47 protein-coding genes and 1 pseudogene (2 of these 48 only partly in view) are annotated in these 57,671 nt (G+C 69.8%); 28 read left to right on the top strand and 20 right to left on the bottom strand.

The genetic code is table 11. The features are described from left to right. The 3 genes in view from mmpL3 to trmB are tightly spaced (at most 58 nt apart) and all read right to left on the bottom strand, a layout consistent with a single transcriptional unit that may run on beyond the window. Positions 1-738, bottom strand: the 5' portion of a protein-coding gene (gene mmpL3 / locus MAA44156_RS21895; RefSeq protein ID WP_033717441.1) for a trehalose monomycolate exporter MmpL3. 2,136 nt of this gene lie to the left of the window's left edge; the window shows 738 of its 2,874 coding nt (coding positions 1-738); the start codon lies at positions 736-738; its stop codon lies beyond the left edge, outside the window. Between the two features lie 58 nt (positions 739-796). Next, a complete protein-coding gene (locus MAA44156_RS21890; RefSeq protein ID WP_009979681.1) occupies positions 797-1,510 on the bottom strand; it encodes an NYN domain-containing protein in 714 nt (237 codons plus the stop codon). A 32-nt stretch (positions 1,511-1,542) separates the two neighbouring features. Then, positions 1,543-2,322 (bottom strand): tRNA (guanosine(46)-N7)-methyltransferase TrmB, encoded by a 780-nt coding sequence (gene trmB / locus MAA44156_RS21885; protein WP_011726358.1) that lies wholly within the window; start codon positions 2,320-2,322, stop codon positions 1,543-1,545. Positions 2,323-2,515: 193 nt separating this feature from the next. Between trmB and MAA44156_RS21880 the strand changes: the two genes are divergently transcribed. The 3 genes from MAA44156_RS21880 (at position 2,516) to MAA44156_RS21870 (ending at position 7,140) form a co-directional block, all read left to right on the top strand. After that, a complete protein-coding gene (locus tag MAA44156_RS21880; RefSeq protein ID WP_009979678.1) occupies positions 2,516-3,622 on the top strand; it encodes a hypothetical protein in 1,107 nt (368 codons plus the stop codon). Beyond that, on the top strand, positions 3,619-5,154 hold the full coding sequence (locus MAA44156_RS21875; protein WP_009979677.1) for a hypothetical protein: 1,536 nt from the start codon (positions 3,619-3,621) through the stop codon (positions 5,152-5,154). Before MAA44156_RS21880 ends, MAA44156_RS21875 begins: the two co-directional genes overlap by 4 nt. 156 nt (positions 5,155-5,310) lie before the next feature. Next, positions 5,311-7,140 (top strand): phosphoenolpyruvate carboxykinase (GTP), encoded by a 1,830-nt coding sequence (locus MAA44156_RS21870; RefSeq protein WP_009979676.1) that lies wholly within the window; start codon positions 5,311-5,313, stop codon positions 7,138-7,140. Between the two features lie 16 nt (positions 7,141-7,156). Here the strand turns inward: MAA44156_RS21870 and MAA44156_RS21865 are convergent, their stop codons facing one another. After that, positions 7,157-8,242, bottom strand: a complete 1,086-nt coding sequence (locus MAA44156_RS21865; protein WP_009979675.1) for a GGDEF domain-containing protein — start codon at positions 8,240-8,242, stop codon at positions 7,157-7,159. 167 nt (positions 8,243-8,409) lie between these two features. On the opposite strand from MAA44156_RS21865, the gene fadD4 reads away from it, so the two are divergent. Together fadD4 and MAA44156_RS21855 are read left to right on the top strand one after the other, a co-directional pair. Beyond that, the gene (gene fadD4, locus MAA44156_RS21860; RefSeq protein WP_009979674.1) at positions 8,410-9,927 is read left to right on the top strand and encodes a fatty-acid--CoA ligase FadD4; all 1,518 of its coding nucleotides are present in this window, start codon (positions 8,410-8,412) and stop codon (positions 9,925-9,927) included. A gap of 3 nt (positions 9,928-9,930) precedes the next feature. Next, positions 9,931-10,893 (top strand): enoyl-CoA hydratase/isomerase family protein, encoded by a 963-nt coding sequence (locus MAA44156_RS21855; protein ID WP_009979672.1) that lies wholly within the window; start codon positions 9,931-9,933, stop codon positions 10,891-10,893. 95 nt (positions 10,894-10,988) lie between these two features. Here the strand turns inward: MAA44156_RS21855 and MAA44156_RS21850 are convergent, their stop codons facing one another. Beyond that, a complete protein-coding gene (locus tag MAA44156_RS21850; protein WP_009979671.1) occupies positions 10,989-11,477 on the bottom strand; it encodes a CD225/dispanin family protein in 489 nt (162 codons plus the stop codon). Between the two features lie 77 nt (positions 11,478-11,554). Further along, entirely contained in the window at positions 11,555-12,703 is a 1,149-nt protein-coding gene (locus tag MAA44156_RS21845) for an acyl-CoA dehydrogenase family protein (protein ID WP_029248647.1), read from the bottom strand. 133 nt (positions 12,704-12,836) lie between these two features. Between MAA44156_RS21845 and MAA44156_RS21840 the strand changes: the two genes are divergently transcribed. The 3 genes from MAA44156_RS21840 to MAA44156_RS21830 all read left to right on the top strand — a co-directional run bounded on the left by MAA44156_RS21840 (position 12,837) and on the right by MAA44156_RS21830 (position 16,425). Beyond that, complete coding sequence (locus MAA44156_RS21840; RefSeq protein ID WP_023879429.1) at positions 12,837-13,859, top strand: MaoC family dehydratase; 1,023 nt, start codon at positions 12,837-12,839, stop codon at positions 13,857-13,859. Between the two features lie 68 nt (positions 13,860-13,927). Continuing rightward, the gene (locus MAA44156_RS21835; protein ID WP_011726350.1) at positions 13,928-15,118 is read left to right on the top strand and encodes a CoA transferase; all 1,191 of its coding nucleotides are present in this window, start codon (positions 13,928-13,930) and stop codon (positions 15,116-15,118) included. After that, positions 15,112-16,425 (top strand): amidohydrolase family protein, encoded by a 1,314-nt coding sequence (locus MAA44156_RS21830; protein WP_009979664.1) that lies wholly within the window; start codon positions 15,112-15,114, stop codon positions 16,423-16,425. Before MAA44156_RS21835 ends, MAA44156_RS21830 begins: the two co-directional genes overlap by 7 nt. A 2-nt stretch (positions 16,426-16,427) precedes the next feature. On the opposite strand, the gene MAA44156_RS21825 is transcribed toward MAA44156_RS21830, so the two are convergent. Beyond that, complete coding sequence (locus MAA44156_RS21825) at positions 16,428-17,327, bottom strand: alpha/beta hydrolase (RefSeq protein ID WP_031347585.1); 900 nt, start codon at positions 17,325-17,327, stop codon at positions 16,428-16,430. A 273-nt stretch (positions 17,328-17,600) separates the two neighbouring features. On the opposite strand from MAA44156_RS21825, the gene MAA44156_RS21820 reads away from it, so the two are divergent. From MAA44156_RS21820 to MAA44156_RS21800, 5 genes and pseudogenes are all read left to right on the top strand, one after another. Further along, complete coding sequence (locus tag MAA44156_RS21820) at positions 17,601-18,797, top strand: alpha/beta hydrolase (protein ID WP_003874080.1); 1,197 nt, start codon at positions 17,601-17,603, stop codon at positions 18,795-18,797. A gap of 44 nt (positions 18,798-18,841) precedes the next feature. Beyond that, a pseudogene (locus tag MAA44156_RS21815) lies at positions 18,842-20,250 on the top strand (WS/DGAT/MGAT family O-acyltransferase). A 139-nt stretch (positions 20,251-20,389) separates the two neighbouring features. Next, positions 20,390-21,175: a crotonase/enoyl-CoA hydratase family protein gene (locus MAA44156_RS21810; protein ID WP_024637113.1), complete on the top strand. Its 786-nt coding sequence runs from the start codon at positions 20,390-20,392 to the stop codon at positions 21,173-21,175. Between the two features lie 87 nt (positions 21,176-21,262). After that, entirely contained in the window at positions 21,263-22,792 is a 1,530-nt protein-coding gene (locus tag MAA44156_RS21805; RefSeq protein ID WP_009979659.1) for a class I adenylate-forming enzyme family protein, read from the top strand. 20 nt (positions 22,793-22,812) lie between these two features. After that, positions 22,813-23,109 (top strand): hypothetical protein, encoded by a 297-nt coding sequence (locus tag MAA44156_RS21800; RefSeq protein ID WP_003874076.1) that lies wholly within the window; start codon positions 22,813-22,815, stop codon positions 23,107-23,109. Between the two features lies 1 nt (position 23,110). Here the strand turns inward: MAA44156_RS21800 and MAA44156_RS21795 are convergent, their stop codons facing one another. The 4 genes from MAA44156_RS21795 to MAA44156_RS21785 all read right to left on the bottom strand — a co-directional run bounded on the left by MAA44156_RS21795 (position 23,111) and on the right by MAA44156_RS21785 (position 26,518). Further along, positions 23,111-23,752: a TetR/AcrR family transcriptional regulator gene (locus tag MAA44156_RS21795; protein WP_003874075.1), complete on the bottom strand. Its 642-nt coding sequence runs from the start codon at positions 23,750-23,752 to the stop codon at positions 23,111-23,113. Positions 23,753-23,776: 24 nt separating this feature from the next. Next, positions 23,777-23,908, bottom strand: a complete 132-nt coding sequence (locus MAA44156_RS23705; protein WP_003874074.1) for a hypothetical protein — start codon at positions 23,906-23,908, stop codon at positions 23,777-23,779. Between the two features lie 315 nt (positions 23,909-24,223). After that, positions 24,224-25,705, bottom strand: coding sequence for an aldehyde dehydrogenase (locus MAA44156_RS21790; protein ID WP_009979657.1), 1,482 nt, complete (start codon positions 25,703-25,705; stop codon positions 24,224-24,226). Positions 25,706-25,750: 45 nt separating this feature from the next. Then, complete coding sequence (locus MAA44156_RS21785; RefSeq protein ID WP_009979656.1) at positions 25,751-26,518, bottom strand: class I SAM-dependent methyltransferase; 768 nt, start codon at positions 26,516-26,518, stop codon at positions 25,751-25,753. A gap of 81 nt (positions 26,519-26,599) precedes the next feature. On the opposite strand from MAA44156_RS21785, the gene MAA44156_RS21780 reads away from it, so the two are divergent. Next, on the top strand, positions 26,600-27,766 hold the full coding sequence (locus MAA44156_RS21780) for a glycosyltransferase family 4 protein (RefSeq protein WP_009979655.1): 1,167 nt from the start codon (positions 26,600-26,602) through the stop codon (positions 27,764-27,766). Here the strand turns inward: MAA44156_RS21780 and MAA44156_RS21775 are convergent. After that, a complete protein-coding gene (locus MAA44156_RS21775; protein WP_011726345.1) occupies positions 27,750-29,447 on the bottom strand; it encodes an MmpA family trehalose lipid delivery protein in 1,698 nt (565 codons plus the stop codon). The two genes, MAA44156_RS21780 and MAA44156_RS21775, sit on opposite strands and share 17 nt — an antisense overlap. Before the next feature lie 8 nt (positions 29,448-29,455). Further along, a complete protein-coding gene (gene pgfA / locus MAA44156_RS21770; protein WP_003874069.1) occupies positions 29,456-30,712 on the bottom strand; it encodes a cell envelope lipid trafficking protein PgfA in 1,257 nt (418 codons plus the stop codon). A 121-nt stretch (positions 30,713-30,833) separates the two neighbouring features. On the opposite strand from pgfA, the gene MAA44156_RS21765 reads away from it, so the two are divergent. Continuing rightward, positions 30,834-32,060, top strand: coding sequence for an acyltransferase family protein (locus tag MAA44156_RS21765; RefSeq protein WP_023860770.1), 1,227 nt, complete (start codon positions 30,834-30,836; stop codon positions 32,058-32,060). Between the two features lie 33 nt (positions 32,061-32,093). Here the strand turns inward: MAA44156_RS21765 and MAA44156_RS21760 are convergent, their stop codons facing one another. After that, entirely contained in the window at positions 32,094-33,074 is a 981-nt protein-coding gene (locus MAA44156_RS21760) for a phosphotriesterase family protein (RefSeq protein ID WP_009979649.1), read from the bottom strand. 125 nt (positions 33,075-33,199) lie between these two features. Here MAA44156_RS21760 and MAA44156_RS21755 point away from each other — a divergent pair, with 125 nt between their 5' ends. The 3 genes from MAA44156_RS21755 to MAA44156_RS21745 all read left to right on the top strand — a co-directional run bounded on the left by MAA44156_RS21755 (position 33,200) and on the right by MAA44156_RS21745 (position 36,770). Then, the gene (locus MAA44156_RS21755) at positions 33,200-34,909 is read left to right on the top strand and encodes an acyl-CoA dehydrogenase family protein (protein WP_009979648.1); all 1,710 of its coding nucleotides are present in this window, start codon (positions 33,200-33,202) and stop codon (positions 34,907-34,909) included. A 245-nt stretch (positions 34,910-35,154) separates the two neighbouring features. Beyond that, the gene (locus MAA44156_RS21750) at positions 35,155-35,838 is read left to right on the top strand and encodes a TetR/AcrR family transcriptional regulator (RefSeq protein WP_009979647.1); all 684 of its coding nucleotides are present in this window, start codon (positions 35,155-35,157) and stop codon (positions 35,836-35,838) included. After that, entirely contained in the window at positions 35,835-36,770 is a 936-nt protein-coding gene (locus MAA44156_RS21745) for a R2-like ligand-binding oxidase (protein ID WP_009979645.1), read from the top strand. The genes MAA44156_RS21750 and MAA44156_RS21745 overlap by 4 nt, the downstream gene beginning before the upstream one ends. Positions 36,771-36,836: 66 nt before the next feature. Here MAA44156_RS21745 and MAA44156_RS21740 read toward each other — a convergent pair whose 3' ends face one another. Continuing rightward, the gene (locus MAA44156_RS21740) at positions 36,837-38,255 is read right to left on the bottom strand and encodes an NADP-dependent succinic semialdehyde dehydrogenase (protein WP_009979644.1); all 1,419 of its coding nucleotides are present in this window, start codon (positions 38,253-38,255) and stop codon (positions 36,837-36,839) included. Positions 38,256-38,335: 80 nt separating this feature from the next. Between MAA44156_RS21740 and MAA44156_RS21735 the strand changes: the two genes are divergently transcribed. The 5 genes from MAA44156_RS21735 to MAA44156_RS21715 all read left to right on the top strand — a co-directional run bounded on the left by MAA44156_RS21735 (position 38,336) and on the right by MAA44156_RS21715 (position 44,006). Continuing rightward, positions 38,336-39,982, top strand: coding sequence for an acetolactate synthase large subunit (locus tag MAA44156_RS21735; RefSeq protein ID WP_009979643.1), 1,647 nt, complete (start codon positions 38,336-38,338; stop codon positions 39,980-39,982). 39 nt (positions 39,983-40,021) lie between these two features. Further along, complete coding sequence (locus MAA44156_RS21730; protein WP_009979642.1) at positions 40,022-40,951, top strand: LysR family transcriptional regulator; 930 nt, start codon at positions 40,022-40,024, stop codon at positions 40,949-40,951. Between the two features lie 246 nt (positions 40,952-41,197). Next, positions 41,198-42,412, top strand: a complete 1,215-nt coding sequence (locus MAA44156_RS21725) for a PucR family transcriptional regulator (RefSeq protein WP_009979641.1) — start codon at positions 41,198-41,200, stop codon at positions 42,410-42,412. Positions 42,413-42,452: 40 nt separating this feature from the next. Continuing rightward, the gene (locus MAA44156_RS21720) at positions 42,453-42,821 is read left to right on the top strand and encodes a VOC family protein (protein WP_011726343.1); all 369 of its coding nucleotides are present in this window, start codon (positions 42,453-42,455) and stop codon (positions 42,819-42,821) included. 174 nt (positions 42,822-42,995) lie between these two features. After that, positions 42,996-44,006, top strand: a complete 1,011-nt coding sequence (locus MAA44156_RS21715) for an FUSC family protein (RefSeq protein ID WP_205590182.1) — start codon at positions 42,996-42,998, stop codon at positions 44,004-44,006. A 15-nt stretch (positions 44,007-44,021) separates the two neighbouring features. Here MAA44156_RS21715 and MAA44156_RS21710 read toward each other — a convergent pair whose 3' ends face one another. Next, positions 44,022-45,176, bottom strand: coding sequence for an NAD-dependent formate dehydrogenase (locus MAA44156_RS21710; RefSeq protein ID WP_029248645.1), 1,155 nt, complete (start codon positions 45,174-45,176; stop codon positions 44,022-44,024). Positions 45,177-45,723: 547 nt separating this feature from the next. Here MAA44156_RS21710 and MAA44156_RS21705 point away from each other — a divergent pair. The 4 genes from MAA44156_RS21705 to MAA44156_RS21690 all read left to right on the top strand — a co-directional run bounded on the left by MAA44156_RS21705 (position 45,724) and on the right by MAA44156_RS21690 (position 51,057). Beyond that, positions 45,724-46,023 carry a hypothetical protein gene (locus MAA44156_RS21705; RefSeq protein ID WP_009979635.1) on the top strand — a complete coding sequence of 100 codons (300 nt, stop codon included), beginning with the start codon at positions 45,724-45,726 and terminating at the stop codon, positions 46,021-46,023. 79 nt (positions 46,024-46,102) lie between these two features. Next, the gene (locus MAA44156_RS21700; RefSeq protein ID WP_009979632.1) at positions 46,103-47,560 is read left to right on the top strand and encodes a catalase; all 1,458 of its coding nucleotides are present in this window, start codon (positions 46,103-46,105) and stop codon (positions 47,558-47,560) included. A 25-nt stretch (positions 47,561-47,585) separates the two neighbouring features. Further along, positions 47,586-49,040: a catalase gene (locus tag MAA44156_RS21695; RefSeq protein ID WP_011726337.1), complete on the top strand. Its 1,455-nt coding sequence runs from the start codon at positions 47,586-47,588 to the stop codon at positions 49,038-49,040. Positions 49,041-49,305: 265 nt separating this feature from the next. Next, the gene (locus MAA44156_RS21690) at positions 49,306-51,057 is read left to right on the top strand and encodes a GMC family oxidoreductase (RefSeq protein ID WP_428829200.1); all 1,752 of its coding nucleotides are present in this window, start codon (positions 49,306-49,308) and stop codon (positions 51,055-51,057) included. Positions 51,058-51,240: 183 nt separating this feature from the next. Here MAA44156_RS21690 and MAA44156_RS21685 read toward each other — a convergent pair whose 3' ends face one another. From MAA44156_RS21685 to MAA44156_RS21670, 4 genes are all read right to left on the bottom strand, one after another. Beyond that, positions 51,241-52,698, bottom strand: a complete 1,458-nt coding sequence (locus MAA44156_RS21685; RefSeq protein WP_009979629.1) for a lipase maturation factor family protein — start codon at positions 52,696-52,698, stop codon at positions 51,241-51,243. Positions 52,699-52,785: 87 nt separating this feature from the next. Next, on the bottom strand, positions 52,786-56,967 hold the full coding sequence (locus tag MAA44156_RS21680) for an alpha-(1->3)-arabinofuranosyltransferase (RefSeq protein WP_121035742.1): 4,182 nt from the start codon (positions 56,965-56,967) through the stop codon (positions 52,786-52,788). Between the two features lie 73 nt (positions 56,968-57,040). Beyond that, a complete protein-coding gene (locus MAA44156_RS21675; protein WP_003874046.1) occupies positions 57,041-57,214 on the bottom strand; it encodes a DUF2613 domain-containing protein in 174 nt (57 codons plus the stop codon). 92 nt (positions 57,215-57,306) lie between these two features. Next, positions 57,307-57,507: a DUF2613 family protein gene (locus tag MAA44156_RS21670; RefSeq protein ID WP_009979625.1), complete on the bottom strand. Its 201-nt coding sequence runs from the start codon at positions 57,505-57,507 to the stop codon at positions 57,307-57,309. Between the two features lie 118 nt (positions 57,508-57,625). Here MAA44156_RS21670 and MAA44156_RS21665 point away from each other — a divergent pair, with 118 nt between their 5' ends. Then, on the top strand, positions 57,626-57,671 hold the 5' end (the start) of the coding sequence (locus MAA44156_RS21665; protein ID WP_009979624.1) for a glycoside hydrolase family 3 N-terminal domain-containing protein. The gene runs 1,121 nt beyond the window's last position; only the first 46 of its 1,167 coding nucleotides appear in the window; its start codon is at positions 57,626-57,628; its stop codon lies off the right edge, out of view.

Here is a 57,671-nt window from a genome sequence, read left to right as displayed (position 1 = left end):
CACCACCGGCTGGGCGAAGTAGTGCACCGGGCCGAACACGGCGACCAGCCGCAGGATGCCCAGCGAGCCGGCGATGCTCAGACCGCCCACGATGGCCGGTAGGCCGGCGGCGACCGCGCCGCCGAACACCAGGAACAGCACCACCGCCACCATCGGCACCGCGAGGACCTCCATGCGGCGCTGGTCGGTGGCGATGGTCCCGGTCAGCGCGTTGGCGATCGGCTCCAGCCCGGCGAGCTGCACGGCGCCGCCGTTGAGCTTCTGCATATCCGGGGCGATGGCCTTGTAGTTGTTCAGGATGGTGTCGTCGTCGTCGCCCTTGAGCGGGATGGACACGAAGGTGTGCTTCTTGTCCTCGCTGACCATGCCCTTGATCACCGGGTTGGTGCTGTCCGGCGCCGCCAGCCAGCCGGCCCACCCGACGACCTGGTCGGGATGGTCGGCCTTGAACTTGTTCAGCTCGGCGACCACCTTGTCCCGCCAGCCCGCGTCGTCGACGGTTTTCCCGTCGGGCGTCGTGAAGGTGGCCACCACGTGGCTGGTCCGGTCGCGGCCGTAGGTCTGGTCGCCGAGCACCGACGCCTTGACGGACTGGCTGGCGTCGTCGTAGAAGCCGCTCTGGGTGACGTGCTTGCCCAGGCTGATGCCGAAAACGCCGCCGAGCAGGCACAGAGCTACCGTGACCCCGATCACGATGTACCGATACCGGTACACAGTTCGACCCCACCAGGCGAACACGCAAGCTCCTTACTGGATCGACTTAGTCTGCAGCGACCCACGCATCGGTTTTCCAGTGTCACACACGCGCGGTCAACAGCGCGGACAGCGGCCGGAACGGCTGCAACCACGCACCCTGGTCAGGCAGCGAATCTAGGCCGATCCGCGGCAACGGCTCCCGGAAGACACCGGAGATGTCCTCCAGATCAACGAAGTCCAAGGTATCCGACGCTAGCGCCCAACTCGCATGTTCGCGAAATCCGATCACCGCGACGCTGACCCCGCTGCGGGCGATCTCCTCCAGCGGTTGACGGAACGCCTGACCGTCGGCCGACGCCACCACCAGCGCGGCCAGCCCTTCGGTGCGCCGCAGCTCGATGTGGGCCAGCATGTCGCGGTCGACGTCGCTGTCCTCGTCGATCTTGGGCTTGGCGAACACCGCGAACCCGACGTTGCGCAGCGCATCCACCCAGGGCCGGACGACCTCGGCGCTGCCCGGCGCGATGTTGGTGAAGACGGTGGCCTCCGGTTCCACGACGACGCCCGGGCGTTCGGCGCTGACCTCGGCGGTGCGGGCCAGCGGCCAGCGCCCCAGGGCGTCGAACCGCGGGCGCTCCAGCGCGGTGGGGCGCCGGCCCAGGATCGAGCCCAGCCCCATGTCGAGGTTGGGGGCGTCCCACACCAGCAGCACCCGTCCGCCCGAGGGCGGGAAGCCGCCCAGCGCGTCACCGGACAGCACCGCCGGCGGCGCGACGGGTTCGGCGCCCGCGGCGGTCGCTTCAGTCAGGCTCATACCTCATCGCCTACTCATCTCGTCGAAGCCGTTCACCGTCTAAGCCAAATGAATTCGGTGACCGCACTTCCCGCGTCCTGAGCCTTCGTCTCGTACTTGGTGGTCGGGCGGGCGACCGAGATCGGCAGCGGGCTGTCCGGGTCGGCCGGGCGCAGCCGGGGCTCGCCCGCGCCGACGTCGGCGATGTGCTCGGCGTAGCCGGCGTGGTCCGTCGCGACGTGCAGGACACCACCAGGGAGTAGCCGGTCGGCGATCAGGCCAACCGTGCCCGGCTGCAGGAACCTTCGTTTGTGGTGCCGCGCCTTGGGCCACGGATCGGGGAAGAACACCCGCACCCCGGTCAGCGACGCCGGCGCGATGAGCCGCTGGAGCACGTCGAGGGCGTTGCCGCGGATCAGCCGGATGTTGGTCACGTTGTCGCGGTCGATCGCGCACAGCAGCTGCGCCAGGCCGCGCCGGTAGACCTCCACCGCGATCACATCCACGCCGGGCTCCTGCTTCGCCATCGCGAGCGTGGAAGTGCCGTTGCCACAACCGATTTCGAGCACCACCGGGGCCTTGCGGCCGAACCAGGCGTCGGTGTCCAGCGGCGGCCCGGGGCGGTCGGGATCCTCGGCCGGGCCCACCGACAGGCCCAGTTCGGGCCAGCGGCGGTCCCAGGTCTGGCGCTGGGCATCGGACAGGGTGGATCGCCGGGTGCGGAACGCCGTGGCCGGGAAATAACGCTGCTCGGAGCGGTCCGGTTGCCCGGTCGGTGAGTCGGCAGGCATCGTCACCCCGTGCTGCGCATGCATTTGTCCATGGTGGCCCATAAACCCCGGATGTAGCCGCCCCTGGTCCGGATTGATACCCAACAGTTGCCTTGAGCTGGTAACTCATAGACGGTGGCTCGCATCTTGACGACGTGAGTGCCACCATTCGGTGGGGCCGCCCGGCCCCGGCGCTGCACCCGGTAGCGGCCGATCGATCGGGCGATCGGGTCATTTTCGACCGGACAGGCGGGATATGAGGGGACAAGGACACCAGATTTTCGTCGACGAACTGGCACGGTTTGCCGCCGCCGAGGCCGACCCGCGGGTGACGGCGATCGCGCAGCGCGCCGCCGCGCCGCTGCGGGTGGTGGTTCGCGGCCGCCGGGGGGTCGGCCGCCGCACGCTGGCCCGCGCCCTGGACCGGGCCGGACGCGCGACCGGCATCGCGGTGACCACCGACGCGGCCGACGTCGTGGTGCACGTGACCGCCGAGGTGGCCAAGCCCGAAGACACCCAGGCCATCTCGACCGCGCGCGCCGCCGGTCACCCGGTGCTGGCCGTGCTGAGTAAGGCCGATCTGGTGGGCTCGCTGTCCGGCCGGGGCGGCGACGGGCCGATCGCGGCGGCGCGGGCCCGGTGCGCCGATCTGTCCGCGCTGATCGGCGTTCCCATCCGGCCGGCGATCGGCCTGCTCGCGGTGGCCGCGCTGGACGACCTGGGCGACGACCTGTGGGCGGCGCTGCGCACGCTGGCCGCCGACCCTGCGGCCTGCCTCGACGGCTCGATCACCGGATTCCTGGACGCCGGGGTCGACGTGCCGGCCGCGGCGCGCGAGCGGCTGCTGGACACCCTCGACCTGTTCGGCACCGCGCTGGCGATCGCCGCGATCCGCCGCGGCGCCGGGCCGGCACAGCTGCGCACCATGCTGCGCCGGATCAGCGGCGTCGACGCGGTGCTGGCCGAGATCGGCGCGCTGGGCGCCGAGGTGCGCTACCGGCGGGTGCTGGGCGCCGTCGCGGAACTGGAGGCGCTGGCGGTCGGCGGGGCCGCGCTCGGCGAGCGGATCAGCGGCTTCTTGTCCCGGGACGACACCGTGGTCGCCCGAATGGCGGCGGCTCTCGACATGGCCGGCGACATGGCCGGGGAAGTGGCCGGGGAGGCGGCGCCGGGCGATCCGTCCGGTCATCTGGCGCGAGCCGTGCGCTGGCAGCGCTACAGCCGGGCGTCGGGCAGCGACCTGCACCGCGCGTGCGGCGCCGACATCGCACGGGGATCGCTGCGGCTGTGGTCGCAGGCCTGCGCCACGCTGCCCGGCGAACGGCCCGTCGAACTGCCCGTCGAACGGGAGGACCCGGCGTGAGCGGCGACAATCCGGCCGCCGCGGTCGACGCGCTGGTGGCAGCCGTCAGCCCGGGGCTGGATCCGCCGGCGGTGCACCGCAGCGACGCGGTGCTGGTGACCGGGCCGTGGATGGCCGGGGTCACCGCGGTGGCCGCCGCGCTGCAGGAGCGGCTGCCGCAGCACAAGTTCGTCGAGTCGACGGACCTCGGGCCCGGCGAGGTGCCGACCGCGGTGGTGTTCGTGGTGTCGGCGGCCGCGCACCTGACACCCTCGGACTGCGCGCTGCTGGACGCCGCGACCGAACACACCGACGCGGTGGTGGGGGTGGTGTCCAAGATCGACGTGCACCGCGGCTGGCGTGAGGTGCTCGCCGCCAATCGCGACACCCTGGCCGCGCACGCGCCGCGCTACGCCCGGGTGCCCTGGGTGGGTGCGGCGGCGCTGCCCGACGTCGGCGAACCCGACGTCGACGACCTGGCCAAGACCGTCGCGGCGCAACTCGACGACGCCGATCTGGCCCGGCGAAACAGGTTGCGGGCGTGGGAATCCCGCTTACGGACGGTGGCGCGGCGGTTCGACCGCGAGGTCGAGGCCCCCGGCCGGCGGGCCCGGGTCGAGGCGCTGCGCGAAGAGCGCAGCACCGCGCTGCAGCAGCGGCGCCAGGCCAAAACCGAGCGCAGCATCACGCTGCGCGGTCAGATCCAGCAGGCCCGGGTGGCGCTGTCGCACTCCGCGCGCAACCGGTGCGCGTCGGTGCGCACCGAGCTGCAGGAGCACGCGGCGGGCCTGTCCCGGGGCAAGTTGTCCGGCTTCGAGGCGCACACCCGCGACCGGCTGGCCGAGGTGGTCGCCGAGGTCAGCGACGGCACCGACACGCAGCTCGCCGACACCGCGCAGGCGGTGGGGGTGGCGGTGGACCTGCCGGCCCTCGAGCAGCTGCCGGCGGTGGAGGTCTCGCCGCCGCCGCTGAAATCACGCCGGCAGGAAACCTGGCTGATGATCCTGCTCGGCGTCGGGTTCGGGCTCGGGGTGGCGCTGACGCTGAGCCGGCTGATGAGCGGGCTGGCGTCCCGGCTCAGCCCGGCACTGGCGGTGGCGGCCGCCGTGGTGTGCGTGCTGATCTCGGTGGCGCTCACCTTCCTGGTGATCAACATCCGCGGCCTGCTGCGGGACCGGGCGCTGCTGGACCGCTGGGCGGGTGACGCGACGGCGTCGCTGCGTTCGGTGGTCGAGGAGCTGGTGGCCACCCGGGTGCTGGTGGCCGAGTCGGTGCTGAGCAAGGCGCTGCTGGCCCAGGACGAGGCCGAGAACGCGGCGGTGTCGGCGTCGGTCAGCGCCATCGACACCGAGCTGCGCGAGCACGCCCTGGCCGCCGCCCGGGCAGCGGCCGCGCGGGATCGGGAGATGCCGGCGGTCACGGCCGCGCTCGAAGCCGTGCGTGCAGAACTCGGCGAACCGGGTATACAACCGGGCGGAAGTCCCGCCGAAGATGCCGGCGGTGAGAAAACCGAAAAACCCGCTTCGAGGAGCGAAGATGGCGACCGGCCGTGAGCTTCTGAATCGTTGTTGTGAGAAGGCTTATACCTGCCCGAGACTTCCCCGACAAGTTCCTCACGATAACCTGTAGTTAACGCCACCAAGTCCTTAATTTTGTGGGCGAAGGCATACCGAGCATCAGCCCGATACGCAACGAAGCAGGAGAGTTCGATGACCTCAGCGACCATTCCCGGTTTGGACACAGCACCCACGAACCATCAGGGCCTGCTGTCATGGGTGCAGGAGGTCGCTGAGCTGACCCAGCCCGACCGGGTGGTTTTCGCTGACGGCTCCGACGAGGAGTTCAACCGGCTGGCCGCCGAGCTGGTCGAGGCGGGCACGCTGAAGAAGCTGAACGAGAAGAAGCACCCCAACTCCTACCTGGCGCTGTCCGACCCGTCCGACGTGGCGCGGGTGGAGTCGCGGACCTACATCTGCACCGAAGAGGAAAGCGGCGCCGGGCCGACCAACAACTGGATGGACCCCACGGAAATGCGGTCCATCATGACCGACCTGTACCGCGGCTGCATGCGCGGGCGCACCATGTGGGTGGTGCCGTTCTGCATGGGCCCGTTGGGCGCCGAGGATCCGAAGCTGGGTGTGGAGATCACCGACTCCGAGTACGTCGTCATCTCAATGAAGGTGATGACCCGGATGGGCAAGGCCGCGCTGGAGAAGATGGGCGACGACGGGTTCTTCGTCAAGGCGCTGCACTCGGTGGGGGCGCCGCTGGAGCCGGGCCAGAAGGACGTGCCGTGGCCGTGCAACGACACCAAATACATCACCCACTTCCCGGAGACCCGCGAGATCTGGAGTTACGGCTCGGGCTACGGCGGCAACGCCCTGCTGGGCAAGAAGTGCTACTCGCTGCGCATCGCCTCGGCGATGGCCCACGACGAGGGCTGGCTGGCCGAGCACATGCTGATCCTCAAGCTCATCTCCCCGGAGAACAAGGCGTACTACTTCGCGGCGGCGTTCCCGTCGGCGTGCGGCAAGACCAACCTCGCGATGCTGCAGCCCACCATCCCGGGCTGGCGGGCCGAGACGCTCGGTGACGACATCGCCTGGATGCGGTTCGGCAAGGACGGCCGGCTGTACGCGGTCAACCCCGAGTTCGGTTTCTTCGGCGTCGCGCCGGGCACCAACTGGAAGTCCAACCCCAACGCCATGCGGACCATCGAGGCCGGCAACACCGTCTTCACCAACGTGGCGCTCACCGACGACAACGACGTGTGGTGGGAGGGCCTGGAGGGCCAGCCCGAGCACCTGATCGACTGGAAGGGCAACGACTGGTACGCCGGGAAGACGGACACGCCTGCGGCACACCCGAATTCGCGTTACTGCACGCCGATGTCGCAGTGCCCGATCCTGGCGCCGGAGTGGGACGACCCGCAGGGTGTGCCGATCTCGGGCATCCTGTTCGGCGCCCGCCGCAAGACCACGGTGCCGCTGGTGACCCAGGCCCGCGACTGGCAGCACGGCGTGTTCATGGGCGCCACCATGGGCAGCGAGCAGACCGCCGCCGCCGAGGGCAAGGTCGGCACGGTGCGCCGTGACCCGATGGCCATGCTGCCGTTCCTGGGCTACCACGTCGGCGACTACTTCCAGCACTGGATCGACCTGGGCAAGAACTCCGACGAGTCCAAGTTGCCGAAGGTGTTCTTCGTCAACTGGTTCCGCCGCGGCGACGACGGCGGCTTCCTGTGGCCCGGCTTCGGCGAGAACAGCCGGGTGCTCAAGTGGATCGTCGACCGCATCGAGCACAAGGCGGGCGGCCAGGACACCCCGATCGGCATCGTGCCCAAGGCCGAGGACCTCGACCTGGACGGCCTGGACGTCAGCGTCGACGACGTCGCCAAGGCGCTGGCGGTCAACCCCGACGAGTGGCGCGAGGAGCTGCCGCAGATCGAGGAGTGGTTCGAGTTCGTCGGCGAGAAGCTGCCGACCGGCGTCCGCGACGAGTTCGAGGCGCTCAAGCAGCGGCTGTCCGAAGCCGGCTGACCCGGCTCAGCCCGATTCAGCCGGCGGTTCGGCGGGCCTTCTTCTCGACGTACATCAGCTCGTCGGCGCGGGCCAGCAGTTCGTCCACGCTGGCGGTGTCGAAGACCGGTGCGCGCACCAGGCCGACGCTGGCCGAGAGCCGGTAGGGCCGGTCACCGGTCGCGTTGAAAGCCGCGAACGCTTCGGCGAGCCGCTCCCGCAGCGGGGCGCTGTCCTGGTCGCTTTCGGTGACCATCACGCAGAACTCGTCGCCACCGATGCGGGCCAGGATGTCGGACTCGCGCCGGATGCTGCGCAACACCTCGGCGACGTCCTTGATCAGCATGTCGCCCGCGTCGTGGCCCTGCTCGTCGTTGACCTGCTTGAGCCCGTCGACGTCGAGAAAGGCCAGCACGCAGGCGTGGCCCAGCCGGTGCGAGCCGCTGAGCTTCTGCCCGGCCAGCAGGTAGAAGCCGCGACGGTTGTTCAGCCCGGTCAGCTCGTCGGTCACGGACAGCCGGCGGATCTCCTCGTTGGCCCGCTCCAGCGCGGCGGTGCGGTCGCGCACCCGCTGCTCCATCTCCGAGTAGATCGCGACGTTCTCCATGGCCATCGAGGTCGAGTCGGCCAGCGCCTGCAGCAGGCGCACCTCATGCTCGGACGGCTGATGCGGCTCGGCCCAGTAGTTGCCGATCGCGCCGATCGGGTCCAGTTTGCGGATCGGCACCATCACCAGGCTCTTGACGAAGGTGGGGCGGTACAGGTTGTGCGGGATGCGCGGGTCGCGGTAGATGTCGGGGATCACCGCCGCGTCGCGGTTGAGCATGGCCCATCCGCTGATGCACGACGTCATCGGGAAGCGGCTGCCCTTCCACAGCGGCGCGATCGCGTCTTCGTCGGCGTAGTAGCACCGGTCGTTGTCGCGCAGCACGAAGGTGGCGCCGTCGCAGCCGGTGAGCTCGCGCGCTGAGGAGCGGACGATGCGCTGGATGTCCGGCAGGCTGCGCGCCAGGGACAGTTCCTGAACCGCGTGCACCAGACGCTCCCTCCCGTCGACGTAGTCGTAGACGGCGAAGCGGCTCGATCCAGATGCGGGAGGTTGCGAGACCTGGTCGGCGGTCATCCCCACCTCCGGCGAAAGCGGCGTACCCGCCAAGGCTAGCTTTTGACGTCGACGACAGTGTAGGTATCGGCGCCGTCTTCGGCTCGCCGACCGGCTCGCCGACCGGGCCGCCGACTGGGCCCCGACCACTTGACACCCGTCAAGTTTGCCGGCGGTACAGTCTGCGCATGCAGATCCGCGAGTATCTCGGCGCCGGCAAGCCCGCCGTCATCCTCTACCCGTCCGGCACGGTCGTCACGTTCGACGACCTGGAAGCGCGCGCGAATCGGCTGGCCCACCGGTTCCGCAAGGCGGGTCTGCGCGAGGGCGACACGGTCGCCATCCTGATGGAGAACAACGAGCACATTCACGCGGTGATGTGGGCGGCCCGCCGCAGCGGCCTGTACTACGTGCCGATCAACACCCATCTGACCGCCGCCGAGGCCGCCTACATCGTCGACAACAGCTCGGCCAGGGCGATCGTCGGTTCGGCGGCGTTGCGCGACACCTGCGCGCGGATCGGCGAGCACCTGCCCGGCGGTCTGCCGGATCTGCTGCTGATGGCCGACGGCGACCTCGACGGCTGGGAGCGCTACCCGGAATGCGTTGCCGGCGAACCCGATACGCCCATCGACGACGAGCTCGAGGGCGACCTGCTGCAGTACTCGTCGGGAACCACGGGACGGCCCAAGGGCATCAAACGCGAACTGCCGCATGTCCATCCGGCCGAAGCCCCAGGCATGATGTCGGCGCTGGTCGGCTTCTGGATGACGCCCGAGTCGATCTACCTCAGCCCGGCTCCGCTGTACCACACCGCGCCGTCGGTGTGGTCGATGAGCGCGCAGGCCGGCGGCATCACCACGGTGGTGATGGAGAAATTCGACGCCGAGGGCTGCCTGGACGCCATCCAGCGGCACCGGGTCACGCACGGCCAGTTCGTCCCGGCGATGTTCACCCGCATGCTGAAACTGCCTGAAGCCGTTCGTCATTCGTACGACCTGAGCAGCCTGCAGCGGGTGATGCACGCGGCGGCGCCGTGCCCGGTGGAGATCAAGAAGCAGATGATCGACTGGTGGGGCCCGATCATCGACGAGTATTACGCCTCCTCGGAGGCCATCGGCTCGACGCTGATCAGCGCGGAGGAGTGGCTGGCCCATCCCGGTTCGGTGGGCAAACCGATGGCCTGCGAGATCCACATCCTCGACGAGAACGGCAACGAGCTGCCACCGGGGCAGGCGGGCGAGATCTATTTCAGCGGAGGGTATTCCTTCGAATACCTCAACGATGAGGCCAAGACCGCCGCCTCCCGCGACAAGCACGGCTGGGTCACCGTCGGCGACGTCGGCTACGTCGACGAGGAGGGCTACCTGTACCTGACCGACCGGCGCCACCACATGATCATCTCCGGCGGGGTGAACATCTATCCGCAAGAAGCGGAGAACCTTCTGGTCACCCACCCCAAGGTGCTGGACGCCGCGGTGTTCGGGGTGCCCGACGACGAGATGGGCCAGCGGGTGATGGCGGCCGTGCAGACCGTCGATCCCGGCGACGCCACCGACGAATTCGGCGCCGAGCTGCTGTCCTGGCTGCGGGATCGGTTGGCGCACTACAAGTGTCCGCGAGCGATCGCATTCGAGGAGCAGCTGCCGCGCACCGACACCGGCAAGCTCTTCAAGAGCGGGCTGATCGAGAAGTATTCGGTGTGACCGATGCTGCGGGTGGTCGACCTCTCCAGCGCGCCGCAGGACGGCCCCGCCTCACCGCCGGGTGTGATCGTCGCCGTCGGATCGGCTGACCAGATCGCCAGGTCCGAATTCTGGCTCGAGGCAGCGACTTTCACCCTCACCGAAGACGCCTGCACGGACCGTCGCGCCGTCACCGTCGATTCGGTGTCCACGTCGCTGGACGAGCTGACGGCACGCTGCCGGCGGTGGCCGCACGCCAGCGCGATCTGCGACGACGTGTTGCGCGCGGTGGATCCCGCGGGGCCGGCGGCGCGAGGGCTGCTGACTGAGTCGCTGGCGTATTCGACGCTGCAGGCCGGCCCGGAGTTCGCGCGCTGGCTCGACGAGCGCGGCCCGGCCCGCATGCCCGAGATCACCGACCCGGTGCTAGCCCGGCGCGACGGCGACGTGCTGCGGATCGCGTTCAACCGGCCGCAACGGCACAACGCGTTCTCCACCGATGCGCGCGCCGCGCTGCTGGAGGCGCTGGCGGTCGCCCAGCTCGACCCGTCGGTGACCGGAATCGTGTTGAGCGGCAACGGCCCCTCCTTTTGCAGCGGTGGGGATCTCGCCGAATTCGGCACCTTCGCCGATCCGGCCAGCGCGCACCTGGCGCGCACCCGGCACAGCCCGGCGCTGGTGCTCGACGCGCTGACCGCCCGGTTCGGCCGGGCGTGCCGCGCCGAGGTGCACGGCCGGGTGCTGGGCAGCGGACTGGAGATGGCGGCGTTCTGCGGGTGGGTCAGCGCCCGCGACGACGCGGTGTTCGGGCTGCCCGAGTTGGCGCTGGGGTTGATCCCCGGCGCCGGCGGTACCGTCAGCATCACCCGGCGGATCGGGCGTTGGCGCACGGCGTATCTCGTGCTGTCGGGCCGCACGGTCGGCGCCGCGACCGCGTTGTCCTGGGGGCTGGTGGACGAGGTAGAAGCGGCAACGGCCTCGTCGTAATCCGTTGTGTCGCTGTGGCTTGGAGTGGCCACAGGGCGGCGGTTGTTGTCGGTTCCGTTCCTACACTTACGCGAGGACGACGACCCCGTTTGACGTCAGAAGCCCGAATAGGTGGTGGTGGTCGTCGACGGCAGGTGCGAGACCACGAAAACCCCGGCGACGACGTAGATGAGCACGAAGATCACGGCGGCGACGGCGCCCACGATGGCACCGATGATGGCCCACTTCTTGGCGTTGTTGGCCGCCTCCTGCGCCTCGGCGTAGCGGCCCTGCGCCCACAGCCCGGAGACCTTGGTGGAGTAGACCATCGACACGATCCCCAACGGCAGGCAGCACAGCACGGTGCACAGGATCGCCCAGACCAGATAGTTCTCCGGCTCCGGCGCGACCTGCCAGCCGGGCTGGGGCGGGGGCCAGGCCCCGGGCTGCTGGCCCGGCCAGCCGCCCGGCTGCGGCGCCTGCCAGGCCGGCGGCGGCTGGCCCTGCCACGGCGGTTGCTGGCCTTGGCCTTCCGGCTGCTGCCATTCCGGTTGCTGGCCTTGCCATTCCGGCGAACCTCCGGGCGGCGCGGGGGGATTAGTCATGGCTGCTGCCTTTCCCTTCGGTTCAGAAGTCAGGCAAATATACTCCCAAACTTTGCGGGTCGGCCCCGATTGCGCCGTCAGATCCCGCCGCGGGTCACCAGTTGCCGGGCAATCACGTTGCGCTGGATTTCGTTGGTGCCTTCGCCGACGATCATCAGGGGCGCGTCACGAAAATACCGTTCCACGTCGTATTCCTGTGAATAGCCGTAGCCGCCGTGAATGCGCACGGCGTTCAGCGCGATCTCCATGGCGACCTCGGAGGCGAACAGTTTCGCCATCCCGGCTTCCATGTCGCAGCGTTCGCCGCTGTCGTAACGTTCGGCGGCATAACGGGTCAGCTGGCGGGCCGCGGTGAGCTTGGTCGCCATGTCGGCCAGATAATTCCCGACCGACTGATGCTGCCAGATCGGCTGCCCGAAACTCTCCCGCTGCTGGGCATAGGCCAGCGCATCCTCGAGCGCCGCGGTGGCGACCCCCAGCGCGCGGGCGGCCACCTGGATGCGGCCCGTCTCCAGACCCTTCATCATCTGCGAAAAACCCTGGCCCGCAACACCGCCCAGCACCGCCGTCGCAGGTGCCCGGAAATTGTCGAAGGACAGCTCGCAGGACTCGACGCCCTTGTAGCCCAGCTTGGGCAGGTCCCGCGACACCGTCAGGCCGGGCCCGTGCTCGACGAGCAGGATCGAGATGCCCTTGTGCCGCGGCGTCGCCTTCGGGTCGGTCTTGCACAGCAGGGCGATCAGGCCGGAACGGCGGGCGTTGCTGATCCAGGTCTTGGCCCCGTTGATCACCAGGGCGTCGGAGTCGGGGTCGGGCAGCGCGGTGGTCGACATGTTCTGCAGGTCCGAGCCGCCGCCGGGCTCGGTCAACGCCATGGTGGCCCGGATTTCGCCGCTGGCCATCCGCGGCAGGTAGGCCTGCTTCTGGTCCTCGGTGCCGAACAGCGTCAGCAGCTTGGCCACCACGGTGTGCCCGCCCATCGCCCCGGCCAGGCTCATCCAGCCGCGCGCCAGCTGCTCGGTGACCCGCACGTAGCACGGCATGGACACCGGCGAACCACCGTATTCCTCGGGCACCGCCAGCCCGTAGATCCCGATCCGCTTCATCTGCTCGATCCACGCCTCGGGATAGGCATCGGCGTGCTCCACCTCGCGCACGGTCGGTTTGACCTCGCGGTCGATGAACGCCCGCACCGTGGCGACCAGCATGTCCTCTTCGTCATTCACCTGTGCCCACCTCACCGATTCGCGCCGAACGTCGACTTGCCGGGCGAAAACCCACGAATTGGCGCCCACAAGTCGACGTTGGGGTCCGATCCGGATTGACCCTCGATTCTACAGCCTGCTAGCATGTGGCGTTGTGACCAGTGACGGGTATGCGCGAATTCGCGAGGGTGGACCGTACTTCGACGACCTCTCGGTGGGGCAGGTGTTCGACTGGGCGCCGTCGGTGACGCTGTCGTCCGGGTTGGCCGCCGCCCATCAGGCGATCCTGGGCGACCGGCTGCGCCTGGCGCTGGACGCCGATCTGTGCGCGGCGGTGACCGGCCTGCCCGCGCCGCTGGCCCACCCGGGGCTGGTGTGCGACGTGGCGATCGGGCAGTCGACGCTGGTGACCCAGCGGGTCAAGGCCAATCTGTTCTATCGCGGCCTGGTGTTCCACCGCTTCCCGGTCATCGGTGATTCCCTCTACACGCGCACCGAAGTGGTTGGGCTGCGCGCCAATTCACCCAAGCCGGGCCGGGCCCCCACCGGGATGGCGGCGCTGCGGATGATCACCATCGACCAGGCCGACCAGTTGGTGCTCGACTTCTACCGGTGCGGAATGCTGCCCGCCAGCCCGGAATTCACGGCCGAGGCTGGTTCGGTGCCGCACGACGACCTGTCCGGCATCGGCGCCGACGTGCCCGGCCCGGCGCACGATCCCACCGCGCAATGGGACGGCGACGTCTTCCGCACCGAGGTGCCCGGCCCGCACTTCGACCCCGCCCTGGCGGGTTCGGTGCTGCACAGCACCGGCGACGTCGTCAGCAGCGCACCCGAACTGGCCCGGCTGACGCTGAACATCGCTGCCACACATCATGATTCACGCGTCGGCGGCCGGCGCCTGGTGTACGGCGGGCACACCATCGGATTGGCGCTGGCGCAGGCCGCCCGGCTGCTGCCCAACCTGGTGACGGTGCTGGGCTGGCGGTCCTGCGATCACACCGGGCCGGTGCACGAGGGCGACACCCTCTACAGCGAACTGCACATCGAATCCGCCCGGCCCACCGAACACGGGGGCGTGCTCGGGCTGCGGTCGCTGGTGTACGCGGTCAGCGACACACCGGACGAGCGGGACCGCGCCGTGCTGGACTGGCGGTTCGACGCGCTGCAGTTCTGAGCGGCACGCCGGCGAGCACGCCCGCGAGCACCGCCGCGAGCACGGCGGCGAGCACGGCCCCGAGCACAATGGGTGACGTGAGCGCCGCCGCGACCGACTGGGGAGGTAGCGGGCTGGCCTATCTGACCGGCCTGCCCGACGGCCCCGCCGACTTCTCCCGCGCCCCCGTGCTGTCCCGGGCGCACCAGGTGGCGGCGGCCATCGGGGCCCGGCTGGGCGTCGACGCCGCCGCGGCGGTCCTGCTGAGCGGGCGGGCCGCCCTGCTCGGGCTGCGGCGCGCCGGTCAGGTGTCGCCCGGCGGGGCCACCCGGCTGCTGGCGGCCCGCGACGACCACTGCGCGCTCACCCTGTCCCGCGCCGACGACCTGGCCGCCGTCCCGGCGTTGCTGCAGGTCGACGACATGGCCGGCGACCCGTGGCCGGCGCTGCGGTGCTGGGCCGCCGGCCGGGCCACCGCCGAAATCGTCGAGCGGGCGACGCTGCTCGACATCCCCGCGGCGGCGTTGGGCGAGGCGCGCCCGGCCGCCGAACGCATCCAGCCGATCGCACCGGGCGGCGCGCCGCGTTCGCCGCGCGGCCTGCTGGTCGCCGACCTGTCTTCGATGTGGGCCGGCCCGCTGTGCGGGCAGCTGCTGGCCCGTGCCGGGGCCACCGTCGTCAAGGTGGAAAGCCCACGCCGCCCCGACGGCACCCGGGCCGGGAACCGGGCCTTCTTCGACTGGATGAATCACGGAAAGCTCTGCTACGGAATCGATTTCGACCGCGACGCCGACCAATTGCGTGAGCTGCTCACCGTCAGCGACATCGTGATCGAGGGTTCCCGGCCGGCGGCGTTGCGACGTCGCGGGCTCGGACCGGCCGACATCGCGCCTCGGCCCGGGCGAATTTGGCTGCAAATAACCGCTTTTGACGACGATCGGCCGGGCTTCGGTGATGACGCCGCGGTGGGCGGCGGCCTGGTGGGCACCAGCGCCGCGGGGCCGGTGTTCTGCGGCGACGCCATCGCCGACCCGCTGACCGGGCTGCATGCGGCCCTGGCGGTGGCCGAATCGCTGGGCCGCGGCGGCGGCGAACTCATCCGGCTGTCCATGGCCGGTGTCGCCGCCGGCTACGCCGCGCTGGGCACCGAGCCGCCGACGTCGGATGCGCCGGTGTCACCGCCGGCGCCCCCGCCGCCGTCGGGGCCGGCCTCCGCGCTGGGCGCCGACAACGCCGCCGTGCGTCACCTGGTCAGCCAAAGGCGTTGCCGGTCATGCTGATTCAGCGGGCCACGCTGCTGGACGGGACGGCGGCCGACATCCGGGTGGGCGCGCGGATCGAGGAGGTGGCGCCCGCGGATGACGGCCTGGCGGCCAGGGCGGGGGAGGGGGTGCTTTACGCCGGCGGCGGCACCGTGCTGCCCGGGCTGCACGACCACCACGTGCACCTGCGCTCGGCTGCCTCGGCGCTGGATTCGTTCTTCGTCGGGCCGCCCGGCGTCAGCACCCGCGCCGAGCTCACCCGGCTGCTGGCCAACGCCACGCCCGGACCCGACGGGTGGATCCGCGCCGTGGGCTATCACGATTCGGTCGCCGGCGCGCTCGACCGGACCGCGCTGGATGCCATAGTGCGCGACGTCCCGGTCCGCATCCAGCACCGCAGCGGCGCGCTGTGGATCCTCAATTCCGAGGCGCTGGGCCGGATCGGGCTGGCCGAACACCCGGACGGGCGGCTGCGCAGCGCCGACCGCGGCTGGTCGCAGGCGCTGGCGCACCGGGAGACCGACCTGGCCGAGCTCAGCCGCCGGATCACCGCGACCGGCGTCACCGGAGTCACCGACGCCACCCCCGACCTGGACGACGACGACCGGGCCGCGCTGGCCGCCGCCCACGCGCGCGGCGAATTCCGGCCCCGGCCCAGCTTCCTCTCGCCGGGCAAGAAGATCCTGCACGACGACCGCCTCAACCTCGACGCCCTCACGGAATGGGTTGCCGGACAGCACGACACGGGCCAGCCGGTCGCCGTGCACTGCGTCACCGCCGCCCAGCTGGTGGTGGCCATCGCCGCCCTGCGGGCGGCCGGCACCCACCCGCGGGACCGCATCGAACATGCCGCCGTGGTGCCCGACGACAACCTGGCCGATCTGGCCGAACTCGGGGTGACCGTGGTGACCCAGCCCAATTTCGTCGCCGAGCGCGGTGATCAGTACCTGGCCGAGGTACCCGCCGACGAGCACGACCAGTTGTGGCGCCTCGCTTCGCTGCGCGACGCGCGGGTGCCCGTCGCGCTGTCCACCGACATGCCGTTCGGCCACGGCGACCCGTGGACGGCGATGCGCGCCGCCGTGCACCGCACCACGCCCAGCGGCGTCGTGCTGGGCGCCCGCGAATGTGTCTCGGCGCGAACGGCTTTGACGATGTTTTTGGGCCGGGCCGACCAGCCGGACCGGGTGCGCAGCGTGCAGCCCGGCGAGCCGGGCGACCTGTGTGTGCTCAACGAGCCGCCGCACACCGCGCTGGCCGAACTGGACGCCGGCATGGTGGCCGCCACCATCATCGGCGGTGAGCTCGTCTACTTCGCGATGTGACCTCAGCCGGCCGGCGTCAGCGCGGCCCGCAGGCTGTTGCACTGGCTGTCGAAAAACCGCTGCGACACTTGAACTTTCGGCAAAATCAGGTCGAAGCCGTGGAAGGCGCCGGGGATGGTCTCCACCTGGCAGGGCACCCCGGCTGCCCGCAGCCGTTCGGCGTAGGCGAGGTCCTCGTCGTGGAACAGGTCATGGGTGCCCACCCCGATCCAGGCCGGCGGCAGTCCGCTGAGGTCGTCCCGCCGGGCGGGCACCGCGACGTGCGGGTCGGCGTCGCCGAGGTAGGCCGCCCAGCCGAACCTGTTGCTGCGGTTGTCCCACAGCCGATAGTTCGGGCTGGGCGCGGTGTCCGAGCTGCGGTCGTCGAGCATGGGATAGGTCAGCAGCTGGAATGCGGGGCTCACCTCGGCGCGGTCGCGGGCCAGCAGCGCCAGCGCCGCGGCCAGGCCGCCGCCGGCGCTGGCCCCGCCGATGGCGATGCGGTAGCGGTCCACCGACGGCAGACCGGCCAGCCAGGTCAGCGCCGTATAGCAGTCCTCCAGCGGCACCGGATACCGATGTTCGGGCGCCAGGCGGTAGTCCACCGATGCGACCGTGATGCCCAGCCGTCGGCTGAACCGGCTGCACAGCTGGTCGTCCTGCTGGGCGGTGCCCAGCACGTAGCCGCCGCCGTGGATCCACAGCAGCGCGGGCGTCGTCTCCGCGGCGCCGGCGGGCCGGAACAGGCGGACCCCCACCCCGGAACCGAGCGTGATCACCTCGACGTCGCGGACCGGCTTGCCCAGCCGCCCGCGCCAGGCAAGCGCCACCCGCATCAGCGGCAGCGTTCGCGGGCCGACCAGTCGTCGCGGCGCGAACCGGGCAAATCGTTGCAGGTCAGGATGAACATCGTTGTTCGGCACCGGATCAGTATCACCGACGGCCACCAGCGGGGCACCGCTATAGGGCGAGGCGATCCGCGAACCGGCCCTCCCGGCGCCGGGGTGATCGCCGGCCGCACCGCGCCGTGAGCGTGTCGCGCAGCGAAATCCGCTCCGCACAGCGAACCGTCGAATCGGTTTCAACAGCGTCGATACCGCGCACAGCGATCCCGCCGGGCAAAGCCCCGCGGCGCCCGCCCGCGGGTGTGGGCAATCGCCCGTTTCGCGGACCGGGACGGGGGTACAGTTCCGGCCATGGCGCCGGGCATGACTCCCTACCTGAAGTGGCTGCTGCGGGCCCGCCCCGCCGACTATGCGCTGGCCGTGAGCCTGGCCGGGGCGTCGCTGCCGGTGGTCGGCAGGCACCTCGAGCCGCTGGCCGGCCTGACGGCCATGGGCATGTGGGGCGCCCGGCACGCACCCGAGGTGATCTCGGCGGCCACCCGGGACATGTTCGCCCCGGGTGGCGGCGACGCGCGGCGCCGGGACCGGGAGAGCACGCAGCAGGTCTCCCTGGCGGCGTTGCGCGGGCTGGTATCGGCCGCCGAGCTGGAGAGCCAGTGGCCGGTGGCCCAGCGCACCCCGCCGATCTGGGACGGCGTGCGCCGGCACCGCCACCTGTATCGGCGCGCCGTCCACTATGGCCACCACCCGGCCCAGGTGCTCGACGTGTGGCGGCGCAAGGACCTGCCCGCGCAGCCCGCGCCGGTGCTGATCTTCGTGCCCGGCGGCGCCTGGGTGCACGGCAAGTCCATGGGCCAGGGCTCGGCGCTCATGTCGCGGCTGGCCGAACAGGGCTGGGTGTGCCTGGCGATCGACTACCGGGTGGCCCCGCACCACCGCTGGCCGCGTCACATCGTCGACGTCAAAACCGCCATCGCCTGGGCGCGGGCCAACGTCGACAAGTTCGGCGGCGACCGCAATTTCGTTGCGATAGCGGGATGTTCGGCCGGCGGCCACCTGAGCGCGCTGGCCGGGCTGACTCCCGACGACCCGCAGTACCGGGGCATGCTGCCCGAGGGCGCCGACACCTCGGTGGACGCGGTCGTCGGGATCTACGGTCGCTACGACTGGGAGGACCGCTCGACGCCGGAGCGGGTCCGGTTCGTCGATTTTCTGGAGCGGGTGGTGGTCAGGAAGTCGATCGCCCGTCATCCCGAGGTGTTCCGCGACGCCTCGCCGATCGCCCGGGTGCACCGAAATGCGCCGCCGTTCTTGGTGATTCACGGCAGCAAGGACAGCGTCATCCCGGTCGAGCAGGCCCGCAGCTTCGTCGAGCGGCTCAGGGCGGTGTCGCATTCGACGGTGGGCTACCTGGAGTTGCCCGGGGCGGGCCACGGATACGACCTCATCGACGGCGAGCGGGCCGGTGCGGCGGCACACGTGTGCTCGCTGTTCCTCGATCAGGTTCATCGCAGCAAGACGCGGATCGGGGCAAAAGAGGTCATCTAAGCTGCCTGCGCTGAGTATGGTCCCTCTATGGGTAAGGGGCAGCGGTGAAGAGGCTTAGCGGCTGGGACTCGGTACTGCTGTACAGCGAAGCGCCGAACGTGCACATGCACACCATCAAGGCCGCCGTCATCGAACTGGACGCCGATCGGCGCTCCCTGGACGTCGCCGCGTTCCGGCAAGTCATCGCCGGCCGGCTGAACAAGCTCGATCCGTTCTGCTACCAGCTCGTCGAGGTCCCGTTCAGCTTCCACCACCCGATGTGGCGGGAGAACTGCGAGATCGACCTCGACTACCACATCCGCCCGTGGCGGGTGTCCCCGCCCGGCGGCCGACGCGAACTGGATGAGGCCATCGGGCAGATCGCCAGCACGCCGCTGGACCGCAGCCGCCCGCTGTGGGAGATGTATTTCGTGGAAGGCTTGGCCAACAACAGGATTGCGGTGGTCGGCAAAATCCATCACGCCCTCGCCGACGGTGTCGCCTCGGCCAATCTGCTGGCCCGCGGCATGGACCTGCAGCCCGGGCCGGAGGCCGGGCCGTATGTCTGCGATCCGCCCCCGACCACCCGCCAGCTGATGGTGTCGGCGTTCGCCGATCACCTGCGCCACGTCGGGCGGCTGCCGCACACCATCCGCTACACCGCCCAGGGTTTGGGCCGGGTGCGGCGCAGCGCGCGCAAGCTGTCCCCGGAACTGACCCGGCCGTTCGAGCCGCCGCCGACGTTCATGAACCACAAGCTCACCCCGGAGCGCCGGTTCGCCACCGCCACCCTGGCGCTGGCCGACGTCAAGGAGACCGGCAAGCGGCTCGGCGCGACGATCAACGACATGGTGTTGGCGATGTCGACGGGGGCGTTGCGCACCTTGCTGCTGCGCTACGACGGACAGGCCCAGCCGCTGCTGGCGTCGGTGCCCGTGAGCTTCGACTTCTCCCCGGAGCGGATCTCCGGCAACCGCTTCACCGGCATGCTGGTGGCACTGCCCGTCGACCACGACGCCCGCTGGAGCGGGTCGCCGCCTGCCACCAAAACGCCATCTCCGCCAAGGAAAGTCACCAGTTGATGGGCCCCGAGTTGGTCAGCCGGTGGGCGGCCTACATGCCGCCCGCACCCACCCGGGCCTTCTTCCAGTGGGCGTCCGCCCGCGACGGGCACAACAAGATCCTCAACCTGAACATCTCCAACGTCCCCGGGCCGCGGGAACGCGGCCGGGTGGGCGGGGCGCTGGTCACCGAGATCTACTCGGTGGGTCCGCTGACCGCCGGCAGCGGCCTCAACATCACCGTGTGGAGCTACGTCGATCAGCTCAACATCTCGGTGCTCACCGACGGGGCCACCTGCAAGGACCCGCACGAGGTGACCGAAGCCATGGTCCAGGACTTCATCGAAATACGAAGGGCCGCAGGGTTTTCCGAAGACCTCACGGTCGTCGAGGCGGCGATGGCACCGGCCTGACCGGTCCGCTCCGACCGCCGTTCAGCTCCGGCGGTAACCGGAATCTCGGGGTACGTCAACGCCGTTCCGGCCGACCGTTACCATCGGTCCGACGGTCGCAGTTGGTGCGCCACCGATACCCGAAGGAGCTGTGCGGCACGTGAGCACTGGGAACGAAGAAGCCGGCGAACCCGAGGTCCTGGTCGAACAACGGGATCGGATCCTCATCATCACGATCAACCGGCCGAAGGCCAAGAACGCGGTCAACGCCGCGGTGGCCAACGGACTGGCCGCCGCCGTCGACCGGCTGGATAGCGAGCCCGGTCTGTCGGTCGGCGTCCTGACCGGGGCCGGCGGCTCCTTTTGCGCGGGTATGGATCTGAAGGCCTTCGCCCGCGGCGAGCTGCCCATCGTCGAGGGCCGCGGCATGGGTTTCACCGAACGCCCGCCGGCCAAGCCGCTGATCGCGGCGGTCGAGGGTTACGCGCTGGCCGGCGGCACCGAGCTGGCGCTGGCCACCGACCTGATCGTCGCCTCCAAGGACGCGGCCTTCGGCATTCCGGAGGTCAAGCGCGGCCTGGTCGCCGGGGGCGGCGGGCTGCTGCGGCTGCCGCAGCGCATCCCGTCCGCGATCGCCATGGAGCTGGCGCTGACCGGTGACAACCTCAGCGCCGAGCGGGCGCACGCGCTCGGCATGGTCAACGTGCTGGCCGAGCCCGGCAGCGCGCTGGACGAGGCGATCGCGCTGGCCGAGAAGATCGCGGCGAACGGGCCGCTGGCGGTGGCCGCCACCAAGCGGATCATCGTCGAGTCCCGCGGCTGGAGCCCGGAGACCATGTTCGCCGAGCAGAACAAGCTGCTGGCCCCCGTGTTCTCCTCCAACGACGCCAAGGAAGGCGCCATCGCGTTCGCGGAGAAGCGGCCCCCCAAGTGGACGGGCACCTGATCGGTCCCGGGCGGTGATCTAAGCTACAGTCGGACATGACACTTTTGGCCGGCTTTGTAACGTGCTGACACCGCAGGAAGACCGAGGATGAGCATTTCGCTGCTGCTCGAGATGGCCGCGTCGAGCAACGCCGAGCGCACGGCGGTGGTCTCGCAAGACGTGCGGCTGACCACCCAAGAGCTCAGCGATCTCGCCGACGGCGGGGCGGCGGTGGTGGCCGGTTCGAACGCCAAGCACCTGGTGTACGTGGGCACCGGCGGCGTGCTGCTGCCGGTGCTGATCTTCACCGCGGCGCGCGCCGGGGTGGCTTTCACGCCGATCAACTACCGGCTCTCCGCCGAGGGCATCCGGGCGCTGATCGAGCGGCTGCCCGAGCCGTTGGTGGTGGTCGACGCCCGCTACCGCGACATGGTCGGGGAGGCGCCGGGCGGGGTCATGGACTCCGACGACTTCCTGGCCGCCGCCCGCGCCGCCGAGCCCGCCGCGGACGCGTTCGCCGACCCGGACTCCGTCGCGATCGTGCTGTTCACCTCGGGCACCACCTCGCAGCCCAAGGCCGTCGAGCTCTCGCACAACAACCTGACCAGCTACATCACCGGGACCGTCGAATTCGGGGCGGCCGACGAAACCGACGCCGCGCTGATCTGCGTCCCGCCGTACCACATCGCCGGGGTCAGCGCCGCGCTGTCGAATCTGTATGCCGGCCGCAAGATGGTGTACCTGCCGAATTTCGATGCGCGGGAATGGGTTCGGCTGATCAACGCCGAGAACGTGACGACCGCGACGGTAGTGCCCACCATGCTCGACCGCATCGTCACGGTGCTGGAGAACGGCGACCCGGACACCGGGGCGCCGATCGAGCTGCCGTCGCTGCGCAACCTGGCCTACGGCGGCTCCAAGGTCGGCCTGCCGCTGGTGCGCCGGGCGCTGGAGCTGCTGCCTCACGTCGGCTTCGTCAACGCCTACGGCCTCACCGAGACCAGCTCGACCATCGCGGTGCTGACCCCCGACGACCACCGCGCGGCGCTGGCGGCGACCACTCCCGAGGCCGCGCGGCGGCTCGGATCGGTGGGGCAGGCGGTGGCCGGCATCGAGCTGCAGATCCGCGACGAAGCCGGAAATGTGTTGCCGCCCGGGGAAACCGGGGAACTGTTCGTGCGCGGCGAGCAGGTCTCGGGCCGCTACACCGGGATCGGCTCGGTGCTCGACGAGGACGGCTGGTTCCCGACGCGCGACATCGCCATGCTCGACGACGAGGGCTATCTGTTCATCGGCGGGCGCAGCGACGACACCATCATCCGCGGCGGGGAGAACATCGCGCCCGCCGAGCTGGAGGAGGTCCTGGTCGAGCATCCCCACGTGCGCGACGTCGCGGTGGTCGGCGTCGAGGACCCGCAGTGGGGCCAGGCCATCGTCGCGGTGGTGGTGCCGGCGGCCGGTGTCGAACCCGATCCCGAGGAATTGCGCGAGTTCGTCCGCAAGAGTTTGCGCGGTTCGCGCACGCCCGACGAGGTAGTGTTTCGCGACGAGCTGCCCACCACCGCCACCGGCAAGGTGTTGCGGCGGGAGATCATCGCGACCCTAGCCGGATTGCGCGCCGCACCGGCCCAGCAGTAAGCGATCAAGGACGGAAATCAATGATCAAGAACGGAACTCGTCTCGCCAGCCAGGTGTGCGACACCCAGGTGATCGTCGTCAGGAGTGCGGACAGCCTCGACGACCTGCGCTGCGGCGGGGTGCCGATGGTCCCGGTGGGTGCCGAGCGCTCCGGTGAGTTGGACCCGTCGTTCGCCGACGGCACGGTGATGGGCAAGCGCTACGTCGACGAGACCGGCGCCGAGGTGCTGGTGACCAAGCCGGGCGCGGGAAGCCTGAGCATCGGCCAGACGCCGCTGCAGCTCAAAGAGGTCAAGCCGCTACCGGCCAGCGACTGAGTCACCGCGAGCCGGGTTGCTTGCCCGGGATCTTGTTGCGTACGACGAATTCCCTTGCCTTGATCAGGAATTCGAGTTGCTCGCCGACCTGATGTAGCGGGCCGGCGTTGCGGGTCGAGCGGGACAGCACGATGCCGCCCTCCAGCGCGGCGATCGACATCACGGCCAGCGACGCGGCGTCGGCGTCGTCGAAGCCGTCGTTGACGAAGGCGCGGGTGAGCGCGGTGCACCAGCGGCCCAGGATGGCGCCGGCCTCGGCGGACAGCTTGGGGCCCTCGTCCTCCGAGCAGCCGATCGCCGCGGCCACGACCGGACAGCCGGCGGTGAAGCCGCCCTCGGTCAGCAGCCGCTCCCAGTATTCGACGAACTCGCGCAGCAGCGCCCGGCCGCCGCGGCCGGCCGCCTGGTCGATGAGGGCGGTGATCGAGTCACCCGAATAGCGCAGCGCCTCGGCCAGGATCTGGTTGCGTCCGTCGGGGAAGTGGTAGTAGACCGAGCCGCGCGGTGCGCCGCTGCGGGCCAGCACCGCATCGATGGTCACGCCGGCGGCGCCGCGCTCGCGCATCACCTCGGCGGCGCTGGCCAGCATCTTGGTCCGGGTGCCCCCGCGCTTGGCCGGGGCCTGCTGCTTGGTGGTCGGCACTGTCAGTGAGTCCCGGGGCCGGCGTCAGGCGGCGTGCGAATGCCGCAGTGCCGGCCAGTGCATATGACGTGGGCTGAAGCGGAAGGTGCGGCGCCGCAAGTCGGGCATCTCGCGGGTGAATTGGTAGCCCGCGACGTTGAGCTCAATGATCCACATGATTGGTATCTCCCGGCCTGTGTGCAGCCCTTGATTATGCTAAGAACCATATAAGACGCCCGTAAATTAAGCAATTTCTCAGGCGCAATGTGACGTATACCGCACAAATACGCCGGCTCGCGGGCCGCCCCGCTCGCTTACGCCCTGGTAAATGGCCGGAAAATATGCTCTATTGCATAATCGTGGCGAGCCGGCGCCGCCCCCAAGGCGCCGGGCCAAGCCGGCGCCGAGCCCCCCAAACGCCGAACGTGCACTCACGGCGAAAAACCGGAAGGAAATTCGCGCTGAGTGCACGTTCGGCGGGCGCGGACAGTCCTAGCCCTCGAGCGTGTAGCCCATCGGCATCAGCACGCTCTTCTGCTGCGTGAAGTGCTCGACACCCTCGGGCCCGTTCTCCCGGCCGATGCCGGAGTTCTTGTAGCCGCCGAACGGGCAACACGGGTCGAACGCGTACCAGTTGATCGCGTACGTGCCGGTGCGGATCTTCTCCGACACCGCGATGCCCCGCTGCACGTCGGCGGTCCACACGCTGCCGGCCAGGCCGTACACCGAGTCGTTGGCGATTTTGATCGCGTCCTCTTCGGTGTCGTAGGGGATGATCGACAGCACCGGCCCGAAGATCTCCTCCTGGGCGATTGTCATCTTGTTGTCGACGTCGGCGAACACCGTCGGCTGCACGAAGAAGCCGCTGTCCAGACCCTCGGGGCGGCCGCCGCCGCACACCAGCCGCGCGCCCTCCTCGATGCCCTTGGCGATGTAGCCCTCGACCCGCGCCCGCTGCTTCTCGCTGATCAGCGAACCGATCTGGGCGGCCGGGTCCGACGGCAGACCCACCGGCAGCGACTGCACGAAAGTGCTTACCGCATCCACGATTTCGTCGTAGCGCGACCGCGGGGCCAGGATGCGGGTCTGGGCCACGCAGGCCTGCCCGCTGTTCATGATCCCGGAGAAGACCAGCATCGGCAGCGCCGAGGGCAGGTCGACGTCGTCGAGGACGATGGCCGCGGATTTCCCGCCCAGCTCCAGGGTGCACGGCTTGAGCATGTCGGCGGCGCGACGGCCGATCTCCCTGCCGACCGCCGAGCTGCCGGTGAAGGAGAAGATGTCGACGTCGGTGTTGGACGTCAGCGCCTGCCCGGTCTCGATCCCGCCGGGCACCACCGACAGCACGCCCTCGGGCAGCCCCGCCTCGGCGAAGGCCTCGGCCAAAGCGTTTGCGCTCAGCGGTGTTTCGGCCGCCGGCTTGAGCACCACCGTGCAGCCGGCGAGCAGCGCCGGGCCCAGCTTGTTGACGGCCAGGAACAGCGGCACGTTCCAGGCGACGATCGCGCCCACCACGCCGATCGGCTCGCGGTGCACGATGCTTTGCCCGTAGCCCCCGGTGCGCACCTCTTTCCACTTGACCTGGTCCACCGCCGGACCGGCGAAGAAGTTCAGCGCCCCGATGGAGCTCATCCAGTGCATCGTTTCCACGCTGGTCGGCGGCTGGCCGGTCTCGGCGGCGAGCAGCCCGGTGAACAGGTCCTTGCGCTCCTCCATCACCTTGAGCGCGTTGGCGATCACGGCCGCGCGCTCCTTGGGCGGGGTGGTCGGCCACGGGCCGTTGTCGAAGGCCGCGCGGGCCGCGGCCACCGCGGCGTCCACGTCGGCCGCCGCGGCCAGCGGCACCTTGCCGACGTACTCACCGGTGGCCGGGCAGTGCACCTCGATCACCTCGGAGGTGGACGGTTCGGTCCACTTGCCGCCGATGAAAAGCTTGTCGTATTCGGTCTTGGCCTGAGTCTGGATGTCGCTCATGGGCGCCACCCTACCCAAGCCGAGGCAAAACGAGAACACGTTTCACTATTGGGGTTGCAGGACCAGCACCAGATTGCTGACCAGGAACTCGCGCAGCACCGGGACCGAGGTCAGCCACCACGCCCATCGCGGGTGGTAGCGGGGAAATGCGGCCAGCTCGGCGCCGGTGCACGCCGCCCACGCCAGGCCGTCGGCCACCGACACCTCGAACAACGACGACCCGTAGTTGTTTTTGGCCGGATGGCCGTGCTTGCGGGCGTAGCGCGCGGCGGCGCGGGACCCGCCGAGGTAGTGGGTCAGGCCCATCTCGTGGCCGCCGAACGGGCCCAGCCACACGGTGTAGGAGAGCACCGCCAGCCCGCCGGGCCTGGTCACCCGCAGCATCTCGGCGCCGAGTTGCCAGGGCCGCGGCACGTGTTCGGCGACGTTGGAGGACAGGCAGATGTCCACCGAGTCGTCGGCGAACGGCAGCGCCATGCCCGAGGCGCGCACGAACGTGCCCGTGTCGGCGGCGACGACGGGGCCGGCCGCGTGCATCTCGCCGGGATCGGGCTCGACGCCCAGATAGCGGACGCCGGCGTCGGCGAAGGCCGCCGCGAAATACCCCGGCCCGCCGCCGACGTCTAGCAGGGTGCGGCCGGCCGCGGATTCGCCGTGCCCGGCCCGCCACAGGTCGTCCACCATCGCCGCGGTGTCGGCCGCCAGCGCGCCGTAGAAGCGGGCCGGCTCCGACCGTTCGTAGCGGAACTGCGACAGCAGCCGCACCGAGCGGGCCAGCGTCGCCCGGCGCGCGAAGATGTCGGTCACGGCCACGGGGCAACCTTATGCAGGCTTATGCGGGCACGACGCGCATGGCGCGGCCCGCGGCGCCCGTCCGGCTAGGCTGAACCACTGATGTCTTCCTTGCGCTCCGTGCTGCTGCTGTGCTGGCGCGATACCGGGCACCCGCAGGGCGGCGGCAGCGAGGCCTATCTGCAGCGCATCGGCGCGCAGCTGGCCGCGGCCGGCATCGCGGTCACGTTGCGCACCGCCCGCTATCCCGGGGCGCCGCGCCGCGACGTCGTCGACGGCGTCCGGATCAGCCGGGCCGGCGGCCGCTACTCCGTGTACATCTGGGCGTTGCTGGCGATGGCGGTCGCCCGGCTGGGGCTGGGGCCGCTGCGCACGGTGCGGCCCGACGTGGTCGTCGACACCCAGAACGGCCTGCCGTTTCTGGCCCGGCTGATCTACGGGCGCCGGGTGGTGGTGCTGGTGCACCATTGCCACCGCGAGCAGTGGCCGGTGGCCGGGCCGGTGCTAGGCCGGCTGGGCTGGTTCGTCGAGTCGACGCTGTCGCCGCGGCTGAACCGGCGCAACCAGTACGTGACGGTGTCGCTGCCGTCGGCCCGCGACCTGGTGGCCCTCGGCGTCGACGGCACGCGGATCGCGGTGGTGCGCAACGGCCTGGACGAGGCGCCCGCGCCGTCGCTGTCCGGGCCTCGCGCCGCCGCGCCGCGGGTGGTTGTGCTGTCCCGGCTGGTGCCGCACAAGCAGATCGAGGACGCGCTGGAGGCCGTCGCCCGGCTGCGGCCGCGGGTGCCGGGCCTGCATCTGGACATCGTCGGCGACGGCTGGTGGCGGCAGCGGCTGGTCGAGCATGTCGACCGCCTCGGCATCGGTTCGGCGGTGACGTTTCACGGTCACGTCGACGACGTGACGAAACACCATGTGCTGCAAGGGGCTTGGGTGCACCTGCTGCCGTCGCGCAAGGAGGGCTGGGGTCTGGCGGTGGTCGAGGCGGCCCAGCACCGGGTGCCGACCATCGGCTACCGCTCCTCGGGCGGCCTGTCGGACTCGATCGTCGACGAGGTGACCGGGATATTGGTGGACACCCATGCCGAGCTCGTGGACCGGCTCGAGCAGCTGCTCGCCGACCCGGTGCTGCGCGACCAGCTCGGCGCCAAGGCGCACACCCGCAGCGGCGAATTCTCTTGGGCGCAAAGCGCCGACGCGATGCGCGGCGTGCTCGAAGCGGTGCAGGCCGGCCGCACGGTCAGCGGCCTGGTCAGCGGGCGCGGCTGACCCCGCGGCGCCACCACGCACCGAGTAGGACACCGGCCCCGCTGCCGAGCAGCAGCACCAGCCAGGCCAAATGCGCGATCAGCGTCGCCGCCCGGCGATCGGCGGCCACACCGGCGGTGTGCCCGCCGATCCGATAGAGCGCGATCTCGTCATCCCGGTACACCGGCGCCGCCGCGCCCAGGGTGTGCGCGGCGGCGCCCACCTCGCCGGCGCTGTCGGCCTCCAGCACCAGCCAGCCCACCCCGGCGGCGGCCAGCGCCGCCGGATCGGGCCCGGACAGCAGCAGCTCCTGCACGGCCCGGGCGTGCGCGCCTTCACCGGCGATGGTGGTTCCCGAGATCACCAGGTCGCCGGTGCTCAGCACGTCGGCGCGCACCCAGCGGGGCAGCGGGTCGAGCACCGGCGCCGGGCCCGACCAGGAGAACAGCCGCATGGTGCCGGCCGGCAGCACCGCGACCGCGTCGGGCCGGGCATTAATCGCCGCCGCGACGGCCGGCCAGCCGCGCGGGTAGCGCACCGGCGACACCCTGCCGCCCACGCCCCAGACCAGGTCGGGCAGCGCCAGGATCAGCGCCAGGCAGCACACCAGCGCCGGGGCGGCGGCCCCGAAAAGCCGGCGCCGCAGCGTCAGCACCGCGCCGGCACCGGCCAGCGCGTAGCCGGGCACCGCCAGCGCCACCCACTTCTGCCCGTCGCGCAGCACCCCGACACCCGGCGCGGCGTCGACCACCGCGCCCAGCAGCCGCAGCCCCGGGCCGGTGGCCAGCCCCGCGGGGATCAGCACCGCGGCCGCCGCCAACACCAGCAGCGGCACCGCCGCCGGACGGCGGGCCACCGCCGGCAGGCCGACGGCCACCACGCCCAGCAGCACCACGGCCGAGGCCACCGCGAAAAGCGTTGTGCGCGAACCGGGTACGGCGTCAGCGTTCCAGATGCCGCCCAGGCTGGCCAGGCTGGTCAGCGTGCCCAGGCCCGGCTCGGCGCGCGGCGCGAACGCTTCCACGCCGAGCCGGTTGGCCGGCGTGTGCGACGGCAACGCCGCACCCGTGACCGCGGCGACCAGCCAGGGCAGCGCCGCCACCGCCGCGGCGCCGATCGCCGCCGCGGCCCACACCCAACGCCGCCGGCCCGCACCGGCCACCGGCACGCAGGCCAGCGCCACCGCCGCCGCCAGCAGCAGACCGGTCGGGGTCAGCCCGGCCAGCGCGATGAAGAACGCCAGCCCGAAAAACCCGGCCCCGCCCGTCCGCAACCCCAGCATGGCCGTCGCCACCCACGGCAGGCAGCCGTAGCCCACCAGCAGGCTCCAATGGCCTTGCAAAAGCCGTTCTGCCACATAGGGATTCCAGATCGCCAGCGTGGTTGCCACGAATTCGCCGGGCATTCCCGCGCCCGGCAGCACGAGCGCGACCAGCCGGGCCGCGCCCCAGCCGGCCAGCCACAGCCCCAGCAGCAGCAGCGTCTTCACCACGACCCCGCCGTCGAGAAGGTGGGAAGCCAGCGCCACCGCGAAATCCTGCGGAACCGCGCGCGGCGCGGCCGTCAACCCCAGCGCGGTGTCGGACAGATAGGACCGCGGTGTCGACACCGCGTCCCGCAGCAGCAGATACCCGGGCCTCAACAGCGGCCCGACCACCAGCAGCGCCAGGACCAATGCGTACCCGGGCCGGGTCCAGCGCACGCGGCGGGCTATTCCCGGTCGGGCGGCTTGGCCTCGGTCGGCCCCGCCTCGGTGGGCTCGTCGGGACCGGACTCGGAGCGCAGATCGGGACGTTGGGTGGGCAGTTTCTCGGTCTCGGCTTCGGCGCCGGACACCGGCTCTTCCAGCCCGCTGCGGCCGAAGAAGTCCTGGTCGCCGCGGTCCAGGCCGGGGTCGGTCAGCGCGCTCTCGCTGCGCAGGCTGAACGAGGCCAGCAGCCCACCGCCCACCAGCGCGATCAGCCCGACCGCGGTGAAGGTGATCGGCAGCACCCGCGACCACAGCGCCAGCCGGTCGCGCTCGTCACGGGCCGCGTTGACCTGGGACTCGACCGTGTCCTCGTTGGAGGTGACCTTGTAGTCGGCCAGCGTGAGCTCCGGCTTGAGCGGATCGCGGGCGAAGTAGTGGTGGGCGTGCTCGGTCTGCTTGACGATGGTGCCCGACACCGGGTCCACCCAGAACGTGCGCTGCGCCGCGTAGAAGCGGGTCATGGTGATCTGCTCGTTCGGGTCGCCGCCCTGGATGCCCCACATCGACGCCGGGGCGGTGAACTTGGAGTCGGTCGCCTGGTCGGCGTACAGCGACGGGTAGGCCACCGGGGCCACCAGCTTGCCGTCGGCGTTGTAGCCGACGTTCTGGGTGAACTTGTAGGTGGTCAGCCCGTTGACGTCCTCTTGGCTGTCGTAGTTGACGTCGAACGGCTTCTGCGCGATCGGGTCGAAATAGGGGTACGTCTTCTTCTCGGTGTGGAACGGGAACCGGTAGGACAACCCGTCGTGGCGCAGCGGGATCGCGGTCGGCGGGTTCTCGTCGTTGATGGTGCGCGGCTTCTGCACCGCGCCGCCGGTGTGGGTGTCGTCGGAGACGGCCGTGGCGGTCTTGCGGTTGAGCGTGACGGTGTCGACGATCGCCAGCAGCAGCCCGGTGTCCTTCTGCTTGTCGGTGCGCCGCAACGAGCTTCCGACCTGCAGCGTGACGACGTCGGCGTTGGCCGGCGACTCGACGCTGATCTGCTGCTGGGACACCAGCGGCACGTTCTGGTTGACCACCACGTGGTCGGTGGACAGCGACGCCGAGTCCAGGGCGGTCCCGGTGCCGTCACTGATCAGCGTGGCGTCGACGTCCAGCGGGACCTTGGTGATCCGGCTGGTGGTGTACGTCGTCAGCAGCAGCGCAGCGATCAGCAGGGCAGCTCCGAGTCCGATGATCCCGCATGCGGCGAACCGCAACATGACTGCTCGGTTCACGTCGCTGTGCCCTCCTCATGATCCCTTGCGTGTCTGTGCCGCGACCCGACCCGAGCAGGTGGCCCGGGGCAAACTCGTTTGACCCTAACAGCAGAAAGTAAGGCGGCGGCTTACCAACCTGATGCCCGGGTGTACCCGTTCTCCGGGCCGCGCGCACAGGCAAACTGTGGTGGTGAGCGATGACCAGCGGGTGGGCGGGGTGCGCAGCTTCCTGCCCGCCGTGGAGGGCATGCGCGCCTGCGCGGCCATGGGTGTGGTGGTCACCCACGTCGCGTTCCAGACCGGGCACTCCAGCGGCGTCGACGGCAGGCTGTTCGGCCGCTTCGACCTTGCGGTGGCGGTGTTCTTCGCGCTGTCGGGTTTTCTGCTCTGGCGCGGACATGCCGCGGCGGCACGGGATTTGGCGCCGCGCCCCCGCACCGGCCATTACCTGCGGTCCCGGGTGGTCCGCATCATGCCCGCCTACCTGGTGGCGGTCGTGGTGATCCTGACCCTGTTGCCCGACGCCGATCACCCCAGCCCGACGGTGTGGCTGGCCAACCTGACCCTGACCCAGATCTATGTGCCGCTCACGCTGACCGGTGGGCTGACCCAGATGTGGAGCCTGTCCGTGGAGGTCGGCTTCTACCTGGCGCTGCCGGTGCTGGCGTTGCTGGCCCGCCGCCTCCCGGTGACCGCGCGGGTGCCGGCGATCGCCGCGCTGGGGGCGCTGAGCTGGGCGTGGGGCTGGGTGCCGGTGCACCCCGGTTCGGGCCTCAACCCGCTGAACTGGCCGCCGGCCTTCTTCTCCTGGTTCGCCGCCGGCATGCTGCTGGCCGAGTGGGTGCACGGCGGCATCGGCCGGCCGGTGCGGTTGGCGCAGAGCCGGACGGGCCGGGTGCTGCTGGCCGTCGTCGCGGTGGCCGCCTACCTGGTTGCGGCCTCGCCGCTGGCCGGTCCCGAGGGGCTGGTGCCGGGCACCCCCGCGCAGTTCGCGGTGAAGACGGCGATGGGCTCGCTGGTGGCCTTCGCGCTGATCGCCCCGTTGGTGCTGGACCGGATGGACACGCCGCACCGGGTGTTGGGGACGACCGTGATGGTGACGCTGGGGCGCTGGTCCTACGGCCTGTTCATCTGGCACCTGGCGGCGCTGGCCATGGTGTTCCCGGTGCTCGGCACGTTCCCGTTCACCGGCCGCATGCCCGCGGTGTTGGTGTTGACGCTGATCTTCGGCTTCGCGATCGCCGCGGTCAGCTACGCCCTGGTCGAGTCGCCCTGCCGGGAAGCCTTGCGCCGCTGGGAGAAACGCCACCAGCCCGCCGCGCCGCGCCAGCTCATCGACGCTGAGGCCGACGCAATCGCGCCGTGATCTCGTCGCGGACCGCCGATCGGCGGGACCGGCTCACCCATAGGGGCCCTGGCGCTCGAAGATGCGCCGGGGGTTGTCGACGAGCATGGTGTGCAGCTGCTCGTCGGTGACGCCGCGCTGCTTGAGGGCGGGGATCACGTCGTTGTGGATGTGCAGGTAATGCCAGTTCGGCATGACCTGGGGCACCAACTCCTCGGGAAGTGCGTCGAAATAACAGTTGGCGTCGTGCGAGAGCACCATCTTGTCGGCGTGGCCGCGCTCGCACATCTGCGCGACGATGTTCACCCGGTCCTCGAACGGCGAGATCGCGTCGATGCCGAACCGGTCCATGCCCAGATACGAGCCGGCGGCGATGAGCTCTTCGAGGTAGCCGACGTCGGTGCTGTCGCCGGAATGCCCGATCACCACCCGGCTCAGGTCGACGCCCTCCTCCTCGAAGATCCGCTGCTGGTCGAGGCCGCGGCGCAGCCCGGCGTGGGTGTGCGTGGAGATCGGCACCCCGGTGCGCTTGTGCGCCTGCGCCACCGCCCGCAGCACCCGCTCGACGCCCGGAGTGACGCCGGGTGCGTCAGTGGCGCACTTGAGGATGCCGGCCTTGATGCCGGTGTCGGCGATGCCCTGCTCGATGTCGCGGACGAACATGTCGGTCATGATCTCCGGGCCGCCCAGCTCCGCGCCCGGGCCCAGGTAGTGGAAATAGAAGGGCACATCGTTGTAGGTGTAAAGCCCCGTTGCCACAACGATATTCAGCTCGGTCGCCGCCGCGACCCGGGCGATGCGCGGAATGTAGCGGCCCAGGCCGATGACGGTGAGGTCGACGATGGTGTCCACGCCGCGCGCCTTGAGCTCGTTGAGCCGGTCGATGGCGTCGGCCACCCGCTGCTCTTCGTCGCCCCACGCTTCGGGGTAGTTCTGCGCGATCTCGGTGGTCATGATGAACACGTGTTCGTGCATCAGGGTGACACCCAGCGCAGCGGTGTCGATGGGCCCGCGAGCGGTATTGAGTTCTGACACGCCCCTGATGCTAGGTCGACCGGCATCTGACCAACAGAGGTCGTTTTGTTTCGCCCTCCCCGGCGGGGGCGCCGGTGCGCTACCGTCACCCTCGTCTGCGTCCAGTACCCGCCGGGAGCCCGCCCATGTTGCTCAATCCCAACCACCTGCAACGCCGCTACCCGGATCGCCGCTCGGCGGAGATCATGGCCGCGACGGTCGACTTCTTCGAGTCCCGGGGCAAGGCCCGGTTGAAGTCCGACGACCACGAAAGAGTCTGGTACTCCGACTTTTTGGAGCACATCGGCCGCGAGCGGATCTTCGCCTCGCTGCTGACCCCGACGCGCTACGGGTCGGCCGATTGCCGCTGGGACACCTACCGGATCAGCGGGTTCGCCGAGATCCTCGGCTTCTACGGGCTGAACTACTGGTACCCGTTCCAGGTCACCGCCCTGGGGCTGGGCCCGATCTGGATGAGCGGCAACGACGAGGCCAAGCGCAAGGCGGCCGGGTTGCTCGAGGCCGGCGAGGTGTTCGCGTTCGGGTTGTCCGAGCAGACGCACGGCGCGGACGTCTACCAGACCGACATGAACCTCACCCCGGCACCGGGCGGGGGCTGGACCGCCGCCGGTCAGAAGTACTACATCGGCAACGCCAACGTGGCCCGGATGGTGTCCACCTTCGGCAAATTCGCCGGCGGCGCAACGGATTCCGAGTACGTGTTCTTCGCCGCCGACTCCCGCCACGAGCGGTACCGGCTGATCAAGAACGTGGTGAATTCGCAAAACTACGTCGGCAACTTCGCGCTGAGCGACTACCCGGTGACCGAGGCCGACATCCTGCACCGCGGCCCCGAGGCCTTCCACGCCGCGCTGAACACCGTCAACGTCTGCAAATACAACCTGGGCTGGGGCGCGGTCGGGATGTGCACGCACGCCATGTACGAGGCCGTCACGCACGCGTCCAACCGCATCCTGTACGGCACCGTCGTCACCGACTTCAGCCATGTGCGCCGCCTGCTCATCGACGCCTACGCCCGGCTGGTGGCGATGCGGCTGGTCGCCACCCGGGCCTGCGACTACATGCGCAGCGCCTCGGCCACCGACCGCCGCTACCTGCTGTACAGCCCGCTCACCAAGGCGAAGATCACCGGCGAGGGCGAGCGGGTCATCACCGCGCTGTGGGACGTCATCGCCGCCAAGGGCGTGGAGAAGGACACCATCTTCGAGGCGATGACCCGCGAGATCGGCCTGCTGCCCCGGCTGGAGGGCACCGTCCACATCAACATCGGGCTGCTGGGCAAGTTCATGCCCAACTACCTGTTCGCCCCCAGTGGCGAGCTGCCGGTGATCGGCCGCCGCGACGACGCGGCCGACGACGAGTTCCTGTTTGCGCAGGGGCCGACGGGTGGGCTGGGCAAGGTGCGGTTCGGCGATTGGCGGGCACCGTTCGACGGCTTCGCGCACCTGCCCAACGTCGCGCTGCTGCGCGCCCAGATCGACGTGCTGGCCGAGATGCTGGCCAGCGCCACCCCGGATGCGGTGCAGCAGAAGGACATCGACTTCGCCTTCGCCGTCGGGCAGTTGTTCGCCACGGTGCCCTACGCCCAGCTGATTCTGGAGGAGGCGACGCTGTCCGGCGTCGACGACGCGCTGATCGACGAGATCTTCGGCGTGCTGGTCCGCGACTTCAACGCCTACGCCGTCGAGTTGAGCGACAAGCCCGCGACGACGGAGCAGCAGGCCCGTTTCGCGATGCGGATGATCCGCCGCCCCGTGCACGACCCGGCGCGCTACGACCAGATCTGGAAGGAGCAGGTGCTGCCGCTCAGCGGGGCCTACCAGATGCGGCCCTAACGCTCTCGGCGCGCGCACGCCCCTTCGCGAGCGCCTACCCCTCGGCGAGCGCCTGCCCCTCGGCGAGCGCCTGCCCCTCGGCGAGCGTCACGCCAGCGTGACCGTCGGGCTCTGGCGTCACGCCAGCGTGACGCTCGGCGCGCGCAGGGCCGGGCGGCAAGACGCAAAGGCGCCCGCCGCAGCCCCCTTGACTGTGAGCTTGCTCACAGTAGGATGACCAGTGGTCATTCAGGTAGGAGGCGGCATTGCCCACGGTCACTTGGGCGCGCGTCGACCCGGCTCGACGCGCGGCGATCATCGAGGCCGCGGAGTCGGAATTCGGCGCGCACGGATTCTCCCGCGGCAGCCTGAACGTCATCGCCCGCAAGGCCGGCGTGGCCAAGGGCAGCCTGTTCCAGTACTTCGCCGACAAGCGCGACCTGTATGCGTTCATCGCCGACATCGGCAGCCAGCGGGTCCGCGGCTACATCGAGCAGCTGATCCGCGAGCTCGACCCGACCCGGCCGTTCTTCGAATTCCTGACCGACCTGCTCGACGGGTGGGTGGCCTACTTCGCCGACCACCCGCACGAGCGGGCGCTGCACGCCGCGGCCACGCTGGAAGTCGACACCGAGGCCCGGATCAGCGTGCAGAACGTCATCCACCGCCACTACCTGGAGGTGCTGCGGCCGCTGGTGCGCGACGCCCGGCTGCGCGGCGACCTGCGCGCCGACTCGGACACCGACGCGCTGTTGTCGTTGCTGCTGCTGATCTTCCCGCACCTGGCGCTGGCCCCCTACATGCGCGGACTGGATCCGGTGCTCGGGCTCGACGAGCCCACCCCCGAGCAGCCCGCGCTGGCGGTGCGCCGGCTGGTCGCGGTGCTGGCCGCCGCGTTCTCGCCCGCGCCGGCCCACTTTGCCACCCCACGATCTGAGGAGGTCACATGAACCGAACCCGAAGCGCCTCGATGGTGCAGGGCGGTCTCAACTGGGACAGCTTGCCGCTCAAGCTTTTTGCGGGCGGCAACGCGAAATTCTGGAATCCTGCCGACATCGACTTCTCCCGCGACCGGGCCGACTGGGAACGGCTCACCGACGACGAACGCAGCTACGCCACCCGGCTGTGCGCCGAGTTCATCGCCGGCGAGGAATCGGTGACCCAGGACATCCAGCCGTTCATGGCCGCGATGCGGGCCGAAGGCCGGCTCGGCGACGAGATGTATTTGACCCAGTTCGCCTTCGAGGAGGCCAAGCACGTCCAGGTGTTCCGGATGTGGCTGGACGCCGTCGGTGTCACCGACGATCTGCACCACTTCCTCGACGACGTCCCCAGCTACCGGACAATCTTCTACGAGGAGCTGCCGGACTGCCTGAACGCGCTGACGATCGATCCGTCGCCGGCCGCCCAGGTGCGGGCGTCGGTGACCTACAACCACATGGTCGAAGGCATGCTGGCGCTGACCGGATACTTCGGCTGGCACAAGATCTGCGTGGAACGCGGCATCCTGCCGGGCATGCAGGAACTGGTGCGGCGCATCGGCGACGACGAGCGCCGGCACATGGCGTGGGGCACCTTCACCTGCCGCCGGCACGTCGCCGCCGACGACGCCAACTGGGGCGTCTTCGAAACCCGGATGAACGAACTGATGCCGCTCGGGCTGCGCCTGATCGAAGAGGGCTTCGCGCTCTACGACCCGATGCCCTTCGACCTGTCGGTGGACGAGTTCATGGCCTATGCCAGCGACAAGGGCATGCGGCGCTTCGGCACCATCGCCAGCGCCCGGGGCCGCCCGCTGGCCGAGATCGACCTGGACTACACGCCCGTGCAGCTCGAGGACACCTTCGCCGACGAGGACGCCCGCGCGCTGGCCGCGGTGTGACGGCGAGCAGACGCAAAAGCCCCCAATGTCACGGCGTGTCGGGGGATTTCACGTCTGCTCGGCGGGTCACTCGACCTTCGAGCCGCCTCCGGCGTCGCCGCTCTTCGACGACCCGATCCAGACGGTCTTGGCGTTGCAGAAGGCGCGGATGCCCAGGCCGGCGAGCTCGCGGCCGTAGCCGGACCGCTTGACGCCGCCGAACCCAAGCTCGGGGTAGGACACCGTCATGCCGTTGATGAAGACCTGGCCGGCCTCGATGTCGTCGATGAAGCGCTGCTGCTCGGCCGCATCGTTGGTCCAGGCGTTGGACCCCAATCCGAAGGTGGTGGCGTTGGCGATCTCGATGGCCTCGTCGATGTCGGCGGCCCGGTACATCGACGCGACGGGCCCGAACACCTCCTCGGTGTACAGCGCCATGTCCTTGGTGATGTCGGTGACCACGGTCGGCGGGTAGAACCAGCCGGGCCCGTCGAGCGGCTTGCCGCCGCAGCGCAGCGTGGCGCCCGCGGCCACGGCGTCGTCGACCTGCTTGGCGATCTCGTCGCGGCCCGACTCGGTGGCCAGCGGGCCCACGTCGGTGGCCGGGTCGGTGGGGTCGCCGACCTTCAGCGCTTTCATCTGTTCGACGAACTTGTCGACGAACGTGTCGTAGATGTCGGTGTGCACGATGAACCGCTTGGCCGCGATGCAGGATTGGCCGTTGTTCTGCACCCGGGCGGTGACCGCGGTCTTGACGGCCTCATCCAGATCGGCTGAGGGCATCACGATGAACGGGTCGCTGCCGCCGAGCTCGAGCACGGTGGGCTTGATCTCGTCGCCGGCGATGGCCGCCACCGACTGGCCGGCCGGTTCGCTGCCGGTCAGGGTGGCCGCGGCCACCCGCGGGTCGCGCAGGATGCGCTCGACCGCGCTGGACGGCACCAGCAGGGTCTGGAAGCAGCCCTCGGGGAAGCCGCCGCGGGTGATGACGTCGGCCAGATACAGCGCGCTCTGCGGCACGTTCGACGCGTGCTTGAGGATGCCGACGTTGCCGGCCATCAGCGCCGGCGCGGCGAACCGCACCGCCTGCCACAGCGGAAAGTTCCACGGCATCACGGCCAGCACCACGCCGAGCGGCTGGTAGCGGATGTACGCCCGGGCCGCGCCGACCTTGCCGGCGTCGGCCGGCTCGTCGGCCAGCAGCTGCTCGGCGTTCTGCGCGTAGTAGCGAAAACCCTTGGCGCACTTGAGCGCTTCCGCCTTGGCCGACTTGAGGGTCTTGCCCATCTCCAGCGTCATCATGGCGGCCACCTCGTCGGCCTCGGCCTCGAGCAGGTCGGCGGTGGCGTTGGCCCACTGGGCGCGCTGGGCGAACGTGGTGGAGTGGCGGTAGTCGAGGAAGCGTTCGTAGGCGCGGGCGATGGCGGCATCGACTTCCGCATCGCTGGCCGGGGTGAAGGTTTTGACCGTCTCGCCGGTTGCGGGGTTGATGGTGGCGATGGGCACGCTGGCCCTCCTTCGTCTGCGTGCTTGGTGAAACGTCCGACTTCCAGCCTGCCACTATCGTGGCCAACGGGAGGTGTCGGATGAGCAAAGCCGCTGAGCTGATCGTCAAGTGCCTGGAAAACGAGGGGGTTTCCGTCGTGTTCGGGCTGCCCGGCGAGGAGAACATCCGCTTCGTGCAGGCGCTGGCCGCCTCACCGATCCGCTACGTGCTGACCCGGCACGAGCAGGCCGCCTCCTTCATGGCCGAGATGTACGGACGGGTCACCGGCCGGGCGGCGGTGGTGTCGGCCACCCTGGGGCCCGGCGCGATCAACATGCAACTCGGGGTCGCCGACGCCACCACCAACAGCACCCCGCTGGTCGCCATCTCCGCGCAGGTGGGTCACGACCGGGAGTTCAAGGAGTCGCATCAATACGTCGACCTGGTGTCGATGTTCGCCCCGATCACCCGGTGGGCGGCCGGCATCCCGACCGCGCGCGCCATCCCCGAGATGGTGCGCAAGGCCTTCAAACTCGCCGAATCCGAGCGCCCGGCCGCGGTGTATCTGGCGGTGCCCGAACACATCGATGCCGACGAAACCGACTACGACCTGGGGCCGTTGCCGCGCAACGTGGTCCGGCCCGACGCCCCGTCGCCGCGCCAGGTGGAACGCGCCGCGCAGATCCTGCGCAACGCCAAGCGCCCGGTGGTGCTGGCCGGGCACGGCGCGGCGCGCGCCGATGCCACCAAGGCGCTGGTGCGCTTCTCCGAGGAGTTCGGCATCCAGGTGGCCAACACCTTCCACGGCAAGGGCGTCATGCCCGACGACCACCCCAACAGCATCGGCACGCTGGGCTTCATGCGGCACGACTACGTCAACTTCGGGTTCGACCACGCCGACGCCGTCATCGCCGTCGGCTACGAATTGCAGGAGTTCGACCCGGTCCGGATCAACCCGCAGGCCGACAAGAAGATCATCCACATGCACCGGTTCCCGGCCGAGGTGGACGCGCACTACTCGGTCGACGTGGGCATCATCGGCGACATCAGCGATTCGCTGAACGCGCTGACCGACGCGCTGTCCGGTCACCGTTTCGAGCACGCCGCCGACGTGCCCGGCTCCGGGCTGCTGACCGACGAATTCGCGCGCGGGCAACAGGATTCGCGTTATCCGCTGGCCCCGGCGCGGGTGGTCGCCGACACCCGGGCGGCGCTGGGCCGCAGCGACGTGGTGCTGGTCGACACCGGCGCCACCAAGATGTGGATGGCCCGGCTGTACCCGACCTACGAGCGCAACACCTGCCTGATCTCAAATGGCTTGTCCACCATGAGCTTTGCCCTGCCCGGGGCGCTCGGGGTGAAGCTTGCCCAGCCGCAGTCCAAGGTGCTGGCCGTGGTCGGCGACGGCGCGTTCCTGATGAACTCCCAGGAGATCGAGACCGCCGTGCGCGAACGCATCCCGCTGGTGGTGCTGATCTGGGAGGACGGCGGCTACGGCCTGATCGAATGGAAGATGGACCTCGAGCTCGGCGCACACTACTACGTCAAATTCGCCAACCCCGACGTGGTCACCTACGCAGAAAGCTTCGGCGCCAAGGGATATCGCATCTCTCATGCCGACGAACTGTTGCCGACGCTGCGGGCCGCGCTCGACGACGACGGCGTCTCGCTGATCAGCTGCCCGGTCGACTACTCAGAGAACCTGCGGCTGACCAACCGTCTTGGTGAGCTCGACGAAACGCTGTGAAAAGCCGCCGCGGCAGCGACGGTCATTGACAATGGGCTGATGCTGTTTCGTCAGCTGGAGTACTTCGTCGCGCTCGCCTCCGAGCGTCACTTCGCGCGGGCCGCCCGCGCCTGCTACGTGTCCCAGCCCGCGCTCTCGGAGGCCATCCGCAAGCTCGAGCAGGAACTCAACGTGCCCCTGGTGCGTCGCGGGCAGAAGTTCGAAGGGCTGACGCCCGAGGGCGAGCGGCTGGTGCTGTGGGCGCGGCGCATCCTGGCCGACCACGACGCCCTCAAGCAGGAGGTCGCCGCGCTGCAGACCGGCCTGACCGGCGAGCTGCGCCTCGGCGTCATCCCGGCGGCCTCGAGCATCGTCGCCCTGCTCACCGATCCCTTCTGCGCCGCCCATCCGCTGGTGCGGGTGCAGCTCGAGACCAGCCTGCGGTCGGCCGAGATCGTGCAGCGACTGCGCCGGTTCGAGCTGGACGCCGGGGTCCTCTACCCCGACCGGCAGGATGTCGCCGACCTGCTGGTCACCCCGCTCTACACCGAGCAGCAGGTGCTCATCGCCGGCGCCGAGTTGCTCCCCGACCCGTCGGAGACCATCAGCTGGTCCGACGCGCTGACGCTGCCGATGTGCCTGCTGAACCAGGGCATGCGCGGTCGCCGGCTCATCGACGACGCGCTGGCCGCGCAGGAGCTCACGGTCACGCCGCAGCTCGAGACCGACTCCGTCGCCACGCTGCTGGCGCACGTCGGCACCGGCCGCTGGGCAAGCATCATCCCGCAGACCTGGATCCACTCGCTGCGCCCGCCCGCCGGCGCGCGCATCCTGCGGCTGGAGAACCCGACCGTCACCGCCACGGTCGCGCTGGTCACCAGCGCCACCGAGCCGGGCTCGGTGCTGACCCGCGCGTTGGTGCAGACCGCGCGGGGCGCCGGCATCAATGACGTGTTGCGCAAGGCCGCGCCCGGATACTCCGCGGGCTAGCCGCCACCGGCCGTGATCGGCCGGGCCTATCACCCGGTCGGAACTACGTCTTGGACACCCCCGGCGACCGCACGCGAGACTGAAGTGCTTCGGAAGCGACGAATCCACCGGCCGCAGGGCCGATTTCACCTCAGGAGAGACCATGAACCACTGCCGGCGCGTGCCGTGCCGCGATTCGGTGGTCGCCGCGAACACCGAAGACGGCACCACCTCGCCCCACCGCTCGACCCATCGCGGGGCCGCACGATGAAAGACTTCCGGGCGCCGGTCAACGGCGTCGACGGCGATTCCGCTTCCGCGCTGGTTGCGGTTCCCAAATCCCAAGGCGCCCAAACGATCCGGCCGGACTCCGTTTCCCGACTCGTCGGCGCGTTGCTCGACGACCACGCCGCGGTGGTCGGTCGCGTCCGCAGCGTCATTCGGTCCCGGCTTCCGGTCTACCGCTCGGTTGCCGACGAGGCACTCGAGGCCGAGCTCGAGTGGGTCTTGCGGTCCGCCGTCGGCGGGCGCGAGGCGTTGCACGAGCCGCAGATCGCGGGCCTCGCCGCGATCGGCGAGGCGCGGGCGCGCGACGGCGTCCCCGTCGACGACATGCTGCGCGCCTGGCGGATCGGCGTCGAGGTGGTGGTGGAGTGCGCGCGTGAGGCGGCGCGACGGTTGGGCGTCGACGATGCGCGGGTGCTGGAACTCGTTCAGTCGGCACTGGCATGGTCCGACATCGCCATGGCGACCTCGGCCAAGGCGCATCGGCGGACCGAACGCGCGCTGGCCCTCGAGGCCGAGGAGAGTGACGCGGAGTTCGTTCGGGGTGCGCTGATGGGTTCGCTCCCGGCCGCCGAGCTGCGCATGCACGCCGAGCTGCGTGGGCTGGACCCGGGCGCCGAGTATGTGGCCGTCCGCGCCCGCCTGGGCGGCGACGGCCCCCATCTCCGGCTGGAGCAGTCGCTGGGTTTTCAGGACCCGGCGCACAGTCGACGCGGCCTGTGCGCCCTGCTCGACGGCGACCTCGCCGGCTTCCTGATCGAGCCGCCCCGCGACGTCGAGGGTGTCGTGGGTTTCGGCCCCCCGAGGCCGCTGACGCGGTTGAGCGAGTCCTACCGGATGGCGGCGCGCGCGCTGGTAACCGCGGAGGCCTGCGGGTTGCGCGGCGCCTACGACATCGCCGCGCTGGGTCTGCGCACGGCCGTCGCGATCGATGCCGACGTCGGCGAGCTGTTGCGGAAGCGCTACCTGGAGCCGCTGTCCGTCGGCGGTTCGAGCCGTGAACTGATTGCCACGGTCCGGACGTACCTGGCGTGCGGGATGCACGTGGAGCGCACGGCGACAAGGTTATTCGTCCATCAGAACACCGTGCGGTATCGGCTGGCGCGGTTCGAGGAGCTGACCGGCGCCAGCCTGCGCGACACCGAGGTGGTCACCGAAGTGTGGTGGGTTCTCGAGCTGGCGGCGATGCGCCTGTAGCGGTCCCGAGGACGGGCCGTGAGCCGATACGGTGGATGCCATGCGCCGCGTGGACTACGTCATCCAATATGTCGAGTCACTGGAGCGGTCGGTGATGTTCTACCGGGACGTGGTCGGGCTCGAGGTGCGCATCGAGGGCGACGGGTATGTCGAGTTCGAGATGCCCAACACCAAGTTCTCGCTTTTCGAACGCTCCAAGCTTCCCGAGCTGATCGGTCGCGAGGGCGGCACCGCGCCGTGCGGCGAGATCGGTTTTCTGGTCGATGACGTGGACGAGGAAGCGACGCGGTTGCGGGGGCTCGGCGTCGAGATCCTCAGCGGACCGGTGGACCGGCCCTGGCGGGAAAGGACGCTGCACATCGCCGATCCGGACGGCAACGTCATCGAATTCGCACAGAAGCTTCGATGACGTACCGGCCCGGGAACCGACGCGGCGGCGCTGTTGCCGAGTTTGCGGCGGCGTGTCCCTGGCGCTTGTAGCGGTTCCCAAACGGGTGCCCCGATGTCCGTGACAATCCCGGCGGCCGCTCCGTAGCCGGCGCCCTCACCTCGAGGGACACTGTCGTGACGGGAGGAGCCGACGATGCCGGACCTTGCGCGGCGCCTGCGACGGACTTTGTGGCCGATCGCGCAGACCACGGTCGCCGCCGGCCTCGCCTGGTACCTCGCCCACGACGTGCTCGACCACCGGGAGCCCTTCTTCGCGCCGATCGCCGCCGCGGTGTGTTTGTGGATGACCAATCGGGTGCGCGCCGAACTGGCCGTCGAAATGATCATCGGCGTGGCGTTGGGGATCGGGGCGGGCACCGTCGTGCTGGCCGTGTTCGGCGCGGGACCCATCGGCATGGGTGCGGCCGTGATGCTTTCGCTGACCCTGGCGGTGCTGATTGCGCGCAGCTTCAGCACCCAGCGATCGATGTTCGTCAACCAGAGCGTGATCTCGGCCATCCTGATCATGGCGTTCCCGCACACCGGGCTCGGGGTGGAGCGGCTGTACGACGCGCTGATCGGCGGCGGACTGGCGGTGGTGTTCAGCATCCTGCTGTTTCCCAAGAATCCGCTCGCGGTCCTGCACGACGCATCCGGCGAGCTATTGACCGCGCTGCACGACATTCTGGCCCAGATCTGTTGTCGCAGCACCGATTCGGCGTCACCGGATCAGGGTTGGGCGCTGTCCGCCGCCGACCGGCTGCAGCGGTGCTCGGCGAGTCTCATCGAAGCCCGCGGCACCGCAGGGCAATTGGCGCGCGTCTGCCCGCGCCGGTGGCCGTTGCGCGGCGCGGTCGGGGCCGCCGACCGCCAGGCGGTGCACGTCGCGCTGTTCGGCAGCTCGGTGTTGCAGCTGGCGCGGACCCTGACGTCGGTGCGCATCCCCGGCGGCCCGCACGTCGAAGCGTTCCGCGCCGCGGTCGACGACCTACGTGACGCCGTCTCCGCGCTGGCCGCCGGCCACCCGGAAACCGCTGCTGCACATGCCGAGTCCGCGCGCCGTCACAGCGCGGCGCTACCCGCGGGCAGCCCGGCCAGCGTGGCCGTCGTCATCGATGCGTGCATCGACGAACTGCAACATGCCATCGGCTCACGTCGTTCTTGACTTCGCTCGTGCTGCCTACTGCGCGTAGGACTTGGCCCCGGTCCCGGCGAACTTGCCGCCCTCGACGATCAGGTATTCCGAGCGGATGGGGCGGCCGGCGAACCAGTCCTCGAGGATCTCGCGGGTCCCGGCGCAGTAGCGGGCCTGCGCCGACAGGCTGGAGCCCGAGATATGCGGCGTCATCGCGTGATTGGGCATGGTGCGCCACGGGTGATGCGGTGGCGACGGCTGCGGGAACCACACGTCGCCGGCGTAGCCGGCGAGCTGACCGCTCTCCAGCGCGGCCACGATCGCCTTGTGGTCGGTCTCCTCGGCGCGGGCGGTGTTGACGATGTAGGAGCCGCGCCGCATCGACTTCAGCAGCTTCTCGTTGAACATGTGATGGGTCTGGGCGATCAGCGGCGAGTGGATCGACACCACGTCCACCGAGCGGGCCAGCGACTCGACGTCGGGGTGATACGTCACGCCGAGTTGCTTCTCGTACTCCGGCGAGAGCCGGTGCACATCGAAGTAGTGCAGGTTCACCCCAAAGGGTTTCATCCGCTCGAGCACCGCGCGCCCGATCCGGCCGGCGGCGATCACCCCGACGTCCATGCCCTCCACGTCGTAGGACCGCTGCACACAGTCGGCGATATTCCAGCCGCCGTCGCGGATCCACTGGTGCGACGGGACGAAGTTGCGCACCAACGCCAGGATCTGCATCACCGTGTGCTCGGCGACGCTGATGCTGTTGCTCCAGGTTTCCTCGGCGACGGTGACCCCCCGCGCCTGCGCCTCGGTGAGGTCCACGTGGTCCGACCCGATGCCGGCGGTCAGCGCCAGCTTGAGGTTGCGCGCCTTGGCGAACCGCTCCTTGGTGATGTAGGCGGGCCAAAAAGGTTGGGAGATCACGATATCGGCGTCGGGCAGTTCCCGCTCGAACTCCGAGTCCGGGCCGTCCTTGTCCGACGTCACGACCAGCTCGTGCCCGCCGTCTTCGAAGAACTTGCGCAACCCCAGGGCACCGGAGGCGCAGCCGAGCAGCTCACCGGGCGTGAAGTCGATCTTTGACGGCGTCGGCAGCGACGAGCCGTCGGGGTAGCTGTTGATCACCGGGATGCTGTCGCGGGCGTACTTCGGCGGATACCCGTCAACGGGATCGGGGTACAGCACCATCACACACTTAGCCACTGGCTCCTCCTCCATGGGTTGCTTCTGGCAGGGACCGGACGACTCAACGGCCGGCAGCCACGCGCGGCGCCGTACCGCATATCAGCGTTCGCGCGATGCGGCCGGGTGGCAACGGAGTCGGTTCCAAAGTTTCCCGCCGATTTCCCACACCGCTTTAGCAGACACCACAAGCGTTCCGATCCGTATTTATGGGCCCTGCAAACCTATCGTGCCGCAGCTGCGGGGTTGCGCTGCGGGTCTCGGCGGCGAGCACCAACCGGGGCGCCGCCCCGGGATCCGCTTGTAGCGGCCACCAAAGCCGGACGAGAAATCGACGCGACGGCTTGGAATCGCCTCCGATGACATCCGAGCGCGCCGAGTGCAGAGTCGACTACAGCACGCCCGGCCACGGCAAGGAGCTGATGCGCAGATGCAAGCTGAGGATCAAGTCTCGCCGCGTGAGATGGTGCGCCGTGGGCTGCTGCTCGACGGCCTGGGTCAGCCCGTGGATCTCAATGCCGTGGATTGGCATGTCCGGCAACGCCATCCGGGCGCGGCGCCGTCGGAAGTGCAAGACGAAACCCTGGCGGTCATCCGCTCCATGGTCAGCGATGGGCTGGTCCGGCTGGGTGCCCAGGTGATGGTGGGCGAACATCTGGGCGGCGTGGCCACCGAGGGTGAACGATTCGTCGCCTGGGACCAGCCGCTGGAGCGATCGATGCACAAGATCTCCCACGTCTACCTCAAGCACTACGACGATCCCGAGAAATGGATGTATGCCGCGTGGATGCAACTCACCGACAAGGGGGAGCAGCTCGCGCGGTCGTTCGAACAGGCAGACCTCGATTCGTATCGAAAGTTCCAGTAGCGGACCGCTCGTCGACGACGGCGGCGGGGCCGCCGAATTTTTTTGATTGCCCACTGATTTCGAGCTAGGGAGGACACTGATGACGGAGAATTTCACGACGACGAATGCGGGCGCCCCGGCGCCCAGCGACGAACTGTCGTTGACGCTGGGTCCCGATGGCCCGGTACTGCTGCAGGATTTCTATCTCATCGAGCAGTTGGCCGCGTTCAACCGCGAGCGGGTCCCCGAGCGCCAGCCGCACGCCAAGGGGACCGGCGCGTTCGGCCGGTTCGAGGTCACCAATGACCTGAGCGCCTACACCAAAGCCGCCGTGTTTCAGCCGGGCACCAAGACCGACGTGTTCGTGCGGCTGTCAGGGAACGCCGGCGAGCGCGGCAGCGCCGACACCGTGCGGGACACGCGCGGGTTTTCGGTGAAGTTCTACACCACCGAGGGCAACTTCGACCTCGTCGGCCTCGACTTCCCGGTCTTCGTCATCCGGGACCCGATCAAGTTCCCGCAGATGGTCCGCTCGGCCAAACGCCGCGCGAACAACGACTGCCGTGACCACAACATGCAGTGGGATTTTTGGACGCTCTCCCCGGAGTCGGCGCACCAGGTGACCATGATCATGAGCGATCGCGGTATTCCCAAGACGTTTCGTCACATGCACGGCTTCGGCCTGCACACCTTCAGCTTCCTCAACGCCGCCGGCGAGATCTCGTGGGTGAAGTTTCATTTCAAGTCCAACCAGGGCATCGAATGGTTGACCCAGGAAGAGGGCGATCGGCTGGCCGGCACCGACCCGGACTACTGCATCCGGGATCTGTACGAGGCGATCGAGCGCGGGGACCATCCGAGCTGGTCGGTGAAGGTGCAGATCATGCCGTTCGAGGACGCCAAGACGTATCGGTTCAACCCTTTCGACGTGACCAAGGTGTGGCCGCACGCCGACTATCCGCTCATCGATCTGGGCACCATGACGCTGGACCGCAACGTCACCGACCACCACACCGAGGTCGAGCAGGTGACCTTCGCGCCGCATGCGCTGGTGCCCGGGATCGGGCTGAGCCCGGACAAGCTTTTGCTGGGGCGCAGTTTCGCCTACGCCGACGCGCACCGCTACCGGGTCGGGGCCAACCACAACCAAATTCCGGTCAACGCCCCGCGGTGTCCGGTGCGCAGCTATTCCAAGGACGGACAGATGCGCTTCGTCAACTCCACCGACCCGGTGTATGCGCCCAACTCCTACGGCGGGCCGAAGGCCGATCCCGACCGGGCGTCCGTGGTGAAATGGGCCGTCGACGGCGGAATGATGGTGCGCGCGCCCTACACGCTGCGACCAGACGACGACGACTGGGGCCAGGCCGGCGCCCTGGTGCGCGACGTGATGGACGACGCCGAGCGGGAACGACTTGTGCACAACATCGTTCACCATGTCACAGACGGCGTGAAAGAACCCGTGCTGTCACGCGTCGTCGAATACTGGTACAACATCGACGCCGACATCGGCAAGAGGGTGGAAGACGGCATCCGAGCCGCCAACCTCGGCCGGTGAGCCGGAAGCCGCCGGACCACACGATATGGCGGAGAACCATACGACCACGAATGCGGGTGCGCCGGCGCCCAGTGACGAACTGTCCTTGACGGTGGGCCCCGACGGGCCGCTCCTGCTGCAGGATTCCTACCTCGTCGAGCAGATGGCGGCGTTCAATCGGGAACGGGTGCCCGAGCGTCAGCCGCACGCCAAGGGCGCCGGGGCATACGGGCGCTTCGAGGTGACGGCCGATGTGAGTGAGTACACCAAGGCGGCCTTCCTGCAACCGGGTGCGGTCACCGAGGTGTTCGCCCGTTTCTCGTCGGGCAACAGCGGCGAGCGTGGCAGTGCCGACACGGCCCGCGACAACCGCGGGTTTTCGGTGAAGTTTTACACCACCGAAGGCAACTTCGACCTCGTCGGCAGCGACGTCCCGGTCTTCGCGATCCGGGATCCGATGAAGTTTCCCAACCTGATTCGCGCCGGGGGCCGCCGCGCGGACAACGACCTGCACGACCACAACATGGTGTGGGATTTCTGGACGAGCTGTCCCGAGACTGCGCATCTGGTGACGCTGGTGATGGGGGACCGGGGCATCCCCAGGACGTTTCGGCATATGAACGGCTTCGGCCTGCACGCGTTCAGTTGGGTCAATTCGGCCGGCGAGATCCATTGGGTGAAGTACCACTTCAAGACCGACCAGGGCATCCAATGGTTGCCCCAGGAAGAGGGTCGGCGGCTGGCCGGCACCCATCCCGACTGCTGCGTGCGCGACCTGTACGAGGCCATCGCGCGCGGGGAGTATCCGAGCTGGTCGCTGCAGGTGCAGTTGATGCCGTTCGCCGACGCGAAAACCTACCGCTTCAACCCCTTTGACGTGACGAAGGTGTGGCCGCACGCCGACTACCCACCCATCGAGGTCGGCACGATGACGTTGGACCGCAACGTCACCGATCACCACGCCGAGGTCGAGCAGGCCGCCTTCGCGCCGAGCAACCTGGTGCCCGGCACCGGGCTGAGCCCCGACAGGCTGTTGTTGGGCCGCAGTTTCGCCTACCCCGATGCGCACCGTGCCCGCATCGGGGTCAACCACGACCAGCTCCCGGTCAACGCCGCCCGGTGTGCGGTGCGCTCGTACGCCAAGGACGGCCGGATGCGGATTGTCAACACCGCCGACCCGGTGTATGCGCCCAACTCCGCGGGCGGGCCGCACGCCGATCCCGCACGGGCCGGCGAGGTGCACTGGGCCGCCGACGGGCAGATGCTGCGCGCGGCGTACACGCTGCGCCGCGACGATGACGACTGGGGCCAGGCCGGCACCCTGGTGCGCCGGGTGATGGACGATGCGCAACGGGAACGCCTGGTACACAACATCGTTGGTCACGTCTCGGCGGGGGTGAATGAACCCGTCCTGTCCCGTGTCTTCGCGTACTGGCGCCACGTCGACCCCGACATCGGCAGGAAGGTCGAAGAAGGCGTTCGCGCCAATCTCAACAGCTGACAACATCGCGAGGCCCTGATTCGTTTGCAGCGCAACGAATCACGCGCCGGCGCGCCCGGGGGAGCCGCGTCGGCGGCGCGCTTGTAGCGACCACCAAAGCGCGGCGGGAATTTCGGCCGAATTACGGAGTGAACTACATGGAGTTCAACGCGGCGCCCGAACATGCTGCTAACTGCGGGTTCGGAATCCGTATCCCGGTAGGCAACGAGGGTTTCCACGCGTGCGGTGCGGCCCGCTGAACACCCGAGTTTTCGAGGAGGAAATCATGTCACACGCGCAACCAAATGTGGCCGACGGGGCTCACTTTGACTTCGTCGTCGTCGGGGGCGGCACCGCTGGTAACGTCGTCGCCGGACGCCTCGCCGAGAACCCGAACGTCAGCGTCCTGGTCGTCGAGGCCGGTGTCGGCAACCCCTGGGAGCTTGACGGGGTGAACACCCCGGGAACGGCCATGGAGCTGCGCCACAGCCCGTACGACTGGGATTACCTGGCCAAGTTCGTCGACCGTGGCGTCTGGCAGCGCATCGACAAGCAGGAGACCCGGGGCAAGATCCTCGGCGGCAGCTCCGCGGCCAACTACTTCAGCTGGATTCCCGGCTGCAAGCCGACCTACGACCGGTGGGCGGAATACGGTGGCCCGGAATGGACCTGGCAGCCGCTGCTTCCCTACCTGCGCAAGAGCGCCACCTATCACGACGACCACGGGACGTTCTCGCCCGACATGAAGCGGATCGGCGCCGGCGGTCCGCTGCCCATCTCGCACAACAACATCCCCGAGTTGCAGCCCTTCCGCGACGTCGTCGCGCAGGCGTGGAAGTCGCGGGGCCTGCCGGTGACGGAGAACATCTACGACGGTGAGATGAACGGCCTCACCCACGCGGTCAGCACCATCTATCGGGGTGTGCGTTCCGGCAGCTACCTGTTCGTGAAGGACCGGCCCAACATCACGATCCTGCCCGAGGTTCGGTCCAAGCGGCTGATCATCGACTATGCCGACCGCACCTGCAAGGGTGTGACCGTCATCGACGCCTCCGGCACCGAGCGCAGCTTCTACGCCAACCGGGAGGTCATCCTCTCCCAGGGTGTTTTCGAGAGCCCGAAGCTGTTGATGCTCAGCGGTATCGGCCCGGGACGCGAGCTGGCCAAGCACGGCATCCCCGTGGTCGTCGATTCTCGCCATGTCGGCCAGCACCTGTTCGATCACCCGGGCGTCCCGTTCGTGCTGCGGATCAAGGAGGGCTACGCCATCGACGACTACCTGCGCCCCGGTCCGAAGCACGACTCCGCCGTTGCCGATTACCAAAAGGACCACCAGGGTCCGCTGGGCTCCGGTCTGCTGGAGATGATCGGCTTCCCCCGCGTCGACGAATACCTGGACCGGGATCCGATTTACCGTGAGGCCAAGGCCGCCAACGGCGGGCTCGACCCCTTCTCGCCGGAGGGACAGCCGCACTTCGAGCTCGACTTCGTTCCCGCGTTCGGCAGTGCGTTCCAGTGGCAGTACCCCGCCCCGCCGGAGGGCGACCACATCACCGTGATGGTCGACCTGGTCCGCCCGGCCTACGACGGCGGCGAGGTGACGCTCAACAGCACCGACCCGTTCATGCAGCCCAACATCAACCTGAATTACCTGTCCAACGAGCTCGACATCATCGCCCTGCGCGAGGGCATCAGGTTGGCCTACGACATTCTCACCAAGGGCGACGGCTTCAAGGACCTCGTCATCAGCCAGTACCCGTGGGATATGCCGCTGCACTCCGACGAGCTGATGAGGACGTCCATCCAGGACCGGGTGCAGACGTCCTACCATCCGTGCGGCACCAATCGGCTGTCCAAGAACATCGACCAGGGTGTGGTGGATCCCAAGCTGAAGGTCCACGGCGTCAACAAACTTCGCGTTGTCGACGCCTCCGTCTTCCCGATCATCCCGGACTGCCGCATCCAGAACACCGTCTACATGGTCGGCGAGAAGGGCGCGGACGCGATCAAGGCCGACCACACGGACCTGTACAAGTAGGGGCCGGGGGCTTCGGCCTCGAGTGTGTACTCATGGCGAGATTCCGGCCGAAATCCCGCCGTGAGTACACACTGAAATCCCTAGCTCCACACCCGAATTCCTGGACGCATTGGTGGTGACGCCGCGGCTGTATCACGGCAAGCGCGCCGCCACGGGTCGGCCTGCTGGATGCTCATGCCTGCCCTAGCCGTGGTCCTGCGGTGTCAGTTTCGACAGCGTCAGCGGCGGCACGTAGCCGCCGATCAGCGTGCGATGCCACCAGGCCCGGTCGCGCCGCAGCTCGGCCGGCGTGGTGAAGCGATACTCGTAGAGCCGTGCCCGCACGTACCGGGGCGGCGCATCGGGGAAGGGGTTGTGCCGCAACAACCGTAGCGTCGGGCGATCGTTTTCCAGCAGCCGCTGCAGGAACGGCGACAGCCACGGCTGGGCGTAGCCGGGCGAGATCGCGGCGAACCACATCAGCCAGTCCAGCCGCAGATGGTAGGGCGCCCACTGGCGCGGCAGCCGGCGCACGCCACCCGGTTTGCCCTTGAATTCGTATTCCCACCATACGGTCTGGTCGGTGATGTCGTCGTCGGCGGTGCCTTCGATCACCACCTCGCGGCGGACCCGGCCGATGCTGCCGAACGCGCCGTAGGTGTTCACCAGGTGAAAAGAGTTGAACGACATGTTCATTCGCTGACGCGAGGACAGCATGTTGCGTATCGGCCAGTAGCTCATCACCAGCACGGCGGCGGTGACCGCGACCACCACAACGACGAACCACAGCGGTGACGCCGACGGTTCACCCTGCCCCGGCAGCACGCTCTTGGGCAGCAGCAGCGCGACCGACGAATCGTCGATGGCGCTGCACGCCAACAGGATCGTCACCCAATTCAGCCAGGCGAAGTTGCCCGAGGCGACCAGCCACAGCTGGGTGACCACGATGATGGCCGCGGCCACGCCGGCCACCGGCTGCGGCGCGAACAGCCCGAACGGCACGATCAGCTGCGCGAAGTGGTTGCCCGCCACCTCGATCCGGTGCAGGGGCTTGGGCAGGTGGTGGAAGAACCAGCTCAACGGGCCCGGCATCGGCTGGGTCTCGTGGTGGTAGTACAGACAGGTCAGATCGCGCCAGCACGGATCGCCGCGCATCTTGATCAGCCCGGCGCCGAACTCCACCCGGAACAGCAGCAACCGCGCCATCCACAAGGTGAGCAGCGGCGGGGCCACCTCGGCATTGCCCAGGAAGATCATCAGGAAGCCGGTCTCGAGCAGCAGCGACTCCCAGCCGAACGAATACCAGGTCTGCCCGACGTTGACGATCGAGAGGTAGAGCACCCACAGCGTCAGCCACATCAGCATGGCCGCCCACAGCGGCACCGCGTCGGCCGCTCCGGCCACGATGGCCGCCGACAGCGCCGCGCCGAACCAGGAGAGCGCCGCGAACAGTCGATCCGAATAGTGCAGGTGAAAGATGCTCGGCGTGCGCCGCCACGACTGCCCGGCCAAAAACCGCGGGATCGGCAGCATCCCGTGTTCGCCGATGAGCGCGCGGAACTGCGCGGCGGCCGCGACGAACGCCAGGAGGTAGATCACCGCTACGCCGCGCTCGAGCACCAGCCTGCCCACCCAGTAATCGGGTGCGGAAAACCAGCTCATCTCGCTAACTCCTCGGTCGGTGGCGGCTACACCAACCCGCGTATCCAGTCAATCAGCCGATAAACGGGTAGCCAATACTCCGGCCGACTATTCGTGACGGGCTCCGCCGCGCCGGCGGGGCACCGCGACGACCGAGGCGGTAAGCGCCGCAAGCGAAATCAACGCCAGCAGTTGGACATACCCCGCGTGGCCGGCGTACCCGTCGACCGAGCGCCAGGGCTGGCGCGACAACGCCGCCCCGGCCAGGATCAGCCCGCCGGCGCTGCCCGCCATCCCGAGCCGCGCCCAGCGCCGGGCGCCCAGCGCATACCGCAGACCCAGCGCGGCGCCCAGTACCGCCACTCCGGCCGCGCCGGCGATCACCGCCCCGGCGGCCAGCGCCGGGACCGCTGCCCACACCCCGGGCCGCCACGGCCGCGCGGGCGGGTCCTGGGTCCCCCGTTTCCGGGTGCGCCAGCACGCCAGCAGCGCCAGCACCGGCAGCAGCGCCAGCCCGACGGCCAGTCCCGCGCGATACAGCGAATTGGAGGCGAAGCTCAGCGTGATGACGCCGGGAGCGCCCGCGGGCACCAGCCAGCCCTGCTGCCAGCCGTTGACCGCGATCGGCGTCAGCCGGGCCCCGCTGCCGGTGCGCGCCACCCACCCGGGATTGATGCTCTCCGGGATGACCAGGATCCGGGAGATGTTCGACGGGCCGGCCGCGATCTCGCGGCGGTCCGGGCCCCAGCCGCGCCACGACGCAACCCGGACCGGCTGGGCGGCCTCGGCGGCGGCCGGGGTGGACAGCTCGGCGCCGTCGACGACGAACTGGGCGCCCGGGCTGATCAACAGCTCCTGCTCGCCCGCGGGCAGCGCGATCGGGTCGCGCTCGCAGGGCACCGCGGCGACGGGCTGGTCATCGAGCAGGGCGCCGACGGTGGTGTGGATCGCGGTGTGTACGAACCGGCCCGCGACGGCGATGACCGGCCCGCGTTCGCAGCCGACGCTGACCTCGCGGGCGCGGTTGCGGCCGGCGTCGGCGGGGGCGATCGGGTTGCCGTCGGCGCCCAGCGCCGCGACCTCGGCCAGCCCGGGCGGCTTGAGCTGGTCGAAGCCCAACGCGTTGCGGTCGATGACGTCTTCCCAATCCAGCAGGCTGATGGTCACCGTGTCGGTCACCCGGGGTTTGAGCGGAATCGTCTGCGCCTGACCGGGTTTCACCGCGGTCACCTGCGGGCCGTCGCCCAGGTTGACGGCCACCATGGTGGGGTGGGCGGGCAGCGCCGCCCGGCTGGGAACCAGGCGCACCCCGGCGACCTGGGTGGGCCGGGGCAGGGTGAGCGTCAGGGTGGGCGGCGTCTTGTGCTGCACCACTCGTTGCGGCGCGGTCCAGGCGGTGGCCGGGTCGTCGTCGGTGGCCGCATACGCCGAGCCGAGAACGTCGACGGTATCCGAATCGCCGTGAGTCACAGTCGTATTCGGTTCGGTGATCAGGTCGGCCAGCTTGGGTCCCTGGCGGGGGCGCACCCACACCGTCGGGGTGACCGACGTCGGCGCCGGCACCGTCAGCGTCCGGCTGAAGGTGACCGGCTCTTCCGGGGCCAGCTCCATCGACGGCGCGCAGCGCACACTGTCGGGCGCCCGGGCGCAGCCGGGCCGGCCGGGCAGCTCGGGTCCCAACTCCCACCGCGTGATCGGCGACCCCGGCGACGGCCCGGGCACCCGCACGGTGTGCCGCAGGTCGACCGGGTGCGCGAAGCCGGACGCGTCGTACTGGGTGACGGTCAAGTCGGTGATGCCGAACTGCACCCCGGGCGATCCGTCGTCGGTGCCGGCGGCGGTGATCCGCAGCCACGGGGTCTCGCCGTAGGGCAGCGCCGCGGCGAGCGGCTTGCCCGGCTGGTCGAACCGCAAAGTGGTGCTGCCCGTTGCGGTTTCGATGAGAATGCGGCGGACCTGGGCGCCGACGGCAGTGGCGCTGGGGGTCAAGGTGAGCGCCGCATTGGTCACCGGGTGGTCGAAATCGATCTGCATCCATTGCCCGACGGCCGATTGCAGCGAGTTGGACACCCACGCCGTCGCCGGGTCCCCGTCGATCGCGGCGGCCGGGGAGGTGGCCGGCGCGACGTCGGGCATCGCGGTGGAATCCGAGGCCGAGCTCGACACCGTGATCCGCCCTCCCGTCCACGCGCCGAGCACCGGATCGGCGCCGGGGACCGGGTAGTCGGGCACCCGGTTGTAGGTGTGCCGCGCGTCGCCGGGGGCCCGGATCGCCGACGAATGTTGGTCCACCCGGCCGTAATCCGTCTCGCGGGCCACCGGGGTGTCGGTGACGGTGACGCCGGCCCCGGCGGGCAGCGGCAGCCCGGCGGCTCGCGCGTCGGCGGTCAACAGCGCCGGGCCCAGCGGCGGCTGGCCCAGCAGCCGCCGCCTTTCGTCAAGGCGCAGCAGCACTTCCGGCCCGCCGTCGATGCGGGCCATCCGGTCGGTGTCGACGAAGTAGGGGGTGCCCGCGTCGCCGCCCGCGTCGACCCGGTAGACCTCGACGGCCGGATATCGAGGCCGCAATCCGCTGTCGGCGACAAAACCGGCCACGGTGCCCGGGCCAACCGGCGCGCCGAACTGCGCCACCTTGTGCAGGCCCGGCGACCCGTCGACGGCGCGGTGCACCAGGATGGGGCGCGCCGAGCGCGACGTGTCGGGGTCCAGGTCGTTGCGCACCACGACATACGAAATGCCTTGGCGGGCAAGCGTATCAGCCAGGCCCAGCGAGGGGCGGCCGGCGGCGAACAAACGCTGCACCGAATCCAGCGCCCGGATGGTCTGCGGCGGGGTCAACGGGATCGAGTCGCGCACCCCCCACGGGCTGGCGCCCAGCACCTGCAGCGGCTCGTCGTGGCTGGTGCCCCATACCTGGGTGGCGAACGGGGCTCCCGGGGCGACGAGCACCCGCCCGGGGGTGGGGGAGCCGGTGTTGTGCTGGGTCAGCCAGTCGGCCGTCTGCTGCCAATACGGCGGGATCGCGGTGAACGTCCCCGGCGGGGTCAGCCGGCCCGTCCAGGCGAGCGACGTGCTGACCATCAGCGCGGTCAGCACCACCACCGCGGTCGCGACCCACTTATCGCGCTCCGGGTGCGCAAAGGCACTGAGCCACAACGACTTCGGCGCGCTGCCCGGCAGCGGTATCCGGCCCAGCAGCTGCGCGACGCCCAGCACGATCGGGATCCTGATCACCGAGCCCAGCTTGTGCACGTTGCGCAGCGGCGCCCCGCCGGCGTCCAGGAACGCCTGCACCGCGTGCGCCGCCGGCGAGCCCAGCCCGCCGCTGTAACCGGCGGCCATCAACACCACCCCGACGAGCAGCATGGTGACCAGCCGCCCGCGCGCCGGCATGGTGGGGCCGGCCAGGCCGGCCAGCCCCGCCGCCGCGACCAGGCAGGTGCCCAGCACCGCCGCCGACCCGGTCACCAGCGGAGCCCCCGCGGTGGCGGTCGGCGCCACGTACGGGGTCCAGCTGTCGGTGCCGCGCAACATCTCCACCAGCGACGACCATTGCGTCGTCACACCCGAGGATTCGATGAAGTCCAGAAACGGCGGGCTGATGGCGCGCAGCATCACCAGGCCCACCACCCACCACAGCGTGGCCAGCACCAGCGCCACCAGCCACCACCCGGTGTAGCGCCACCACAACCGGTTCGGGCGGTGGCACGCCCACCAGATCACCGCGGGCAGGCAGCCGGCCACGGTGGCGATCGCGTTGACCGCACCCATCAGGGCGACGGCCACCCCCGCCTGCGCGGCCAGCGCGCGCACCGACCTCGGGCCGGTGGCCCGCAGCGCCAGGATGGTGGGCAGCAGCACCCACGGCGCCAGCATCATCGGCAGGGTTTCCGACGAGATCGACCCCAGCGTGGTCAGCACCCGTGGCGACAACGCGAACGCGGCGGCGGCGATCACCCGGGAGCCCGGGCTGCCGATCCCCAGCGCCTCGGCGACCCGCAACAGGCCCCAGAAGCCGACCGTCAACAGCAGCGCCCACCACAGCCGCTGGGTGATCCAGCCGGGCACGCCGAGCGCATGGCCGATCAGGAAGAAGGTGCCGTGCGGAAACAGGTATCCGTAGGCCTGGTTCTGCGCCTGCCCGAACGGCAGCTCGCTGTTCCACAGGTTGGTCGCGCGGGCCAGGAAGCGCAGCGGGTTCGCGGTCAGGTCGAGCTTGGTGTCCGGGGAGATCCGCCCGGGCGACTGGGCGAACGTCAACGCCAGCGCGATCGCGCCGACCAGCCACAACCACCGGCGCGAGACCGTCGACGAGGTGGGGGCCGTTTCCGTGGGCGCCGCCCGCGCCGCCCCGACCTCGCCGCTAGCTACGGTTTCCGTACTCCACCCGGTTGAGCACTGACGACTGCGGATCGCCCCCGGGAAGTGGCGGCTTCGTGTCTTGCTGGACCATCAACGTGACGCCGAAGATCGCGGCCGCGCCGAGCAAGAGGCCAACCACAACGCTCGCTGCGGCGGGCGCAACGATCCGGTTCATCGAGGACTCCTGAGGTTTTGCGGGAGGGCGGTCGTGACTTCAACCTAGCGCCAACCTAGCAGAACGGCGGTCGGCCGAATCTCCGGCGCCGGTCACAAGTGCAGGCAGTGCCCGTGGAAGCAGCGGTCGCCGTATTCCACCCGATAGGGCCCGAGCGGGTGCACCGGGGCGTTGGCCGGCGGCGCGGGGTGGCCGGCGTGGCTGGTGGCGGCCAAGGTGATGCCGACGGTGCTCGCCACCCCGATGGACAGCCCCACCGCGGCGCTGGCCACGGCCAACGTGAAACCGGTCATCGCTGGCTCCTCCCCGCACCCGCGTGCTGACCAGGCGCTGGTCAGCCCCAGCTCAGCAACCTACCGCCGATGCCCCCTGCGGACGGATGCGAAACGCCCGTCGTGAAAGCATGGCCCGATGGCATTGTCGCGCCCCCTCGCCGCGCACGCGGCCGTGCTGGCCG

The organism is Mycobacterium avium subsp. avium (assembly GCF_009741445.1).
GTDB classification, from domain to species: domain Bacteria; phylum Actinomycetota; class Actinomycetes; order Mycobacteriales; family Mycobacteriaceae; genus Mycobacterium; species Mycobacterium avium.
This window is presented reverse-complemented; position numbering and strand designations above follow the sequence as displayed.

Excerpts from the sequence above, each read along its gene's own strand:
- MAA44156_RS21890 (WP_009979681.1), bottom strand. The coding sequence starts at position 1,510 with ATGAGCCTGACTGAAGCGACCGCCGCGGGCGCCGAACCCGTCGCGCCG.
- trmB (WP_011726358.1), bottom strand. The coding sequence starts at position 2,322 with ATGGGCCACCATGGACAAATGCATGCGCAGCACGGGGTGACGATGCCT.
- MAA44156_RS21880 (WP_009979678.1), top strand. The coding sequence starts at position 2,516 with ATGAGGGGACAAGGACACCAGATTTTCGTCGACGAACTGGCACGGTTT.
- MAA44156_RS21870 (WP_009979676.1), top strand. The coding sequence starts at position 5,311 with ATGACCTCAGCGACCATTCCCGGTTTGGACACAGCACCCACGAACCAT.
- MAA44156_RS21865 (WP_009979675.1), bottom strand. The coding sequence starts at position 8,242 with ATGACCGCCGACCAGGTCTCGCAACCTCCCGCATCTGGATCGAGCCGC.
- fadD4 (WP_009979674.1), top strand. The coding sequence starts at position 8,410 with ATGCAGATCCGCGAGTATCTCGGCGCCGGCAAGCCCGCCGTCATCCTC.
- MAA44156_RS21855 (WP_009979672.1), top strand. The coding sequence starts at position 9,931 with ATGCTGCGGGTGGTCGACCTCTCCAGCGCGCCGCAGGACGGCCCCGCC.
- MAA44156_RS21850 (WP_009979671.1), bottom strand. The coding sequence starts at position 11,477 with ATGACTAATCCCCCCGCGCCGCCCGGAGGTTCGCCGGAATGGCAAGGC.
- MAA44156_RS21835 (WP_011726350.1), top strand. The coding sequence starts at position 13,928 with ATGGGTGACGTGAGCGCCGCCGCGACCGACTGGGGAGGTAGCGGGCTG.
- MAA44156_RS21830 (WP_009979664.1), top strand. The coding sequence starts at position 15,112 with ATGCTGATTCAGCGGGCCACGCTGCTGGACGGGACGGCGGCCGACATC.
- MAA44156_RS21820 (WP_003874080.1), top strand. The coding sequence starts at position 17,601 with ATGGCGCCGGGCATGACTCCCTACCTGAAGTGGCTGCTGCGGGCCCGC.
- MAA44156_RS21805 (WP_009979659.1), top strand. The coding sequence starts at position 21,263 with ATGAGCATTTCGCTGCTGCTCGAGATGGCCGCGTCGAGCAACGCCGAG.
- MAA44156_RS21800 (WP_003874076.1), top strand. The coding sequence starts at position 22,813 with ATGATCAAGAACGGAACTCGTCTCGCCAGCCAGGTGTGCGACACCCAG.
- MAA44156_RS23705 (WP_003874074.1), bottom strand. The coding sequence starts at position 23,908 with ATGTGGATCATTGAGCTCAACGTCGCGGGCTACCAATTCACCCGCGAG.
- MAA44156_RS21790 (WP_009979657.1), bottom strand. The coding sequence starts at position 25,705 with ATGAGCGACATCCAGACTCAGGCCAAGACCGAATACGACAAGCTTTTC.
- MAA44156_RS21780 (WP_009979655.1), top strand. The coding sequence starts at position 26,600 with ATGTCTTCCTTGCGCTCCGTGCTGCTGCTGTGCTGGCGCGATACCGGG.
- MAA44156_RS21765 (WP_023860770.1), top strand. The coding sequence starts at position 30,834 with ATGCCCGGGTGTACCCGTTCTCCGGGCCGCGCGCACAGGCAAACTGTG.
- MAA44156_RS21755 (WP_009979648.1), top strand. The coding sequence starts at position 33,200 with ATGTTGCTCAATCCCAACCACCTGCAACGCCGCTACCCGGATCGCCGC.
- MAA44156_RS21745 (WP_009979645.1), top strand. The coding sequence starts at position 35,835 with ATGAACCGAACCCGAAGCGCCTCGATGGTGCAGGGCGGTCTCAACTGG.
- MAA44156_RS21735 (WP_009979643.1), top strand. The coding sequence starts at position 38,336 with ATGAGCAAAGCCGCTGAGCTGATCGTCAAGTGCCTGGAAAACGAGGGG.
- MAA44156_RS21730 (WP_009979642.1), top strand. The coding sequence starts at position 40,022 with ATGCTGTTTCGTCAGCTGGAGTACTTCGTCGCGCTCGCCTCCGAGCGT.
- MAA44156_RS21725 (WP_009979641.1), top strand. The coding sequence starts at position 41,198 with ATGAAAGACTTCCGGGCGCCGGTCAACGGCGTCGACGGCGATTCCGCT.
- MAA44156_RS21720 (WP_011726343.1), top strand. The coding sequence starts at position 42,453 with ATGCGCCGCGTGGACTACGTCATCCAATATGTCGAGTCACTGGAGCGG.
- MAA44156_RS21715 (WP_205590182.1), top strand. The coding sequence starts at position 42,996 with ATGCCGGACCTTGCGCGGCGCCTGCGACGGACTTTGTGGCCGATCGCG.
- MAA44156_RS21700 (WP_009979632.1), top strand. The coding sequence starts at position 46,103 with ATGACGGAGAATTTCACGACGACGAATGCGGGCGCCCCGGCGCCCAGC.
- MAA44156_RS21695 (WP_011726337.1), top strand. The coding sequence starts at position 47,586 with ATGGCGGAGAACCATACGACCACGAATGCGGGTGCGCCGGCGCCCAGT.
- MAA44156_RS21690 (WP_428829200.1), top strand. The coding sequence starts at position 49,306 with ATGTCACACGCGCAACCAAATGTGGCCGACGGGGCTCACTTTGACTTC.
- MAA44156_RS21685 (WP_009979629.1), bottom strand. The coding sequence starts at position 52,698 with ATGAGCTGGTTTTCCGCACCCGATTACTGGGTGGGCAGGCTGGTGCTC.
- MAA44156_RS21675 (WP_003874046.1), bottom strand. The coding sequence starts at position 57,214 with ATGAACCGGATCGTTGCGCCCGCCGCAGCGAGCGTTGTGGTTGGCCTC.
- MAA44156_RS21670 (WP_009979625.1), bottom strand. The coding sequence starts at position 57,507 with ATGACCGGTTTCACGTTGGCCGTGGCCAGCGCCGCGGTGGGGCTGTCC.